Annotated in this window: 57 protein-coding genes (2 of these 57 running past the window's edge); 39 read left to right on the top strand and 18 right to left on the bottom strand. The window is 33.1% G+C overall.

Annotated features, from left to right (window positions below):
• Both NLJ00_RS05975 and NLJ00_RS05970 read left to right on the top strand, forming a co-directional pair.
• On the top strand, window positions 1-288 hold the 3' end of the coding sequence (locus NLJ00_RS05975) for a UDP-glucose--hexose-1-phosphate uridylyltransferase (protein WP_256636570.1). It extends 774 nt beyond the left edge of the window; the window shows 288 of its 1,062 coding nt (coding positions 775-1,062); the start codon falls outside the window, past its left edge; the stop codon is at window positions 286-288.
• Window positions 289-536: 248 nt separating this feature from the next.
• Complete coding sequence (locus tag NLJ00_RS05970; RefSeq protein ID WP_256636569.1) at window positions 537-2,222, top strand: sodium/sugar symporter; 1,686 nt, start codon at window positions 537-539, stop codon at window positions 2,220-2,222.
• Between the two features lie 111 nt (window positions 2,223-2,333).
• On the opposite strand, the gene NLJ00_RS05965 is transcribed toward NLJ00_RS05970, so the two are convergent.
• Together NLJ00_RS05965 and NLJ00_RS05960 are read right to left on the bottom strand one after the other, a co-directional pair.
• The gene (locus tag NLJ00_RS05965; RefSeq protein ID WP_256636568.1) at window positions 2,334-3,338 is read right to left on the bottom strand and encodes a type II TA system antitoxin MqsA family protein; all 1,005 of its coding nucleotides are present in this window, start codon (window positions 3,336-3,338) and stop codon (window positions 2,334-2,336) included.
• Between the two features lie 7 nt (window positions 3,339-3,345).
• Window positions 3,346-3,699 carry a type II toxin-antitoxin system MqsR family toxin gene (locus tag NLJ00_RS05960; protein WP_256636567.1) on the bottom strand — a complete coding sequence of 118 codons (354 nt, stop codon included), beginning with the start codon at window positions 3,697-3,699 and terminating at the stop codon, window positions 3,346-3,348.
• Between the two features lie 306 nt (window positions 3,700-4,005).
• On the opposite strand from NLJ00_RS05960, the gene NLJ00_RS05955 reads away from it, so the two are divergent.
• Window positions 4,006-4,611: a hypothetical protein gene (locus NLJ00_RS05955; protein ID WP_256636566.1), complete on the top strand. Its 606-nt coding sequence runs from the start codon at window positions 4,006-4,008 to the stop codon at window positions 4,609-4,611.
• Window positions 4,612-4,801: 190 nt separating this feature from the next.
• On the opposite strand, the gene NLJ00_RS05950 is transcribed toward NLJ00_RS05955, so the two are convergent.
• Window positions 4,802-6,052 (bottom strand): NAD(P)/FAD-dependent oxidoreductase, encoded by a 1,251-nt coding sequence (locus NLJ00_RS05950; protein WP_053472931.1) that lies wholly within the window; start codon window positions 6,050-6,052, stop codon window positions 4,802-4,804.
• A 101-nt stretch (window positions 6,053-6,153) separates the two neighbouring features.
• Between NLJ00_RS05950 and NLJ00_RS05945 the strand changes: the two genes are divergently transcribed.
• The 35 genes from NLJ00_RS05945 (at window position 6,154) to dusB (ending at window position 41,027) form a co-directional block, all read left to right on the top strand.
• A complete protein-coding gene (locus NLJ00_RS05945; RefSeq protein WP_256636565.1) occupies window positions 6,154-7,674 on the top strand; it encodes an HAL/PAL/TAL family ammonia-lyase in 1,521 nt (506 codons plus the stop codon).
• A gap of 27 nt (window positions 7,675-7,701) precedes the next feature.
• Window positions 7,702-8,811 carry a WG repeat-containing protein gene (locus NLJ00_RS05940; protein ID WP_256636564.1) on the top strand — a complete coding sequence of 370 codons (1,110 nt, stop codon included), beginning with the start codon at window positions 7,702-7,704 and terminating at the stop codon, window positions 8,809-8,811.
• 42 nt (window positions 8,812-8,853) lie between these two features.
• The gene (locus NLJ00_RS05935; protein WP_256636563.1) at window positions 8,854-10,080 is read left to right on the top strand and encodes a WG repeat-containing protein; all 1,227 of its coding nucleotides are present in this window, start codon (window positions 8,854-8,856) and stop codon (window positions 10,078-10,080) included.
• A gap of 102 nt (window positions 10,081-10,182) precedes the next feature.
• Window positions 10,183-10,914 carry a 3-oxoacyl-ACP reductase FabG gene (gene fabG, locus NLJ00_RS05930; RefSeq protein WP_053472934.1) on the top strand — a complete coding sequence of 244 codons (732 nt, stop codon included), beginning with the start codon at window positions 10,183-10,185 and terminating at the stop codon, window positions 10,912-10,914.
• Between the two features lie 90 nt (window positions 10,915-11,004).
• Window positions 11,005-12,240: a beta-ketoacyl-[acyl-carrier-protein] synthase family protein gene (locus NLJ00_RS05925; protein WP_053472935.1), complete on the top strand. Its 1,236-nt coding sequence runs from the start codon at window positions 11,005-11,007 to the stop codon at window positions 12,238-12,240.
• Window positions 12,233-12,487: an acyl carrier protein gene (locus tag NLJ00_RS05920; RefSeq protein WP_053472936.1), complete on the top strand. Its 255-nt coding sequence runs from the start codon at window positions 12,233-12,235 to the stop codon at window positions 12,485-12,487. Before NLJ00_RS05925 ends, NLJ00_RS05920 begins: the two co-directional genes overlap by 8 nt.
• The gene (locus tag NLJ00_RS05915; RefSeq protein ID WP_256636562.1) at window positions 12,487-13,368 is read left to right on the top strand and encodes an LpxL/LpxP family acyltransferase; all 882 of its coding nucleotides are present in this window, start codon (window positions 12,487-12,489) and stop codon (window positions 13,366-13,368) included. Before NLJ00_RS05920 ends, NLJ00_RS05915 begins: the two co-directional genes overlap by 1 nt.
• 185 nt (window positions 13,369-13,553) lie before the next feature.
• Window positions 13,554-14,456, top strand: a complete 903-nt coding sequence (locus tag NLJ00_RS05910) for a dialkylrecorsinol condensing enzyme DarA (RefSeq protein ID WP_256636561.1) — start codon at window positions 13,554-13,556, stop codon at window positions 14,454-14,456.
• A gap of 15 nt (window positions 14,457-14,471) precedes the next feature.
• The gene (locus NLJ00_RS05905) at window positions 14,472-15,605 is read left to right on the top strand and encodes a beta-ketoacyl-ACP synthase III (RefSeq protein ID WP_256636560.1); all 1,134 of its coding nucleotides are present in this window, start codon (window positions 14,472-14,474) and stop codon (window positions 15,603-15,605) included.
• Window positions 15,605-16,036, top strand: a complete 432-nt coding sequence (locus NLJ00_RS05900; RefSeq protein WP_256636559.1) for a hypothetical protein — start codon at window positions 15,605-15,607, stop codon at window positions 16,034-16,036. Before NLJ00_RS05905 ends, NLJ00_RS05900 begins: the two co-directional genes overlap by 1 nt.
• Window position 16,037: 1 nt before the next feature.
• Window positions 16,038-16,505 (top strand): ABC transporter permease, encoded by a 468-nt coding sequence (locus NLJ00_RS05895; protein WP_256636558.1) that lies wholly within the window; start codon window positions 16,038-16,040, stop codon window positions 16,503-16,505.
• A 28-nt stretch (window positions 16,506-16,533) separates the two neighbouring features.
• A complete protein-coding gene (locus tag NLJ00_RS05890; protein ID WP_256636557.1) occupies window positions 16,534-16,938 on the top strand; it encodes a hypothetical protein in 405 nt (134 codons plus the stop codon).
• The gene (locus NLJ00_RS05885; RefSeq protein ID WP_256636556.1) at window positions 16,938-17,936 is read left to right on the top strand and encodes a BtrH N-terminal domain-containing protein; all 999 of its coding nucleotides are present in this window, start codon (window positions 16,938-16,940) and stop codon (window positions 17,934-17,936) included. Before NLJ00_RS05890 ends, NLJ00_RS05885 begins: the two co-directional genes overlap by 1 nt.
• A gap of 4 nt (window positions 17,937-17,940) precedes the next feature.
• A complete protein-coding gene (locus tag NLJ00_RS05880; RefSeq protein WP_256636555.1) occupies window positions 17,941-18,693 on the top strand; it encodes an ABC transporter ATP-binding protein in 753 nt (250 codons plus the stop codon).
• The gene (locus NLJ00_RS05875) at window positions 18,683-19,966 is read left to right on the top strand and encodes an ABC transporter permease (RefSeq protein ID WP_256636554.1); all 1,284 of its coding nucleotides are present in this window, start codon (window positions 18,683-18,685) and stop codon (window positions 19,964-19,966) included. The genes NLJ00_RS05880 and NLJ00_RS05875 overlap by 11 nt, the downstream gene beginning before the upstream one ends.
• Window positions 19,941-20,390: an acyl-CoA thioesterase gene (locus NLJ00_RS05870; RefSeq protein WP_053472946.1), complete on the top strand. Its 450-nt coding sequence runs from the start codon at window positions 19,941-19,943 to the stop codon at window positions 20,388-20,390. The genes NLJ00_RS05875 and NLJ00_RS05870 overlap by 26 nt, the downstream gene beginning before the upstream one ends.
• A 212-nt stretch (window positions 20,391-20,602) precedes the next feature.
• A complete protein-coding gene (locus tag NLJ00_RS05865; protein ID WP_256636553.1) occupies window positions 20,603-21,742 on the top strand; it encodes a beta-ketoacyl-[acyl-carrier-protein] synthase family protein in 1,140 nt (379 codons plus the stop codon).
• 50 nt (window positions 21,743-21,792) lie between these two features.
• Window positions 21,793-22,404, top strand: a complete 612-nt coding sequence (locus NLJ00_RS05860; RefSeq protein ID WP_256636552.1) for a hypothetical protein — start codon at window positions 21,793-21,795, stop codon at window positions 22,402-22,404.
• 467 nt (window positions 22,405-22,871) lie between these two features.
• On the top strand, window positions 22,872-23,486 hold the full coding sequence (locus tag NLJ00_RS05855; protein WP_256637459.1) for a 3-oxoacyl-ACP synthase: 615 nt from the start codon (window positions 22,872-22,874) through the stop codon (window positions 23,484-23,486).
• Between the two features lie 2 nt (window positions 23,487-23,488).
• A complete protein-coding gene (locus tag NLJ00_RS05850; RefSeq protein WP_012023174.1) occupies window positions 23,489-23,746 on the top strand; it encodes a phosphopantetheine-binding protein in 258 nt (85 codons plus the stop codon).
• Window positions 23,747-23,869: 123 nt separating this feature from the next.
• On the top strand, window positions 23,870-25,069 hold the full coding sequence (locus tag NLJ00_RS05845; RefSeq protein ID WP_256636551.1) for a beta-ketoacyl-[acyl-carrier-protein] synthase family protein: 1,200 nt from the start codon (window positions 23,870-23,872) through the stop codon (window positions 25,067-25,069).
• Window positions 25,069-26,130, top strand: coding sequence for a beta-ketoacyl synthase N-terminal-like domain-containing protein (locus NLJ00_RS05840; protein ID WP_256636550.1), 1,062 nt, complete (start codon window positions 25,069-25,071; stop codon window positions 26,128-26,130). Before NLJ00_RS05845 ends, NLJ00_RS05840 begins: the two co-directional genes overlap by 1 nt.
• A gap of 68 nt (window positions 26,131-26,198) precedes the next feature.
• The gene (locus tag NLJ00_RS05835) at window positions 26,199-26,912 is read left to right on the top strand and encodes a polysaccharide deacetylase family protein (protein ID WP_256636549.1); all 714 of its coding nucleotides are present in this window, start codon (window positions 26,199-26,201) and stop codon (window positions 26,910-26,912) included.
• A 109-nt stretch (window positions 26,913-27,021) separates the two neighbouring features.
• Window positions 27,022-27,648, top strand: a complete 627-nt coding sequence (locus NLJ00_RS05830) for an outer membrane lipoprotein carrier protein LolA (RefSeq protein WP_053472953.1) — start codon at window positions 27,022-27,024, stop codon at window positions 27,646-27,648.
• Window positions 27,614-28,249 carry a hypothetical protein gene (locus tag NLJ00_RS05825; protein WP_053472954.1) on the top strand — a complete coding sequence of 212 codons (636 nt, stop codon included), beginning with the start codon at window positions 27,614-27,616 and terminating at the stop codon, window positions 28,247-28,249. The genes NLJ00_RS05830 and NLJ00_RS05825 overlap by 35 nt, the downstream gene beginning before the upstream one ends.
• 35 nt (window positions 28,250-28,284) lie before the next feature.
• On the top strand, window positions 28,285-28,884 hold the full coding sequence (locus NLJ00_RS05820; RefSeq protein ID WP_053472955.1) for a porin family protein: 600 nt from the start codon (window positions 28,285-28,287) through the stop codon (window positions 28,882-28,884).
• On the top strand, window positions 28,884-29,495 hold the full coding sequence (locus tag NLJ00_RS05815) for an outer membrane beta-barrel protein (protein WP_053472956.1): 612 nt from the start codon (window positions 28,884-28,886) through the stop codon (window positions 29,493-29,495). The genes NLJ00_RS05820 and NLJ00_RS05815 overlap by 1 nt, the downstream gene beginning before the upstream one ends.
• A gap of 8 nt (window positions 29,496-29,503) precedes the next feature.
• Window positions 29,504-29,875 (top strand): 3-hydroxyacyl-ACP dehydratase, encoded by a 372-nt coding sequence (locus tag NLJ00_RS05810; protein ID WP_053472957.1) that lies wholly within the window; start codon window positions 29,504-29,506, stop codon window positions 29,873-29,875.
• 2 nt (window positions 29,876-29,877) lie between these two features.
• Window positions 29,878-30,363, top strand: coding sequence for a hypothetical protein (locus NLJ00_RS05805; RefSeq protein WP_053472958.1), 486 nt, complete (start codon window positions 29,878-29,880; stop codon window positions 30,361-30,363).
• Between the two features lie 18 nt (window positions 30,364-30,381).
• The gene (locus NLJ00_RS05800) at window positions 30,382-31,569 is read left to right on the top strand and encodes a DUF2062 domain-containing protein (protein WP_256636548.1); all 1,188 of its coding nucleotides are present in this window, start codon (window positions 30,382-30,384) and stop codon (window positions 31,567-31,569) included.
• Window positions 31,570-31,732: 163 nt separating this feature from the next.
• Window positions 31,733-35,413 (top strand): 1-acyl-sn-glycerol-3-phosphate acyltransferase, encoded by a 3,681-nt coding sequence (locus NLJ00_RS05795; protein WP_256636547.1) that lies wholly within the window; start codon window positions 31,733-31,735, stop codon window positions 35,411-35,413.
• Window positions 35,410-36,927 (top strand): phytoene desaturase family protein, encoded by a 1,518-nt coding sequence (locus tag NLJ00_RS05790; RefSeq protein ID WP_256636546.1) that lies wholly within the window; start codon window positions 35,410-35,412, stop codon window positions 36,925-36,927. Before NLJ00_RS05795 ends, NLJ00_RS05790 begins: the two co-directional genes overlap by 4 nt.
• Before the next feature lie 5 nt (window positions 36,928-36,932).
• Window positions 36,933-38,600, top strand: a complete 1,668-nt coding sequence (locus tag NLJ00_RS05785) for a C45 family autoproteolytic acyltransferase/hydolase (RefSeq protein ID WP_256636545.1) — start codon at window positions 36,933-36,935, stop codon at window positions 38,598-38,600.
• Window positions 38,597-39,886: a phenylacetate--CoA ligase family protein gene (locus NLJ00_RS05780; protein ID WP_256636544.1), complete on the top strand. Its 1,290-nt coding sequence runs from the start codon at window positions 38,597-38,599 to the stop codon at window positions 39,884-39,886. The genes NLJ00_RS05785 and NLJ00_RS05780 overlap by 4 nt, the downstream gene beginning before the upstream one ends.
• 148 nt (window positions 39,887-40,034) lie before the next feature.
• Entirely contained in the window at window positions 40,035-41,027 is a 993-nt protein-coding gene (gene dusB, locus NLJ00_RS05775) for a tRNA dihydrouridine synthase DusB (RefSeq protein WP_256636543.1), read from the top strand.
• Window positions 41,028-41,114: 87 nt separating this feature from the next.
• Here dusB and NLJ00_RS05770 read toward each other — a convergent pair whose 3' ends face one another.
• From NLJ00_RS05770 to rbfA, 4 genes are all read right to left on the bottom strand, one after another.
• Window positions 41,115-41,339, bottom strand: a complete 225-nt coding sequence (locus NLJ00_RS05770) for a hypothetical protein (RefSeq protein ID WP_256636542.1) — start codon at window positions 41,337-41,339, stop codon at window positions 41,115-41,117.
• Between the two features lie 70 nt (window positions 41,340-41,409).
• Window positions 41,410-42,837, bottom strand: a complete 1,428-nt coding sequence (locus NLJ00_RS05765) for an MATE family efflux transporter (RefSeq protein WP_256636541.1) — start codon at window positions 42,835-42,837, stop codon at window positions 41,410-41,412.
• 169 nt (window positions 42,838-43,006) lie between these two features.
• The gene (locus NLJ00_RS05760; RefSeq protein ID WP_256636540.1) at window positions 43,007-44,206 is read right to left on the bottom strand and encodes an ABC transporter permease; all 1,200 of its coding nucleotides are present in this window, start codon (window positions 44,204-44,206) and stop codon (window positions 43,007-43,009) included.
• Window position 44,207: 1 nt separating this feature from the next.
• Complete coding sequence (gene rbfA / locus NLJ00_RS05755; protein ID WP_053472967.1) at window positions 44,208-44,600, bottom strand: 30S ribosome-binding factor RbfA; 393 nt, start codon at window positions 44,598-44,600, stop codon at window positions 44,208-44,210.
• Window positions 44,601-44,807: 207 nt separating this feature from the next.
• On the opposite strand from rbfA, the gene NLJ00_RS05750 reads away from it, so the two are divergent.
• Complete coding sequence (locus tag NLJ00_RS05750; protein WP_256636539.1) at window positions 44,808-45,227, top strand: CBS domain-containing protein; 420 nt, start codon at window positions 44,808-44,810, stop codon at window positions 45,225-45,227.
• A gap of 30 nt (window positions 45,228-45,257) precedes the next feature.
• Here NLJ00_RS05750 and NLJ00_RS05745 read toward each other — a convergent pair whose 3' ends face one another.
• The 11 genes from NLJ00_RS05745 to NLJ00_RS05695 all read right to left on the bottom strand — a co-directional run.
• On the bottom strand, window positions 45,258-46,511 hold the full coding sequence (locus NLJ00_RS05745) for a murein hydrolase activator EnvC family protein (RefSeq protein WP_053472969.1): 1,254 nt from the start codon (window positions 46,509-46,511) through the stop codon (window positions 45,258-45,260).
• Window positions 46,512-46,535: 24 nt separating this feature from the next.
• Window positions 46,536-47,315: a DUF4292 domain-containing protein gene (locus tag NLJ00_RS05740; RefSeq protein WP_053472970.1), complete on the bottom strand. Its 780-nt coding sequence runs from the start codon at window positions 47,313-47,315 to the stop codon at window positions 46,536-46,538.
• Window positions 47,316-47,326: 11 nt separating this feature from the next.
• Entirely contained in the window at window positions 47,327-48,673 is a 1,347-nt protein-coding gene (locus tag NLJ00_RS05735; protein WP_256636538.1) for a tetratricopeptide repeat protein, read from the bottom strand.
• Window positions 48,674-48,680: 7 nt separating this feature from the next.
• On the bottom strand, window positions 48,681-49,697 hold the full coding sequence (locus NLJ00_RS05730; RefSeq protein WP_180857030.1) for a sugar phosphate nucleotidyltransferase: 1,017 nt from the start codon (window positions 49,695-49,697) through the stop codon (window positions 48,681-48,683).
• A gap of 96 nt (window positions 49,698-49,793) precedes the next feature.
• On the bottom strand, window positions 49,794-50,228 hold the full coding sequence (dut, locus tag NLJ00_RS05725; protein ID WP_053472973.1) for a dUTP diphosphatase: 435 nt from the start codon (window positions 50,226-50,228) through the stop codon (window positions 49,794-49,796).
• Window positions 50,229-50,257: 29 nt separating this feature from the next.
• Entirely contained in the window at window positions 50,258-51,718 is a 1,461-nt protein-coding gene (locus NLJ00_RS05720) for a lipopolysaccharide biosynthesis protein (protein ID WP_053472974.1), read from the bottom strand.
• Window positions 51,719-51,812: 94 nt separating this feature from the next.
• A complete protein-coding gene (locus NLJ00_RS05715; protein ID WP_256636537.1) occupies window positions 51,813-52,259 on the bottom strand; it encodes a GNAT family N-acetyltransferase in 447 nt (148 codons plus the stop codon).
• A gap of 573 nt (window positions 52,260-52,832) precedes the next feature.
• A complete protein-coding gene (locus NLJ00_RS05710; RefSeq protein ID WP_256636536.1) occupies window positions 52,833-54,344 on the bottom strand; it encodes an AAA family ATPase in 1,512 nt (503 codons plus the stop codon).
• 8 nt (window positions 54,345-54,352) lie between these two features.
• Complete coding sequence (locus NLJ00_RS05705) at window positions 54,353-55,183, bottom strand: ATP-binding cassette domain-containing protein (protein WP_256636535.1); 831 nt, start codon at window positions 55,181-55,183, stop codon at window positions 54,353-54,355.
• A 2-nt stretch (window positions 55,184-55,185) separates the two neighbouring features.
• Window positions 55,186-55,956 carry an ABC transporter permease gene (locus NLJ00_RS05700; protein WP_256636534.1) on the bottom strand — a complete coding sequence of 257 codons (771 nt, stop codon included), beginning with the start codon at window positions 55,954-55,956 and terminating at the stop codon, window positions 55,186-55,188.
• Window positions 55,957-56,002: 46 nt separating this feature from the next.
• Window positions 56,003-57,671: the 3' portion of an OmpA family protein gene (locus NLJ00_RS05695; RefSeq protein WP_256636533.1), read on the bottom strand. The gene runs 146 nt beyond the window's last position; the window shows 1,669 of its 1,815 coding nt (coding positions 147-1,815); its start codon lies beyond the right edge, outside the window; the stop codon is at window positions 56,003-56,005.

Here is a 57,671-nt window from a genome sequence, read left to right as displayed (position 1 = left end):
GCCAAAATTTTAAAGCAATTAACGATCAAATACGATAATTTATTCAACACTTCATTTCCATATTCGTCTGGAATTCACCAAGCACCAACAGATGGTTTTGATCATCCGGAATGGCATTTCCACATGCATTTTTATCCGCCATTGCTTCGTTCTGCAACTGTAAAAAAATTCATGGTGGGTTACGAAATGATGGGAGAATCGCAAAGAGATATTACTCCGGAGAAAAGTGCCGAAATTTTAAGACAACAAGCTGAAGTGCATTATAAAAATGCAGTAAAAATTAACTAAAATTTTACGCTGAAAGCTTGGAATTTGAAAATTTAACAGAATTATTTGTTTATAAATGTAAATAACACATTTAAAATGATTGTTTTTTAAGTTTTTATTTTAAATTTGGCTTTCGTTCTTGTTTTAATAAAAAAATAACAGAATAAAAACACATATTTCATTTTTAAACACATTAAACCACATAAATATTAATTTCAGTTTTTAACTTAAACAATTACCTATACTAATTATCTAAAATACTATTAACAATGAACCAGAACCTCACTCTCGCAGATTATGCGGTTTTTATTATTTATTTTATCGTAGTATCTGTCTACGGTTACACTGTTTATCGCAAACGTAAACAAGATGAGCACGATGCTAAAGCTTATTTTCTTGCCGAAGGAAATTTAACCTGGTGGGCAATCGGAGCATCATTAATAGCATCAAACATTTCCGCAGAACAATTCATCGGGATGAGTGGTGAAGGTTTCTTTTTAGGAATCGCCGTTGCTGCTTATGAATGGCTTGCTGCTGTTGCCTTAATTATTGTAGCCGTTTGGTTCATTCCGGTGTATCTTAAAAATAAGATATATACTATGCCTCAATTCTTAAAAACACGTTATAACGAATCGACTGCGTTGATTATGGCTGTTTTCTGGTTGTTTTTATATGTATTTGTAAACTTAACTTCTATTCTATATTTAGGTGCAGTTGCTATTAACGGTCTTGCGGGAGGAGAATATCTTCACGTTATTATGATTGGTTTAGCGGTTTTTGCCCTGTTTATTTCTCTTGGAGGAATGAAGGTTGTAGCTTATACAGACGTTATTCAGGTTGCTGTATTAATTATTGGTGGATTGGTAACTTCTTATATCGCTTTAGTAACTGTTGGAGAAAAGCTAGGAATAAGCAGCAGTGCAATTGAAGGTTTCAAAGTATTAATGACAGAAGCTCCTGAGCACTTTAAAATGATTATTCCAAAACCAACTGCAACTTCATCACAGCTTGAAATCGATAAATATCTGACTTTCCCTGGTTTGATGTCTTACCTTGCCGGTATCTGGATTATCAACTTAAACTACTGGGGATGTAATCAATACATTACGCAAAGAGCTCTTGGTGCAGATTTACAAACTGCCCGTACAGGAATTTTATTTGCTGGTATGCTAAAATTATTAATGCCATTAATCGTAATGCTTCCTGGTATTGCTGCTTATGTTTTATACCAAAACGGACATTTACCTCAATTAGTTGGAGGAAAAGATGGTGCTTATTCTGCTGTATTGACTTTCTTACCAACTGGATTAAAAGGACTTTCTGTTGCTGCTTTAACGGCTGCAATCGTAGCATCATTAGCAGGAAAAGTAAACAGTATCTCAACAATCTATACGTTAGACGTACATAAAAAATACATTCAAAAAAATGCAGGTGAAAAACAACAGGTAAACATTGGTAGAATTGCTGTTTTCGCTGCCATGCTTTTGGCTGTTTTATTTACATGGAATGACCTTTTAGGAATTGGCGGTGTTGGTGGATTTACATACATTCAAAAATATACCGGATTTATCAGCCCTGGAGTTTTCGCAATGTTCTTCCTTGGTATGTTCTGGAAAAGAACTACAGGAACTGCAGCTATCGTTGGTGTAATTTTAGGATTTGTTTTATCGGTTTTATTCAACGAATATGCTCCGGCATTATTTGGAAACGAAACTTTATTATATACGGCTTATCCTAATGGAAAAGGTGCATTCGAAATTCCTTTCCACATTTGTATGGGATTATCATTCTTCTTTACAATGTTAGCTATGATTGGAATCAGTTTTGCTGGACCAAAAGTAAATCCAAAAGCGTTTGAAATAGACTCTGAAATGTTTAAAGTAAAACCACAAACAACAGTTTTAATTGTAATTACATTACTGATTATCGTAGCATTGTACGTTAAATTCTGGTAATTTTTTAATAAGTAATTTTGAAGTGAAAAGGGATCCTGTATGGGATCCCTTTTTTATGCCTGAAATATTAAAGCCTCTTTTTAAAATCTTTCTAAATATCTAATCTATAATTTAGATATGAATTAAATCAAATCCATAATTGTAATTAATTTTATTTTTCCCTTTTTCATTTTCAATCCATGCTTTCTCTTTATGACTAATGTCTTTAATTTGACTTGCATTACAATTTTTAAACTTCACCTTGACTTCTTCCAATGACTCTAATTCAATTTCATTAAATAACTCAGAATTAAAGTTTTTAATAGGGGAAGAAATAAATTTCTCTCCAGTATAGTCACCATAAAATTCAGTTTGCAAATCAACAATTTTCTTATTTGTCATATAGTCAAATATTCCATTAAATCTCACAGGAACAGGACCGTAATTATGAGCCATATACCTAGTTCCACTTATTGAGTATCCAGATTTTTTATAATTTAAAAAGTCTGCATAGAATAATAATTTGTTCATCATAGTTACAGTTGGTAAAAGTTTTTCTGTAAAATAAACAACCATTTCCGACAACTTTTGAATATTTGGTTTTCTGTACCCTGAAAAAACATCCGGAAGCATATTTTCAAAAAGTATGCTGACGAACTTGTTTTCATCATTTGTTTCTGATTCTAATTCTATAGCAGCGTCTATTTTTACTAATATTTTACTTTTTTCAAAATCTTCTAAATCTGTACTTCTTAAAACTAGATCTTTAAAAACCATAGAGCTATTAGAAATAGTTTGAATTAGATTAGCATTTGCCATACTTGGAACCTCTCCTTTTTCATAATTTCTATAGCTATTTGCTCCAAATCCCAATATTTGAGACATTTTATTTGCAGATAACCCATATTTCTCTCTAATACTTAGAATTTCATCTGCAAAAAGAATATTATGTTTATCTCTATACTGATTATAAACTTGATTCAAATTTAACTCGTCTATTTCTGTTGTGGTAAATGATTCTTGACTATCTTCACAATAATAACTCAAATGAAAATATTCAAACTCTTCTTTACGGAAAACCACACTGCTTTTATTGGTTTGTAAGGTCATTTCTTTACCTGTAATTGGACTTTTCATAATTCTTCTATTTGATTTTATACGGAAATTTTATAGGATGATCTGCTTTATGAAATGAAATACAGATCGCATTATTGGTACTTTTGGACAAAGTAAGCTTAATGTAAACGTCTTGAGTTTTTATTATTTTTCCGAAAATCCACAATTCTTTTCCATTAAATTGTGTTTCGGGTAGAGGTCCTTCACTATAATCCTCAACTTCAAGTTGAGCAATTATTTCTTTTCTTGAGTTGGCTGTGATGCCGATATCTGCTAAATCTTGTATACTATTTTTAGCTTTATCTACAAAAAATATATCCCATGTCTTTATTATTTGCTTAAGTTCCTGCAAAAAAGATGTGACAGTTGCTTTATGAGACATAATTATGATTTAATAATCTCGGCAAAAATACTTCTTTCTAATCAAAAAAACAATTTTAAAGTTGATTTTTAATACATAATCAACAATTATACCACTTTAAAGTTAAAAAAAAACTATATAAATCAACAGTTTGGTAATCTCTATGAAATTAGTTTTCAATAGAATTCTTAGCAATGATTATAATGTTATTTTGTTTGCCAAATTGACAGTGTATGAGATTAACATAACTTTTATTTTAACAAGAAAAATGTTTGTATAAACATTTTAATTACTTTTAGCCCAGTAATTAACCAAAATAAATAAAAAATGAAAAAATTAATTTTTGCTTTATTTATTATTTCCGGAACCGCTTTTGCTCAGGACATGGAAGTAGTAAAAGGAAACTTTGATTTCTTAAAAGATCAAAAAGAAATCAATACCATATTTGATTATAGCAGCTTCACTATGATGAAAGAAAAAAAATCTGAAGCACAATACATTAAAGAACACAAAGCCGATTTAGACGAAAAAGCAAAAGGAAACGGAAATCTTTGGGAAAAAAGATGGGTTGTTGCAAAAGATCAAATCTGGACTCCAAAATTTTTAGAAATAGGAAACATCGTATTATCTAAAGCCGGAAAAGATGTAAATTTTCAGGAAGGATTAAATACTCCTTATACTTTAATTGTACAAACCGTATGGATTTATCCGGGCTGGGATGCAGGAATTATGAAACAACCTGCAAAAGTTACTACAAATCTTAAATTTGTTGAAACAGCGAACAAATCAAATGTTTTATTAGAGATTACAAGCGAAGAAGCTCCCGGAGATCAATGGGGAAGTAATTTTAGTAATGAAACAAGAATTGGAGAAGGATTCGCCAAAACTGCAAAATCGTTATCTAAGCTTTTATTGAAAAAAGCATTTAAATAAAAACATTTAATATTCCGTAGGAATATCTCGTTGGTAGAAAAAAATAGTTTTGTTTGGCATTTTGTCCTGTAGGGACATCTGTTACAACAATCAAACGTTCCTACGGAACGATAACCGCAATTTGAATTTTAATTCTACCAAGCAAACATTCCTACGGAATGAATTGTTTTCGAATAAAAAAAAGCCCTGATTATTCAGGGCTTTGTTCTTTTTGCATATTTAGTAAATACGCCATATTGGCTATTACGTGATCATGTTTCTTGACAAACGAATTCTCTTCGTTCCAAACATATCCTGCTAATACAGCACAAATTTTTTCCTTTACTTCAGGATTTTCCGGCTGATGGAAAAACAAAGTCTGAAGGTTTCCGGTATACCATTCCTTCACATATGTTGTAAATACTGAAATTCCACGTTTCATATATTGTGTAAATTCAACTTCCCAGTCAACAGGAATTCCCTGCGATTCTTTTAAATATAATTTTGCCGCCAGCATTCCAGACTCCGTTGCAAAAGCTACTCCAGACGAAAAAACCGGATCAAGAAATTCAGAACTGTTTCCTGTTAAAGCAAAACCATCGCCGTACATTCTTTTTACGGCTCTCGAATAATTTTCCAGCTTTACAGGTTCAAATAAAAATTCTGTGCCTTTAAATCTCTTAATGTAATAATCTGATAGCTGAATAGCGTTTTTCAAAGCCTCCGCATTATCTTTATTTTCAGAAAGTGAATTAATAAAATCTGTTGGGCCAACAACACCTAAACTCGTGTTTCCGTTAGAAAACGGAATCACCCAAAGCCAAACTTCAGTTTCTAAAATATCAAATGAAATCTGCGTTCCTTCCTCACCTTCCGGTCTGTTAATATCTTTTACGTGTGTAAAAATCGAAGAATGCGGGTCTAATTTCGACGGAGTATCTAAATCTAAAAGTCTTGGCAAAACACGACCGTATCCGCTGGAATCTACGATAAATTTAGCATGGATTTCTTTTAAATTTCCGTCTTTATCTTTTACAATTGTTTTTGAATTTTTTCCTTCAAAAGAAACCTCTAAAACTTCTGTTTCAAATTCCAGGTCAACACCTTTACGAACCACTTCCTGCGCCATTGTGTTATCAAAATCAGCTCTCGGAATCTGCCATGTCCAATCCCAGCCTTCTCCAAATTTCTTGCTGAAATCAAAAACACAAATCTCTTCACCCCTAATAAAACGGGCTCCCAATTTCTTTTCAAAGTTCATCGAATTAAGAGCATCAAACAATTCTGCCTCAGCAAAATGATCCATTACTCTCGGAATTAAGCTTTCGCCCACAACAAGTCTTGGAAACTTCTGTTTCTCAACAACTTTCACCTTAACATTGTTTTTATGAAGATACGATGCCGATACGCATCCAGATGGTCCGGCGCCTATTACTAAAACATCTACAAACTCCTTTGTCATAATAAAAATATTATCAATTATTAACCTACATTTGCCATCATCAAAATAACTACATTTATTTTGATAAATAAAATTAAATTAGCACAACCAAAAACGATTTAATGAATACAATTAATGAATATTTAAGTTTAGCAGAGTTTGAAGCCATAATCTTTGGGAATCAAAAAGTTACAATTAGCGATGTAGTTCTAAACCGAGTAAATGAAAGCTTCAATTTCTTAAAAGAATTCTCTGGAAATAAAGTAATTTACGGCGTAAACACAGGCTTTGGCCCAATGGCGCAATACAGAATTAAAGAGTCTGATCAAATTCAGCTTCAATATAATTTAATCCGCAGCCACTCTTCGGGAACAGGAAAACCATTAAATGCAGCTTGTGCAAAAGCAGCTATTTTGGCTCGATTAAATACGCTTTCATTAGGGAATTCAGGCGTACATCCGTCAGTAATTCATTTAATGTCTGAACTTATTAACAGAGATATTACGCCTTTAATCTTTGAACACGGCGGTGTTGGTGCCAGCGGTGACTTAGTACAATTATCACATTTAGCTTTAGTTTTAATAGGCGAAGGTGAAGTTTTTTATAAAGGCGAAAGAAGACCAACTCCTGAAGTTTTTGAAATTGAAGGTTTAAAACCAATTCAGGTAGAAATTAGAGAAGGTCTGGCATTAATCAACGGAACTTCTGTAATGACAGGAATTGGAGTTGTAAATGTATATCACGCTAAAAAATTATTAGACTGGTCATTAAAATCTTCTTGTGCCATAAACGAATTGGTTCAGGCTTATGATGATCATTTTTCTGCAGAATTAAACCAAACAAAACGTCATAAAGGACAGCAGGAAATTGCTGCAAAAATGCGTCAGAATCTTTCAGACAGTACATTAATCCGTAAAAGAGAAGATCATTTATATTCTGGAGAAAATACCGAAGAAATCTTCAAAGAAAAAGTTCAGGAATATTATTCATTAAGATGTGTTCCTCAAATTTTGGGACCGATTTTAGAAACGATTAATAATGTAGCCTCTATTCTGGAAGACGAATTTAACTCGGCAAATGACAACCCAATTATCGATGTAAAAAACCAACACGTTTATCACGGAGGAAATTTCCACGGAGATTATATTTCGCTGGAAATGGATAAACTGAAAATCGTTATTACAAAATTAACGATGCTTGCAGAACGTCAGCTGAATTATTTATTGAATTCAAAAATCAACGAATTACTGCCTCCGTTTGTGAACTTAGGAACATTAGGATTTAATTTCGGAATGCAGGGAGTTCAGTTTACAGCAACCTCAACAACTGCCGAAAGTCAAATGCTTTCGAACCCAATGTACGTTCACAGTATTCCAAACAACAATGACAATCAGGACATTGTAAGTATGGGAACAAACGCTGCGGTAATTACCTCAAAAGTAATCGAAAATGCTTTTGAAGTATTGGCAATCGAAATGATTACTATCGTTCAGGCAATTGATTATTTAGGACAAAAAGATAAAATTTCATCGGTTACCAAAAAATGGTACGATGATGTTAGAAATATAATTCCAACATTTAAGGAAGATCAGGTAATGTATCCATTTGTTCAAAATGTAAAAGATTATTTGATTAACAATTAATTGGACAGGAATCATATTTTAAAAAACATGAAAAAAATATTTTTTTTATTTCTAATAGCTTTTCAATTAGTTAATGCTCAAGAACTTGCTTTAGTTAAAAAAGACGGTAAATTTGGTCTTATTACAAAAGAAGGAACTTTTGCCGTTGAACCAAAATTTGACAGCGCAAGAGATTTTTCTGATGGATTAGCAGCTGTTAAACAAAATGGAAAATGGGGATATGTGGACAGAAAAGGAACTTTTGTAATTCCTCCAACATTTGATAATGCCAGAGATTTCAACAGCGGGATTGCTGCTATTGAAAAAAAAGCCGTTTGGTATTACATCAACAAACAAGGCGAAATATTAAAAGGTAATCCGGAATCTGATAAATTATTTGATTTTCATTACGGAGCAGCTTTTTTTAGACAAGCAGATAAAGTTGGGATCATCAATAATAAATTTGAAATTGTTCTGGCTCCAAAATATGATGTGATCAGAGCTTTTTATAATGGTTATGCAAAAGCTGCTGTAAATGATAAATGGGGAATTGTTGACCCATCTGGAAAAGAGGTTGTTGAAGCCATTTATGACGAAGTTGGTGATTATTACAACAACACAACCTGGGCAAAAAAAGGAAAAGATTATGGACTGGTTCATAACGGACAGTTTATTAAAATAGACGATGTAAGTGAATTTGGCGCTTTTGGAACGCAAGATTTAATTGCTGCGAAAAAAGGAGCAAAATGGGGATTTGTAAATTTTGAAGGACAATGGGTTCTTAAACCTCTATTTGACAAAACAAAACCATTCTCTAATAATCTAGCGCCTGTTCGCATTCGGGAAAAATGGGGTTATACCAATTTAGAAGGAATATGTGTGGTACAACCAATGTACAATGATGCAGAACCTTTTAGCGAAAACGGACTTGCTGCTGTAAACAAAGGATACGGCTGGGGATTTATTAATGAAAGCGGAATAGTAGTTATTCCGGCAGATTATGAAATTTCAGCAGCATTTGGAAGCTATATGCGTGAAGAAAAAGGATTTATTGGCGGATTAGCAAGAGTAAAACGTAACGGTAAATGGGGATTTCTTAAACCAGATGGGAAGCTTTTAATCGAATGGTTTCAGAATGCTGAACTCTTTCAGGAATAAAAAAAAGAATTTTTATATTATTAATATTGAATCTTAAAAATCATGAAAAAAACACTTATTTTTTTGTTGCTAAGTTTTATTCAATTTGTTAATAGTCAAGAACTGGCATTAGTTAAAAAGAATTCAAAAATTGGATATATTTCCAAAGACGGATCCTTTAAAATTGAACCTCAATATAAATCTGCCAAAAGTTTTTCTGAAGGTTTAGCAGCCGTAGAAGATAACGGAAAATGGGGTTTTATTGATACCAAAGGAAGCTGGGTAATTCCGGCGTCTTTTAATAATGCTAAAGATTTTAACAGCGGAATTGCAGTTGTACAAAAAGATAAGGACTGGGTTTATATTAATACAAAAGGCGAAATTTTAAAAGCACCTGCTACCGAAAAAATATTCGATTTTAATAACGGCGTTGCTTTTATAAGACAAGGAAACAAAGTTGGATTAATCAATTCAAAACTTGCCGTGGTTTTAGAACCAAAATACGATCAGATCAAACCTTTTGAAAATGGCTATGCAAGAGTAGAACTAAATAAAAACTGGGGAATTATAAATACTTCCGGAAAAGAATTAGTTGAACCGGCTTACGCAGAAATTGGAAACTATTTTAAAGGCACAACCTGGGCAAGAAAAGACAAAACCTTCGGACTTGTAAACGGGGGAAAATTCACTCCTGTTGATGGTGCCGAAAAAATCTGGGATTTTGAAACTCAGGATTTAACATATGCCAAAAAGAACGGAAAGATTGGTTTTATTGATTTAAACGGAAATTGGGTAATCCTGCCTATATATGATAAAGGAAAAGCATTCTCAAAAAATTTAGCTCCGGTTTTAGTTGGAAAAAAATGGGGTTACATCAATTTAAAAGGAACATTTGTAATTGAACCAACCTACAGCGATGCAGAAGTTTTTAGCACAAATGGTTTAGCTCCTGTAAAAGAAAGTAATTGGGGATTTATTAATGAAAGTGGAAAACTGGTAATTCCAACACAATACGGAATCACTTCAAACGGATTCGTTATTGCATTGTTTGTACAACAAGACAAAGGTTTTATTGATGGTCTTGCAAGAGTAAAAAATGAAGGAAAATGGGGTTTTTTAAGACCAGACGGAACTGTATTAGGAAACCAATGGTTTGAAAATGCTGAATTGTTTTCGCAAGCAGCAGAAAGAGAAAAAAGGGAAACAAGCGTAGCTGCTGAAACTCCAAAAGCTGAAACAAAAACAACAGCAAAACCAGCCAGCAAACCAGCAACTAAGAAAAAGAAATAAAATTTACATAAATGAAATCGCCAATAAATAAAACGTTTGTGAAACAAACACCAATAAAAAAGCGATAACATTTATGACCTATAAAAAATAAAATCAACATAAATGAAATGTGTATTAGTAACAGGCGGTTCAAGAGGAATTGGAAGTGCTATTTGTAAAAAATTAGCCGTTGAATCTAATTATCATATTCTGATCAATTATCATTCAAACAAAACTGCTGCCGAAGAAACACTTCAGGAAATACAAAAATTAGGCGCAACCGGAGAAATTTTAGGTTTTGATGTTGCCAATTTTGAACAAGTACAAACTGTTTTAACGCAATGGCAGGAATCAAATCCCGAAGCTATTGTAGAAGCTATTGTAAACAATGCCGGAATTACAAAAGACGGTCTTTTTATGTGGATGACTCCCGAAGACTGGAACGGTGTTGTAAATACAAGTTTAAACGGGTTTTTTAATGTAACGCAGTTTTTTATTCAAAAAATGCTTCGCAATAAATACGGCCGAATTGTAAATATGGTTTCTGTTTCGGGCGTAAAAGGAACAGCAGGACAAACCAATTATTCGGCTGCAAAAGGTGCAATTGTTGCCGCAACAAAAGCATTGGCACAAGAAGTTGCAAAACGTAATATAACGGTAAACGCAGTTGCCCCGGGTTTCATTAGAACAGATATGACAAGTGCGCTTGACGAAAAAGAATTATTAAAGCTGATTCCGGTAAATCGTTTTGGCGAAGCCGAAGAAGTTGCAGATTTGGTAAGCTTTTTGATTTCAAAAAAATCGAGCTATATTACCGGCGAGATTATTAATATAAACGGAGGAATATATTCTTAAAATACTATGTTTGCATAATAAATAGATTAAAAAAATTGTGCCTTTGTTTAAAAATTACACTTTAAGGATAAAAAATTACTTTGAAAGACGATGAATAAGAGAGTTGTAATTACTGGAATGGGAATTTATTCTTGTATCGGAACTTCTTTAGATGAAGTAAAGGAATCATTGTATAACGGAAAATCGGGTATTCAGTTTGATTCAGAACGAAAAGAATTTGGTTTTCAGTCAGCCTTAACCGGAATGGTTCCTAAAGCTGATTTAAAAAATCTATTGACCCGAAGACAGCGTATGAGCATTGGTGAAGAAACCGAATATGCTTATATGGCTACTATCGAAGCACTGAAAAATGCCAATATCGACGATGCTTTTTTTGACACTCGCGAAGTTGGAATTATGTACGGAAACGACAGCGTTTCTAAAGCAATAATTGACGCTACAGATATCGTGCGCGAGAAAAAAGATACTGCCTTAATTGGTTCAGGAGCCATTTTTAAATCGATGAATTCTACGGTAACGATGAATCTTTCCACGATTTTTAAACTTCGCGGCATTAATTTAACCGTAAGTGCTGCCTGTGCGAGTGGTTCACATTCTATTGGATTAGCTTATTTTTTAATAAAAAGTGGTTTTCAGGATATTATTATTACCGGAGGAGCACAGGAAATCAACAAATATGCAATGAGCAGTTTTGATGGTTTAGGTGTTTTTTCTAACAGAGAAAGTGATCCTGAAAAAGCTTCAAGACCTTTTGATGCCGGACGTGACGGATTAATTCCGAGTGGCGGAGGTGCAACTTTAATTCTTGAAAGTTACGAATCTGCAATTGCGCGTGGAGCTAATATTATTGCCGAAGTTTCAGGTTACGGATTTTCATCAAACGGCGGACATATTTCGACTCCAAATGTCGAAGGTCCCGCTACAGCAATGCAAAGAGCACTTGACGATGCTAAACTAAAAGCATCAGATATTGAGTATATAAATGCACACGCAACCTCAACTCCGGTTGGCGATGCAAACGAAGCCAAAGCTATTTTTGAAGTTTTTGGTGAGAAAAACCCTTATGTAAGTTCAACAAAATCAATGACAGGCCACGAATGCTGGATGGCCGGAGCAAGCGAAATTATCTACTCTATCATAATGATGCTGAACGATTTCATTGCACCAAACATCAATTTAGACAATCCAGATGAAGATGCTTCAAAATTAAATTTAGTTAAAACTACGTTAAACAAAAAATTTGACATATTTTTGTCCAATTCTTTCGGTTTCGGAGGAACCAACTCGGCGTTGGTGGTTAAAAAGTTTAAATTGAACGATGAATAAAGAAGATATTATAGCAAAAATCAATGGTTTTTTAGTTGATGAATTTGAAGTAGACAATGACGACATTGAACCAAATGCTAATTTAAAAGATACGCTTGGCTTAGATAGTTTAGATTATGTTGATTTAGTAGTTTCAATAGAATCAAACTTTGGCGTAAAACTAGTTGAGGCAGATTTTGTTGGAATTTCTGATTTCCAAAGCTTCTATGACCTTATCGAAACCAAATTAAAAGCCAAAACAGCTTAATGAGTGAATGGGATGGCAAATCAAAAGGAACTGTTTTAGGTTATAGAATATTCGTTTTTTTGATTCAAAAAGCGGGTGTCAAATCTGCTTATGTTTTACTTTATTTTGTCGCTTCTTATTACTTTTTATTTTTAAAGAAAAGCAATCGCGCTATTTTTTATTACTTTAAAGAAAGGCTTCAATATTCCTATTTTAAATCAAAAAAAATGGTTTTCAAAAGTTATTACACTTTTGGACAGACCATTATTGATAAGGTTTCCATTTCGGCAGGAATGCGAAACAAATTTACCTATGAATTTGACGGGATTGAGATTTTAAAAAAGCTCCTGGCCGAAAAAAAAGGCGGTGTTTTAATTAGTGCACATGTTGGAAATTTTGAAATTGCAGAACATTTTTTAGGCGATATCGATCTTGATTTTCAAATCAATTTAGTCACTACAGATTTAGAACATTCTGCCATTAAAAATTATCTGGAAAGCATTACCCAAAAACCAACCGTAAAATTCATCATTATCAAAGAAGACTTGTCTCATATCTTTGAGATCAATGCGGCTTTGGCAAATAACGAATTGGTTTGTTTTACAGGCGACCGTTATTTTGAAGGCACAAAATCACTTTCTGAAAACATTTTAGGCAAAGAAGCCAACTTCCCTGCCGGGCCATTTTTAATTGCATCACGATTAAAAGTTCCGGTTGTGTTCGTTTATGTTATGAAAGAGCCAAATTTACATTATCATTTATACGCAAGAGAAGCCGCAGTTAAACACCGTGACGAAAAAGGATTGCTGAAAGAATACGTAACAAGCGTAGAAAGTATCCTTAAAAAATATCCGCTGCAATGGTTTAATTATTTTGATTTTTGGAATGATTTGAAGAAATAGACCACTGGTTTTACGGATGAAACGGGTTTACACAGGTTTTCTTTATCAGTAACTAAACAAAAAATAATCCGCGTAAACCCGTTTTATCCGTAAAATCCGAGGGCCAAAAACCTCACAACAAACAAGAAAAATCCGTTTAAATAAATTTACTTATTTTTGTTCGCAACCAAAGCAAACAAACCTCAATGAAAAATGTTCTTGTTATTTATTATTCTCAATCCGGACAGTTAGAAACCATTGCGCAAAACATCGCAAAACCATTTCTAAATTCAGAGAATATAAAGGTGACTTTTCACGAAATACAATTAGAAAAACCCTTCCAGTTTCCGTGGAGTAAAGATGCTTTTTTTGATGCCTTTCCAGAATCTTTTTTACAGATTCCAACGGCATTAAAACCAGTTCCTGAAGAAATTTTAAACACAAAATTTGATTTGGTACTTTTCCATTATCAGGTTTGGTATTTATCACCTTCAATCCCAATAAACTCGTTTTTGAAAAGTGATGAAGCCAAAAAAATTCTGAACAACACGCCGGTTGTAACTATCAGCGGTTCAAGAAACATGTGGATTATGGCGCAGGAAAAAATTAAAACATTACTAAAAGAAGCCAATGCACAATTAGTAGGCAATGTTGCTCTCGTAGATCGTGTTGGAAATTTAATAAGTGTTATTACAATTGTAGAATGGATGTTTTCTGGTGTTAAGAAAAAATATTTAGGCATTTTTCCATTGCCGGGAGTTTCAGAAAAAGACATTAATGAATCTCCAAAATTTGGAGAAGTAATACTTTCATCATTTAATGAGAATGATTTAGACGATTTACAGCCAAAATTGGTAGGAATTGGAGCTGTAAAAATTAGTCCGTACTTAGTAACAGTAGACAAAACGGCTAATAAAATTTTCAATAAATGGTCAAACCTGATTTTTAAAAATCAAAAAAACCGAAAAAAGCTTCTAAAAGTATTTAATGTTTATTTATTCTTGGCAATTTGGTTAATCTCACCAATAGTGTATATATTGCACTTTATTTCCTACCCTTTTAAGTTAAAAACCATAAAAAGACAAACTCAATATTATCAAGGAGTTTAGACGAGAATTTAGATTATGTTTGAAGTATATATAACAAAAGCTGCAAAATATTTGCCTAACGAAGCTGTTTCAAATGATGAAATGGAAGCTTATTTAGGACTTATCAACGATACTGCCTCAAAAGCAAGACGTATTATTTTGCGCAATAACAAAATTACAAGCCGTTATTACGCTGTTGATAAAGCAGGAAAAAGCACACACAGTAATGCCGAATTAACTCGCAATGCTATTTTGCCGTTGTTCGACGAAAATTTTACGCCTCAGGATTTAGAAGTACTTTCATGCGGAACCTCAACTCCGGACATTTTTCTGCCTTCACACGCGGCAATGGTTCATGGTTTGCTAAAAAATAAATCGGTAGAACTAAACTCTTCAACAGGAGTTTGCTGTGCCGGAATGAACTCCCTTAAATTTGGTTTTCTTTCCGTACGTTCTGGAAATTCAAAAAATGCAATCTGCACAGGATCTGAAAAAGTTTCAACCTGGCTGAATGCTCAAAAATACAATCACGAAGCCGACAATTTAAAAAATCTGGAAGAACAACCAATTATCGCTTTCAAAAAAGATTTTTTGCGCTGGATGTTATCTGACGGTGCCGGAGCTTTTTTATTAGAAAATAAACCGAGAGGCCCAATTTCTTTAAAAATCGAATGGATGGAAGCTTTTTCGTATGCATACGAATTAGAAACCTGCATGTACGCCGGAGGTGATAAATTAGAAAACGGAGAAATAAAATCATGGAGCGATTACGCACCGGAACAATGGCTGAACGAATCTGTTTTCTCCATTAAACAAGATGTTAAGCTTTTAGATGAATTTATCCTGTCAAAAGGTGCCGAAAGCATGAGAGATGCGATGGAAAAAAACAACATCAAATCTGACGATATTACTTATTTTATTCCTCACGTTTCTTCTAACTTTTTTGTGGAAGGACTGAAAAAAGGATTAACCGAAAAAGGAATCGGAATGAGCGATGACAAATGGTTCATGAACCTTTCCAGAGTTGGAAATGTAGGTTCTGCTTCTATTTATCTGGCTTTAGAAGAATTAATGAATTCAGGAAATTTAAAAAAAGGAGATAAAATTCTTTTATCAGTTCCGGAGAGCGGAAGATTTTCTTTTGCATATGCTTATTTAACAGTTTGCTAATGGAAACAATGGCACTTTTAGAAAAAGAAATGGTCGAAAATTTATTACCTCAAAAGTTCCCTTTTGTAATGGTTGATGCTATGCATTCTTATACCGAAACTTCTTTGGTTTCTGGTTTAACAATTCAGCAGGATAATATTTTCGTAAAAAAAGATATTTTTCTGGAAGCTGGTTTAATTGAACATATGGCACAATCTGTGGCATTGCATACAGGATATCAGTTCTTTTTAAGAAACGAAACTGCACCAACAGGTTACATTGGTTCTATTAAAGAAATTGAAATTAAAAAACTGCCTCAATTAAACGACAACATTCAATCTGAAGTAACTATTTTGCAGGAATTTGCAGGAATCACTTTGGTGAATATCGTTACGACATTAAATAATGAAGAAATTGCAAACGGACAAATGAAAACCGTTTTAGCTAAATAATATGATTTTGAATACCGGAGTTGACATACAAAATTATTTACCGCACCGAGCGCCAATGCTTATGGTCGATTTGATTTTGGATATTGATGCCAACTTTGTAGAAACCACTTTTTTGATAAAAGAAGACAATATTTTTGTTCAGAATACTGTTTTTATCGAAGCAGGTTTAATTGAAAATACGGCGCAGACTTGTTCGTCAATCGTTGGAAAAAAATACTTTTTTGACGAAGACGGAACAGAAAATGAGAACGTAAATGTAATTGGATTTATTAGTGCCTTAAAAAATGTAAAAATTCATTCGCTGCCAAAAGTCGGCGAGACTATAATTACCAAAGCAAATTTAGTTTCAAAATTTGCCGGCGACGATTACACTTTATGCACAATGAGCTGTCAAAGTTCAGTAGAAGATCAGATACTCTTAGAATGCGAAATTAATTTGTTCATTCAAAAAACAGTTTCAGTTTCGTAATAATTCCACTTGAAAATATAACTAGGTAATGGAAAAAGATAAAGTACCTCAGGATAAAAGCAACTTAACTAAAAACAATGTAAAAGAGCTTTTATATGCAACTGATGAAAACGGCAATTATACCACAACGCTAAGCACAGGCTGGGAACCCAAAACAATTGCACTCTCTAATTCTATTGAAGAAATAAACGAGCGTATCGCCGAAGCCAGACAACAAGTTTTAAATGGCGAAGTAAGCCCGATCGTTTATTTTATGGAAGTAAATAAAATGGATCTTACTATTTTATCAAGTTACGTAGGACTTTGGAAATGGCGCGTAAAAAGACATTTTAAACCAAGCGTTTTTGCAAAACTAAACGATAAAGTTTTACAGAAATATGCCGACACATTTGAAATTTCAATTGAAGAATTAAAAAACAGCATCACCAAATAATGGAATTAACTTTCACACATCATCAGTCTGCTCATTGCGAGAATGGAGTAGCGTCGAATCTGCTAAAAAACAGCGGACTAAACATCAGCGAACCGATGGTTTTTGGTATTGGCTCTGGATTATTTTTTGTATATCTGCCTTTTATAAAAGTCAATTATGCTCCGGCAATTAGTTACAGAACTCTACCTGGACAAATTTTTAATAAAGTAGCAACCCGTTTAAATCTAAAAATAAAAAGACAAAAATTTTCTTCTGTTTCAAATGCCAATAAAGCATTAGACGAAAATTTAAAAAATAATATTCCAACAGGATTACAAGTTGGTGTTTACAATTTAAGTTATTTTCCAGACGAATATCGTTTTCATTTCAACGCACACAATTTAGTTGTTTACGGAAAAACCGAAACGGATTATTTAGTGAGCGATCCCGTAATGGAAACCGTCACTACTTTAACGCATGAAGAATTAGATAAAGTTCGTTTTGCAAAAGGTGCTTTTGCACCGCGCGGGCAAATGTATTATCCAATTCAGGTTCCTGCGAATGTCGATTTAAAAAGCGCCATCATTAAAGGAATAAAAAATACGTGCCGAGATATGTTAGCGCCAATGCCAATTGTAGGCGTTCGCGGCATCAAATTTGTTTCCAAGCAAATTAGAAAATGGCCGATAAAACATGGAACCAAAAAAGCCAATCATTATTTGGCACAAATGGTTCGTATGCAGGAAGAAATTGGAACCGGAGGCGGTGGTTTCCGTTTTATTTATGCGGCATTTTTACAAGAAGCTTCGGTTATTTTAGGTAACGAAGAATTAAAAGAACTTTCAAAAGAAATGACAAAAATTGGCGATTCATGGCGTGATTTTGCCGTTGAAGCTTCACGTATTTATAAAAACAGAAGTGCTAAAGAAGACGCTTACAACACTATTGCCGATGAACTTTTAGACATTGCCAACAGAGAAGAAATCTTTTTCAAAAAATTAAAAAAAGCCATCAGCTAATATTTTGCAATCCATAATTAAAATAGAATCCCTTTCGAAAAAGTACAAAGAAGCCGATCAGTTTTCTTTGAACGACGTTTCGCTAAATATAAATGAAGGAGAAATTTTTGGTTTACTCGGTCCAAACGGAGCCGGAAAAACAACTTTAATTTCAATGCTCTGCGGATTGGTAAAACCAACATCGGGACATTTTACAATTGATAATTTAGATTATCAGCATCATTCTTCAAAAATTAAAAAAATCATAGGCGTTGTTCCTCAGGAATATGCCTTATATCCTACTCTTACGGCGAGAGAAAACCTGCATTATTTTGGAAGCATGTACGGTTTAAAAGGTTCAGATTTAAAAGATAAAGTAATCGAAACTTTAGATCTTTTAGGCCTTTTAAAATTTGCCGACAAACCTGTTGAAACATTCTCAGGCGGGATGAAACGCCGTGTCAATTTAATTGCCGGAATTCTGCATAAACCAAAAGTTTTATTTTTAGATGAACCAACCGTTGGTGTTGATGTGCAGTCTAAAAATGCTATTATAGATTATCTAAAAATATTGAACCAAAACGGAACATCTATTATTTATACTTCGCATCATTTGGCTGAAGCCGAAGATTTCTGCACCAATATTGCCATTTTAGACCGAGGCCGAATTTACGCAAAAGGAACGCCTTCAACTTTAATCAATTCTGTTGAAGATGCCCGAAATCTCGAAGACGTTTTTATTTCATTAACCGGTAAAGACTTGAGAGATGCTATATAAAATTTGGATGTCGATCGTAAAAGAATTTTTACTGCTTAAACGCGATTTAGGCGGGTTAATCATTCTGTTTATAATGCCATTGGTTTTAGTCATTACTGTTACGTTAATTCAGGACAGTACTTTTAAAACCGTAAGCGATTCTAAAATTCCAATTTTATTGGTGGATTACGACAAAGGTTCTGTTTCAAAAACCGTTTTTGAGAATTTAGAAAAAAGTAATTTGTTTAGCGTTGTAACGCAAATCGACAATAAAACAATTACCGAAGATGTTGCCAGAGAAAATGTTTACAAAGGAAAATTTCAATTGGCAATTATAATCCCTAAAAATTTAAGTTCTGATTTGCAGGCGAAAGTTGATCAAAATGTCGAAAAAATTGTCAGCAGTTTAGGCATGACGGATAGTACGGCAGCAAGCGAACCTCAGCGAATTATCAAAGAAAAAGAAGTAAGACTGTATTTTGATCCGGCAGTTCAAATGAGTTTCAAAAATGCGGTCATGAGTTCTATCGACAAAATGATTTCGCAAATTGAAACCAAATCAATTTACACGACTTTCCAAAATCAATTAGGAGAAGGAACTACCAATTTTGAGCAAAAAAGTTTCATTTCTTTCAAAGAGATAATCCCGAAGATTAATAATAAAGAAGTTCGTCCAAATTCGGTACAACACAATGTTCCCGCGTGGACACTTTTTGCGATATTTTTTATTGTAATTCCGTTATCTATTAATATTGTAAAAGAAAAATCACAAGGAACTTTCGTCCGATTAAGAACAAATCCTGTTTCTAGTTTAGTCGTGATTATTGGAAAAACCATTACTTATTCTGTAATCTGTATGATTCAGTTTTATATGATGGTTGCCGTTGCAGTATTCTTATTTCCATCTATCGGATTGCCTTCTTTAAATATCGAAGGACATTTAGCATTAATGAGTGTCGTGGCGTTATTTTCAGGTTTCGCTGCTATCGGATTTGGAATTTTATTGGGAACGATTGCAAGCACACAGGAACAATCGGCTCCGTTTGGCGCAACGAGTGTTATCATTTTAGCAGCAATTGGCGGAATCTGGGTTCCGGTTTTTGCCATGCCAAAAATTATGCAGATTATTGCTAAATCGTCTCCAATGAACTGGGGATTAGATGCTTTCTATGACGTTTTATTACGCAACGTTTCTTTCCTGGAAATCATCCCAAAAATAAGTTTACTATTTTTGTTTTTCATTCTTACCACAGCCATCGCATTATTTTATGATAAAAAGAAAAGAGCAGTTTAACGAAGCTACAGACCTGACCGTTACTCACGAAATCAGAATTCGTTTTAACGAAACTGATCCGCTTGGAATCGTTTGGCACGGCAACTATATAACGTATTTTGAAGATGGACGTGAAGCGTTTGGGCGTCAGCACGGACTTACGTATTTAGACATTGCCAAAACCGGATATACAACGCCAATTGTAAAATCGACCTGCGAACATAAATTGTCTTTGCGTTACGGCGATGTAGTTACAATCGAAACAACAGTTGTCGATACGCCCGCTGCAAAAATGATTTACCGTTTTAAAATTATTGATGACAAAGGTGAAATTGCTTGCACAGGCGAAACTGTTCAGGTTTTTTTAGATAAAGAAGGAAATTTAATGCTGACAAATCCTCCTTTTTATGCGGAATGGAAAAAGAAAGTTGGATTACTATTATAAAACACGGATTGCACTAATTTTCACGAATAAAAAAATAAAATAACCAAGATTCGTTTCCTGCAAGGTTTTCAAAACCTTGTAGGTATAAAATAAAATAATCTGTGTAAACCTGTTTAATCTGTAAAATCTGCGAGCCATTTTTTCAGACAAAGCTTTAAAATAAATACCTACAAGGTTTTGAAAACCTTGCAGGAGAAACTGAGAATCATAAAATGTTAAAACAAATATACATTACAGAAACAAATTGTATCACACCTTTAGGTTTTGATGTCGAATCGAATGTTGAAGCTATTCTTCGCGGCGATTCTGGCATTCAGCTTCATAATGATATTTCTTTAATGCCCAATTCATTTTATGCTTCGATTATTTCTGATGAAAAAATAAACAGTGCTTTTTCAAAAATAAGCACTGAAACTCAATATTCCCGTTTAGAGAAAATGATGATTTTGGCTTTAGAGCCCATTATCAAAAATTCTGGAGTTGAATTAAATTCAAAAACGGCTTTTATACTTTCTACCACAAAAGGAAATGTTACGGCTTTAGCAAATGATTCTGACGAAAGTTTTAATAACGCACATTTAGATATTTTAGCAAAAACCATTTCAGATTTCTTCGAATTTCAAACTCAGCCCATTGTTATTTCAAATGCTTGTGTTTCGGGAATTTTGGCAGTTTCAATTGCCAAAAGAATGATTCAGTCTGAACTTTATGACAACATTTTTGTTGTTGCCGGCGATGAAGTTTCAGAATTTGTTTTGTCTGGTTTTAATACCTTTCAGGCAATGAGCGAATTACCCTGTAAACCGTATTCAAAAAACAGAACCGGAGTAAGTTTAGGCGAAGCAGCAGCAGCAGTTTTAATTTCGGCGGATGCCAAAAATGCCAAAATAAAAGTAATTGGCGACAGTTCGATAAACGATGCGAATCATATTTCGGGTCCGTCAAGAACAGGTGAAGGTTTGTTCAGAAGTATTCAAAATGCTTTAAAAGAAGCTCAAATTGAAGCAAATAAATTAGATTATATTTCAGCGCATGGAACCGCAACTCCGTTTAACGACGAAATGGAAGCGATTGCTTTAAATCGTTTAGGTTTACAAAATGTTCCTGTAAATAGTTTAAAAGGATTTTACGGTCATACGTTAGGTGCTTCGGGATTATTGGAAACTGTAATTGCTATTGAATCTGCTAATCAAAATACACTTTTTGAATCAAAAGGTTTTGATGAAATTGGTGTGAGTGAAGCTGTAAATGTTATTGAGAAAAATGAGGAAGCTAATATTGAATATTTTTTGAAAACGGCTTCTGGATTTGGAGGTTGTAATACGGCTGTGGTTTTTGAAAAGGTAAAATAAATTTCAACATTCAAGTAAATCTTGCAAGTTCAAAATATATTAAATCAAAGATGAAATTATCAAAATCCATATTTATAACTCTAATTTTTCTTTCATCTTTTGGATGTAAAAAGAAAGAAGCGTCTGAATCTGATTTTGAAAAAGACGTCATGAATAGTGTCTTTGTCGAAATCGTAGATTCTATTTATATGGATAGAAGAACGATACTTCCGCCGCCAATGCCAAGGAGAGATTTCAAAACAAATAAAGAAGATACTATTGGATATCACGATAGATTAAAAAGATATCAGATTGAACAAGACAGTATTAAAAATGACAAAAACAGAATTTTAATTGGTGTTTATGATTATATAGTAAATAACAAAATCCGAAATGAGAAATTTGATTTAACGCCTTTTAAAAACAATAAAAAATTTGATTTTCAATATACTTCAAAATTTCCAGAAGAAAGATTTTGGAATATCGAAGATAAAAATAGTGGAATGCCTGTTGGCACAATCCAGATTTCTAATATCAAGTTTAATAAAAACAAAACTTTGGGAACTATAACGGCTAATGCTTCATGTGGCGGCGGAACTTGTGGACAAGGATTTGAAATTACAATTGAAAATAAATCTGGAGAATGGCATATTACCAAAATTGTTAACACTTGGATTTCATAAAATAAATATTCATTATGAATGATGATGGTATTACATCTTTAAAAAAAGATATAGAGAATAATCTTGGGGCAAGTAGTGGTTATTATGAATTGGTATTACAGCCTTACATTAGGGATTTCATTAGCAATTTAAGCCAAACAGACAGTGAAAAATTTTCAATCGAAATCTTAAATTGGAATGAGAATGTACTATATCATTTAGCTGATGAAATTCTTTTTAGCAACAATGAATATCTAGATAAAGATTATCTCTATTGCTCTATATTTTTAAAAACTTATGACAAAGAAAATCTAGATTACTTAACACAGTATTTATTTAATTGTTTAGATGATTTAAATTTTGAAAAAATTCCTTTAGATTTTTTTTTACAGATGAAAGAAAAAATAAAGATTTTTTATACTTTAAAAAGTGGAGAAGAAAATATTGATAATTTCATTAGACCTGTAAATGATATCATTAATAAAAAAATGATCAATAAAACCAACATACAATCCTACATCACAATCCAAAACAACGAAATTGTTTTGAACGGAACTTCTGTATTCAAAACTGAACCAACAGATTTTGCTGATTTCTCTAAACAAGCCTATCGTAATTTTGAAATGCAGTATCCAAAATTTTTCAAAATGGACGCTTTGAGTAAACTGGCTTTTTTAGGATCTGAGTTGCTTTTGAGTCCGATAACTTCAGAAGAAAAAGAACATAATATCGCTTTGGTTTTGGCCAATAAATCGTCGAGTTTAGATACCGATGTAAAATATCAGGAATCAATTTCAGACAAAGAAAACTATTTTCCAAGTCCGGCGGTTTTCGTTTATACGCTCCCAAATATCTGTCTGGGCGAAATAAGTATCCGTCATCAGCTGAAAAGTGAAAATTCTTTCTTTATATTTGACACCTTTAACACGGAATTTATGTCGAATTATTCTAATATTCTGTTGAATACGAATAAAGCAGATATGGTTTTATGCGGTTGGGTAGAATTTTTTAATGATAATTATAAAGCTTTTCTCTGTACAATAAGTAAAGACGAAAACACAGAATATACAAACGAAACTATCAATACATTATACAATAAATAATCATGGAAGCATTAAAAGAAGAATTAAAAAATAAAATCATTACGACTTTAAACCTTGAAGATATCACAATCGAAGACATTGCTGATAACGATCCTTTGTTTGGAGATGGTTTAGGTTTAGACTCGATTGATGCACTTGAATTGATCGTGATTTTAGATAAAGATTACGGAATTAAATTAGTAGATCCGAAAGAAGGGAAAACAATTTTCCAGTCTATCGAAACTATGGCGGCTTACATTAGCGCTAACAGAACTAAATAGTTTTTTGCCCGCGGATTATACTGATTAAACAGGTTTTCGCAGATGATGTAAAAAGCTTTGTCAAAGTTTAAAACTTTGACAAAGTTCTAGAATCTACAATCTAAAATCAAAACTCTAAAATTAATGAGTAAAGGTGTTGCAATAACGGGAATGGGAATTATCTCCGCAATCGGGAATTCGGTTGAGGAAAATTATCATTCGTTAATCGAAAATAAAATCGGGATTTCCCGTATCTCTAATATTTCTACAGTTCATGCAGATGTTATCAAAGTGGGTGAAATTAAAAAAACCAACGATGAGCTTATCAGCGAACTGGGGTTAAATAGCGATAATAATTTTTCGAGAACCGCTATGATTGGTACTTTGGCAGCAAAACAAGCTGTTGAAAATGCCGGCATAACCTCGATCAACGAATTTAGAACCGGACTTATTTCGGCTACTAGTGTGGGCGGAATGGACATGACGGAGAAACATTATTACGATTATTTCGAAAAACCTGAACTGGTTAAATATATTACCTGTCACGACGGCGGCGATGTTGCAGATAAAATTGCCGAAGAACTGGGTTTAAAAGGAATGGTTTCTACAATTAGTACTGCTTGTTCCTCTGCAGCAAATTCTATTATGCTGGGTGCAAGATTAATCAAAACCGGAAAATTAGATCGTGTAATTGTAGGCGGAGCTGATGCTTTGTCAAAATTCACGATCAACGGATTTAAGACTTTGATGATTTTATCTGACGATTATAACAAACCTTTCGACAATAACAGAAAAGGATTAAATCTTGGGGAAGCTGCAGCTTTTTTGGTTTTAGAATCGGATGAAATTGTTGAAAAGCAAAACAAAAAAGTATTGGCAAGAGTTTCCGGTTACGGAAATGCAAATGATGCTTTTCACCAAACGGCTTCTTCAGAAAATGGAGACGGCGCTTTTTTGGCGATGAAAAAAGCGTTTGAAGTTTCGGGTTTAAAACCTTCTCAAATTGATTACATCAACGTTCACGGAACTGCAACGCCCAATAACGATTTATCTGAAGGAAGAGCTTTACGCCGAATTTATGAAGAAGAAAAAGTTCCGGATTTTAGTTCGACAAAACCTTTTACGGGTCATACTTTAGCGGCGGCGGCAGCAATTGAAGCCGTTTACAGTGTTTTGGCTATTCAGAATAATGTTGTTTATCCGAATTTGAATTTTGAAACGCAGATGGAAGAATTCGATTTGACTCCGCAGACTTCTCTAAAAAATAAAAACATCGAACACGTTTTATCTAATTCTTTTGGATTTGGAGGAAATTGTTCCACTCTTATATTTTCAAAAAGCTAATGAAAAAAACATATATAAATGGAGTAGGCTGTATTTCGACTCAAAAAACATTTGATACTGTTTTTTTAGAAGAGGCCAATGTTAATCACGACGAAAATGTATTGGCAATTGTTTCGCCGGCATACAAAGAATATATTTCGCCAGCTGCAAGCCGCAGAATGGCAAAAGGTGTAAAAAACGGAATCGTAGCTTCGGCTTTAGCCATGAAAGATGCGAATGTTGAAAAAGTCGATGCAATTATTACCGGAACGGGTTTAGGCTGTATCGAAGATTCTGAAAAATTCCTGAAAAGCATTTTAGATAATAAAGAAGAATTTTTAACGCCAACTTCTTTTATTCAATCTACGCACAATACAGTTGGTGCGCAGATTGCACTTTTACAGCAATGTAAAGGTTATAATTTTACGTATGTAAACGGCGCGGTTTCTTTTGAATCGGCACTTTTGGATGCTAAAATGCAGATTGAGGAAAACGAAGCAAACTCAATTTTGGTAGGCGGCGTTGATGAAAATGGAGATTACACGACTTCACTTTTTAAATTAAACGGCCGTATTAAAGCTGATAATGCTGCTCCTTATGATGTTTTAAATTCTACAACGAGTGGAGCTGTTTACGGAGAAGGTGCCAGTTTTTTTGTTTTAGAAAATGAAAGAAAAGAAAACACATACGCTGAACTTCTGGATATTACAATCGTAAATACGCTGGCAGAAAATGAAATTGAATCTGAAATTAAATCATTTTTGAAATCAAATAATTTAGAAATTTCTGATGTTGATGCTTTGGTTTTAGGTTTTGATGGAAATGCTTCTTTCGAAAATTATTATAAAAATCTGGCTGAAAATGCTTTCGCCAAAACTCCTGTTTTATATTACAAACATTTGAGCGGCGAATATGATACGGCTTCGGCTTTTGCTTTTTGGATGGCTTCAAAAATTTTAAAAACACAGGAAATTCCTGAAATTATAAAAGTAAATTCGGCTGTAAAACCAGTTTACAAAACCATTTTATTGTACAATCAATTAAACGGAAAAAATCATAGTTTTACGTTACTTTCAAAATGATAACGCATAAAAACATTTCGATCTTTTTTATCTTTTTATTGCTTTTAGTTTTTCTTCTGAATTTTTTTATGGCAATAAATCTGTGGTATTTTTTTGCTATAATTTTTATCTGGATCGGAATAAATGCTGTTGGTTCTTCGAGAATTTCTTCTAATTATCATGTAAAAGCTTTCTGCAATAATCCGCTGGAAACAGAGAAAAAAATTGCCTTAACTTTTGATGACGGCCCAAGCGAATTTACTTTAGAAGTTTTAGATCTTCTGAAAAAATACAATGCTAAAGCCACATTTTTCTGCATTGGAAAAAACATTGAAAAACATCCTGAAATTATTCAAAAAGTTATTGAAGAAGGACATTTGGTTGGAAATCATTCTTATTCTCATTCTAAATTTTTCGATTTTTATAATGAAGATAAAGTAACGGAGGAACTTCGTAAAACAGATGAATTGCTGGAAAAATTTACTTCTAAGAAAATAAACTTCTTTCGTCCGCCTTATGGAGTTACGACGCCTTCGATTCGAAGAGCTTTAAAAATCACCGGACATAAAACAATTGGCTGGAATATTCGTTCTCTTGATGGAGGAACTAAAAATCAGGAATTAATTTTCAATCGAATTATAAAACGGGTTTCTCCGGGCGGAATTGTACTTTTGCACGATACCGGATCACACTCTGTTTTAGTATTGGAACAGTTTTTGCAATTTTTACAGCAGAATGATTATGAAGTGGTTTCGATTGAGGAACTTTTGAATCTTAATGCTTATGAATTGAACGCGGATTAAACAGATTCGCTAAAGCGAAAACGCGGATTAAAACGGATTTTATTAAATTAAAATTGGTGAAAATTGGTGTAATTCGTGGCAAAATAATAAGCACAATTTTTAACAAAATATGAAAACTAAAATAGCATTACTAATTCTATTTATTTCTGGGAATTTGTTCGCTCAGGAACAAAAAATGACCGATGCCGAAATTGCTTCTTTTAAGCAAGATGTAAATGTTGTGGCGAAAAAAATCAAAACTTTAAGTACTGATTTTGTTCAGTATAAACATTTGGACTTTCTTTCGAAAGACATTGAAACTTCGGGAAAAATGGTTTTTAAAGAACCTGCACTTTTGCAATGGCAATATAAAAAACCATATAATTACAGCATTGTTTTCAAGAACGGAAAAATCCTGATTAACGACGAAGGAAAGAAAAGCGCGGTTGATATTGGCAACAGTAAAATCTTTGCGAGAATTAATAAATTAATCGTGGGAAGCGTAAGCGGAAATATGTTTGATGATAAAGAATTTACGATTTCGTATTTTAAACTGAAAGGTCAGAACTTAGCGAAATTTATTCCGAAAGATGCGACGCTGAAAAAATACATCAAACAAATCGAACTGACTTTTGACAAGGAAGAAGCAACTGTTGTTCAGGTAAAATTATTAGAATCATCTGAGGATTATACCAGAATTGTACTTAAAAATAAAGTAATCAATGCAAAAATCGACGATTCAGTTTTTACTAATTAATTGCTTTCTGGCAATTGTTTTGGTTTCTTGCGGCTCGGTCACAAAAAACTATACGCCGAAAAAATTAGACAAAACGGCTGTAGAGGTTCCGTATTTTTCAGATTCAAAAACGGATTATGTTTATAAAACTAATATATCTGTTTACGGAAATGAATTGTCGGGAATTTTCATTGCAAAAAAAATAAACGACACCACACACCGAATTGTTTTTACAACGGAATTCGGAAATAAATTAATGGATTTTGAAATTTCTGAAAATGATTTTAAAGTCAATTCGATTGTTTCAGAATTAGATCGAAAAATTTTAATTAATACATTAAAAGAAGATTTTCGACTGCTTTTAAAAAAGCAATATTTGATTCAGGAACAATTTGAAAACGAATCAAATGATATTTATAAATCAGCAGATGGCAAAAGGGACAATTATATTTTTATCTCAAAAAAAGATCAAAAATTAGAAAAGATCGTTCACGCATCTAAAACAAAAGAAAAATTTACACTGTTTTTCCATTCAGAAAACAATATTTTTGCTGAGAAGATTCAGATAATTCATCAAAATATTAAGCTTAAAATTGAGCTAAATTATTTTAAATCAGAGTAGAAACTTAAACTAACCATAAAATTACTAATAAAAAGATGAAAAAAATAACCTTAATTGCATTCGTTTTATTTATCGGTCTTGTAAAATCACAAGCGCAGGTAAAAGTTAGTCCCGGCCTTAGAGGCGGTTTAAATATTTCAACATTAACCAATATTGACGATAACAGATCTAAAACAGATTTTTATATTGGTGGACTAGTGGACATTAAATTTAATAAATATTTTTCGTTACAGCCTGAAATAACGTATTCAAGACAAGGGGATGAAGGAAGATATTTCGAAAACGGCCGTTATTATTCTGAAAAGTATGAATTAAACTATCTTACACTTGGTGCCGTTGCCAAATATCATTTTGGAGGTAAAGGTTTTCATGTTTTAGCCGGTCCATCTTTAGATATAAAAGTTGGTGATAATTATATCAACAGCAATCCTGAAGGTTTTGACCTTGCAATTGTTGGAGGTGTTGGATATACGCTGCCAAATGGATTGTCTTTTGAAGCGAGAATCAAACAAGGATTGATTGATATTTATGGCTATGACGGACTTAATAATAACAATGATGATTATTATTATAATGATGTTATTTTAAATCAGGTTTTCCAAATAGGAATCAGCTATACTTTTAAAGTAAAATAATGAGGAAAATAATCGTATTTGCTTTTTTATTTATAGGAATCTTTGCCTCAAAAGCTCAGGTAACTTTTAATCCTGGTTTAAGAGCTGGTTTGAGTTTATCGACAATTTCCGAAACGCATGCTGATTACAGACCTGATTTTTATATTGGCGGTTTTGGAGAAATAAATATATCGAAACGTTATGCGCTTCAGCCCGAAATAAATTATATCAGGCAGGGTTCTAATAATGTTGCACGAAATTTTATTGACCCAAATACACAGACAGAAAGAACTGTTTATCAGGATTTACAAATAAGTTATTTGTCGATTGGTTTGATTAACAAATTTAAATTTGGACAAGGTTTAGAAGTACAGTTTGGTCCGGCTTTAGACGTTCTTTTAGATGATAATTTAGCTTTTAGAAAAACAAATAATGATCTTTCATTTGTTACAGGCCTTGCTTATAAAATGCCTTCGGGACTTGGGTTTGAGATTCGATTTAAAAAAGGCCTTTATGATGTTTTAGACAGCGATTATTATCATAATAATTCAAACGAACATTATTTTTTTGGTGATTATAATACTAATGTCAATTTTCAAATAGGTGTTACCTATTCTTTTGATGTGAAATAATAAAAAATATGGTTTTAAAAGACTTTTACAAAGTGCTTTCAGAGGAGAAAACAGGCGATGCTAAATATAATTTTCGTATATTAGTTAATGCCAATCATGAGGTTTTTAAAGGTCATTTTCCTGGAAACCCAATAATGCCGGGTGTTTGCATGATTCAGATTATTAAAGAACTTGCGGAGTCAATCACAAAAAGTTCGTTGATTATACAAACACTTTCGAATGTAAAATTCATGGCATTAATAAATCCGGAAACAAATCCGGAACTGCGTTTAGAAATTGATATTACAACCACAGAAGATGATTTGGTAAAGGTGAAAAACACCACATATTTTAACGATACCACAGCTTTAAAATTAAGCAATGTGTATAAAAAATTATAATTATGAAATTACTATTGTCATTACTTCTATGGATAAATTTTGCAGGAACGCCGGATTTGGCTGCTATCCGCAAAATGTATACTGATGTTGCAAAATCAGAAACCAATTCTAAGGAATTTATCGAAAAACTTTCCGGTGTTTCAAACAACGATGATAAAATTTTAGTGGCTTACAAAGCGGCTTCGATTTTATTAGATTCTAAGTTTGAAAGTGTATTAGGAAGCAAAATTTCTCGTTTTAAAGAAGGTGCAAAACTTTTGGAATCGACTATAAAAAGCGAACCTAATAATATCGAAATCAGAATGATTCGATTGAGTATTCAGGAAAATGTTCCCGGAATTACAGGTTACAGAAAAAATATTAAAGAAGATAAAAAATTCATCACAGCTCATTATGCCGAGCAAAATGGCGCGTTGAAAGATTATCTAAAAGACTTTGTTTTGCAATCGAAAAGTTTCTCTGAAAAAGAGAAGCAATTTGTAAAATAAGCTCATGAAAAATTCTCAATGAAACCTATTTTATCAAAGCAGGAATTGCTCGATTCAACTTCATTTTGTGTTATTGTACCCACTTACAATAACCAGAAAACATTGAAAAAAGTGTTGGATTCTATTTTAGATTTCACTCAAAATATCATTATTGTCAACGATGGTTCAACAGATGAAACTAGCGAAATTTTAAAACAATATTCGCAGTTTACGCAAATTCATCATCCTAAAAATTTAGGAAAAGGAAGGGCGCTGCGAAATGGTTTTAGAAAAGCAATTGAGCTCAATTTTGAATACGCCATCACGATAGATTCTGACGGGCAGCATTTCGCATCTGATATTCCAGGTTTTATTTCAGCAATTCAAAACGAACCCAATTCTCTTTTAATTGGAAGCCGAAACATGACGCAGGAAAATGTTCCTAAGAAAAGCAGTTTCGGTAATAAATTCTCTAATTTCTGGTTTAAGTTTGAAACCGGAATTGAACTTCAGGACACACAATCCGGTTTTAGATTATATCCTTTGAAATTAATTCCAAAACGATTTTATACCAATAAATTTGAGTTTGAAATCGAAGTGATTGTTCGTTCGGCATGGAAAGGAATTGTGGTAAAAAACATTCCAATTCAGGTTTTATATGATCCGGCAGAACGTGTTTCTCATTTTCGCCCTTTCAGTGATTTTACCCGAATCAGTATTTTAAATACGGTTTTGGTAACCAATGCTTTGCTTTATATTAAACCTCGCGATTTCTTTCGGCGAGCAAAAAAAAAAGGTTTTAAAAAGTTTTTCTTAGAAGATATTTTAGAAAGCAACGATTCTAATTTTACGAAATCTGCCTCAATTGCTTTGGGAATTTTTATTGGAATTTCACCTTTTTGGGGATTTCAAACTATACTCCTTTTTACTTTTGCCGCTTTGTTCAGGCTTAATAAAGTCATTGCTTTTTTATCTTCAAATGTGAGTTTTCCTCCTTTTATTCCGCTGGTAATCTACGGTTCTTTAAAAACAGGAAGCCTTTTTATTTCGAGCGATGCGCCGCTAATTTTAGATAGTTCGGCCACACTCGACGATATTCAAAAAAACGCTGCACAATATATCGTCGGAAGTCTTATTTTAGCATCCGTTTTAGCACTATCAGCCGGTCTTATAAGTTATTTGCTTTTAAGTGCTTTTAGTTCTAAAAACAAAACGAATATTAAATAAGATTTTGCCACAGATTATACGAATTAAAATGATTTTTACATCCAGTTGTCAGGCTGAGCGAAGTCGAAGCCCACGTCCAATTGGAACGCCCTTCGACTTCGCTCAGGGTGACAGACTAAAGCTAAACTTTTAATCTGTGGCAAAAAAACAATAATAAATAATTATGCATCAATACTTTTACGCCATTCATTTATTTGTAAACCGAAGAAAATCGCTCTCGGTTCTTTTGGCCGTTTTGATGCTTTTGGTATTTGGCTTTTTTGCTTCCCAAATTAAGTTTGAAGAAGATATTACCAAACTTATCCCAACAAATGATAAAGCCGATGCAACCGCAAAAGTTTTAAAACAATTAAACTTTGCCGATAAAACGACCGTTATTTTCAAACTCGAAAAAAACGGTTCTGCTGAAGATTTAAAAGAAATGGCTGCGGCTTTTTCAGACAGCGTTTCAAAATCCTGTAAACCTTACATAACCGGAATTCAGGGAAAAGTTGATGAAGAAAATATTCAGGAAACCATCGATTTTGTTTACAATAATCTGCCGCTTTTTCTTGAAGATAAAGATTATGCTGCTATTCAAACTAAACTTCAAAAAGACAGTATTGCAGCAACCGTTCAGGGAAATTACAAATCGATTATTTCGCCTTCGGGATTTATTACCAAAGATTTTATTCTGCAAGATCCGCTTGGGATTTCTTTTATTGCTTTAAAAAAATTACAGCAGTTAAATATTGGCGACGATTTTACGCTCGACAATGGTTTTGTAATGACAAAGGATAAAAAGAAATTACTGCTTTTTATAACTTCAGATATTTCATCGAGCGAAACAGAAAAGAATACCCTTTTTGCCGAAAAACTAAAATCAATTCAGGAAAATTTAAACACCAAGTTTAAAGAAAAAACTTCTGTTACTTATTTTGGTTCTGCTTTGATTGCCGTTGCAAATGCCAATCAAATTAAAAGTGATATTGTTTTAACGACAACAATCGCCATGATTACGCTAATGCTGATCCTGATTTTGTTTTACAGAAAAATATTTATTCCGTTAATTATTTTCCTGCCAACGGTTTTCGGGGCTTTATTTGCCATTGCCTTTTTATATTTTGTAAAAGAACAAATCTCAGCCATTTCTCTCGGAATTGGTTCTATTTTATTAGGAATCACAATCGATTATTCGCTTCACATTCTGACGCATTACAAGCATAACAGCGACATCAAAACATTGTATAAAGACATTACAATGCCGGTAATTATGAGTAGTTCAACAACTGCTGTTGCTTTTTTATGTCTGCTTTTTGTAAAATCAGATGCCTTAAATGATCTCGGAATTTTTGCTGCCGTTATTGTTATGGCAACCGGAATTTTTTCTCTTTTAATTGTACCGCATTTATACAAACCAAAAGAAAACAATTTTGAACACAAGAAAAATGCGATCGATAAACTGGCTCATTTTTCATTTCATAACAACAAATTTTTAATTGGTTTTTGCGTTATCATTACCATTATTTGCTGTTTTACGTATAATGATGTTGGTTACAATAACGATTTGTCGCAGTTAAATTTTGTTCCGAAAGATATTAAGGCGGCCGAAAAACAATTGGAAGAAAGTACCAGCTTAACTTCAAAAACCATTTATGTTGCGGCTTACGGAAAAAGCATGGAAGAAGTTTTGCAGAATAACAGCAAGCTTTTTAGCGATTTATCTAAAGAAAAACAACAAGACAAAATATTGAATTTTAGTTCTGTTGGCGGAATTGTGCTTTCGCAGAAAGAACAGCTTCAGAAAATCGAAAAATGGAATTCATTTTGGAACGCAGAAAAAAAACAAATTTTAAAATCTCAATTAATCGCCGAAGGTTCAAAACTCGGCTTTAAGCCAACCACTTATTCACTGTTTTTTGATCATTTAGATTTTGATTTCAAACCCATTTCTACAGAAGATTATTTAAAAATTCAGGCATTACAACTGAAAGAATTCGTAACCGAGAAAAATGGTTTTTACACGATTTCTACTTTAGTAAAAGTCACGTCGGAACAGCGCGACAAATTTGTAAAATCGACTTCTGCAAAAGAAAATCTTATTGCAATTGATCGTCAGCAAATGAACGAGACTTTTTTCAGCACTTTAAAAACCGATTTTAATTCGCTTGTCAATTACTCTTTCGTTGCTGTAATTTTGATTTTGTTTTTCTTTTTCCGAAGAATCGAATTAGTAATTGTAAGCTGTATTCCAATTGCTTTAACGGGAATTGTAACAGCCGGAATTATGGGCATTTTTGGCATTCAAATGAATATTTTCAGCATGATTGTCTGTACTTTGATTTTTGGTCACGGTGTCGATTTTAGTATTTTCATGACAAGTGCTTTACAGAAAGAATACACAAACGGAAAAAACGAAATTGCCATTTACAGAACTTCAATTATTCTGGCAGTAATTACAACCATTTTAGGAATTGGCGCGATGATTTTTGCCAAACATCCGGCCTTGCGTTCCATTTCTTCCGTTTCGTTAATTGGGGTTTTTGCGGCATTAATTATTACGTTTATTTTTTACCCAATTCTGTTTAAATTATTTTTATCAAATCGTCCTAAAAAAGGAAACCCGCCTTTTCAATTGCGCACTTTTCTTTATGGCGTAATGTCATTTTTCTATTACGGCATGGGCGGAATTTTAATGTCATTTTTCAGTTTTACATTAATGCCGATTTTGCCGCTCAGTAAAAAAACAAAAATGAAAGGTTTTAGATATATCGTTTCAAAATACATGAAATCGGTATTGTATTCTAACCCTTTTATACACAAAAAAGTCGTTAATAATTTTAATGAAACATTTGAAAAACCTGCCGTTATTATTGCTAATCATTCTTCATTTTTAGATATTTTATCGATTGGAATGCTGAGCCCGAAAATTATTTTTCTGGTAAGCGACTGGGTTTATAACTCTCCTATTTTTGGCGGCGTTGTTAGAAAAGCGGGATTTTATCCTGTTTCTGAAGGTTTGGAAGGCGGCGTTGAACATTTACGCAAAAAAGTAAACGAAGGTTATTCGTTAATGGTTTTTCCTGAAGGAACGCGTTCAGAAAACAATGTAATAAAACGATTCCATAAAGGCGCTTTTTTCCTTGCCGAAGAATTTAAATTAGACATAATTCCCGTTGTCATTCATGGTGCTTCAGAGTTAATTCCAAAAGGTGATTTTATCATTCATGATGGAAATTTAACCGTTACTATTTTAGAAAGAATTACTCCTGAAAATACTTCGTTTGGAAACAATTATGCCGAAAGAACAAAACAAATAAGCACCTTTTTTAAAGCAGAACATCGCAAAATTCGTCAGCAGTTAGAAGGTCCGGATTATTTTAAAAAAATGCTGGTTAATAGTTACGATTATAAAGAAATTGAAATTGGCGATGCTGTAAAAAAAGATTTAAAACAGAATCTGGAAACGTATTTCAATTTAAATAAACACATTAATCCTAAAGCTAAAATTTTACATCTTGGCAATGATTATGGGCAATTAGACGTTTTATTAGTATTACAGGAACCGCAGCGAAAAATAGTTTCTTTTATAAACGACGAAGAAAAAGTATTGGTTGCCAAAACAAATTATTTTCTAAAAAAGAGAAAAATATCTTATCTCGATCAATTAGATTCTGTAGTTGAAAATCAATATGAAGTAGTTTTAATTTCTGATGAAAATTATGTTTCGGATCTTGAAAAAGTGATTGCCGCTTCGTCAATAATTTTAGCTAATTCTTCTAATTTAAAAACCAAACTAGTTGATTATGGTTTCGAAATTGTTTCAGAAGAAAATACGATAATTGTATTAAATAAAAAGCAATGAAAGAGCAATACGATGTAGTAATTGTTGGCAGCGGTTTAGGCGGATTGGTTTCGTCTATAATTTTGGCTAAAGAAGGCTACAGCGTTTGTGTGCTCGAAAAGAACAATCAATACGGCGGGAATCTGCAGACTTTTGTTCGTGATAAAACTATTTTTGATACCGGAATTCATTATATCGGAGGTTTGTCTGAAGGTCAAAATCTGTATAAATATTTTAAATATATCGGCATTATTGATCATCTCAACTTAAAAAAATTAGACGAGAATTGTTACGATATGATTTCGTTTGAAGACGATCAAAACGAATATCCACATGCGCAGGGTTATCAAAATTTTGTCGATCAACTAACTGCTTTTTTTCCCAAAGAAAAAGCAAATATTGAAAAGTACTGCGAAAAACTGCAAACCATCTGCGATGCTTTTCCGCTTTATAATTTAAACTGGGAAGGTAAATACGACAACGAAATTCTGGCATTAAATGCAAAAGAAACGATTGAAGAATGTACGCAGAATGAAAAACTAAAAGCGGTTCTTGCCGGTTCCAATTTTTTGTATGCGGGTATTCCGGATAAATCGCCTTTTTACGTTCATGCCTTATCTGTAAACTCTTATATTCAAAGTTCGTGGCGATGTATTAACGGCGGAAGCCAGATTACAAAACAGCTTTTAAAACAACTCAAAAAATACGGCGGAGAATTTTACAAGTATAAAGAAGTTACGCGTTTTAATGTTGAAGATAATAAAGTCAATTTTGTTGAATTAAAAGACGGAACAAAAGTTTTTGGCTCCATGTTTATTTCGAATATCGAACCGAAAACGACTTTAAAAATGGCGGGGGAAGAAAACTTCAGGAAAGCTTTTGTCAATCGTGTACAAAGTCTTGAAGGCGTTATTTCGGCCTTTAGTTTATATATTGTTTTTAAGCCGGAAACTTTTAAATATATCAATCATAATTTTTATCATTTTAAGAAAACCAGCGAAGTCTGGACGGCACATGAATATGATGAAAATTCGTGGCCAAAAGGTTTTATGGCTTCCATGAATGCTTCAAAAAAAGAAGAAATCTGGGCCGAAGGAATGACTTTTATTACTTATATGAAATATGAAGATGTTGCGCCTTGGGCCGACACTTTTAATACAACTGCAGAAGAAAGCGACCGCGGCGAAAGTTATGAGGAATTTAAATCCCGAAAAGCCGAAAAATTTTTAAACGAAATTGAAATTAAATTTCCGGGAATTAGAAACTGTATAAAATCAATTCACACTTCTACTCCGCTTTCGTATCGCGATTATATTGGCGGTTACAACGGAAATATGTATGGGTATGTTAAAGATTCTAACAATCCGATGAAAACGCTGATTCCGGCAAAAACCAAATTAGATAATTTATATCTTACCGGGCAGAGTATCAATATGCACGGCGTTTTAGGCGTAACAATTGGTGCTGTTTCAACCTGTTCTGAAATTGTGGGCAAAGAATATTTGGTTACGAAAATCAATTCCGAATCTGAATAGAAATCATGAAAAACCGAATTTTATTTATCTTCTTTATCGGTTTTACATTTTTGCTTGTTTCTTGCGGAACATCAAAATCAATGCATCATAAACCGGATCTTTCTCACTATAATTCGGCAAAACCAATCGTTGTAAAAAAATCTGATTCGGTTTTTATTTCAGGTAAAAATTCGCTTTTAAAAAATAAACAAGGCATTTGGGAATTGTATGCCGAAGGCGATCCGCTGGAAATTGGTTTAAACACCGGAGCTTTAACCGATTCTCTTTTAAAAAATCAGCAGCGCGTTTTTTTCTCCAAAGTAAAAGATTTTATCCCGTCTAATTTTCAGCAAAAAATACTCCGCCAGTTTTTAAGATGGTACAATCGAAAATTATATTTGAATGTTCCCGAAGAATATCAAACGGAAATTTATGGCGTTTCTAAATATACTTCGGATGAACTTGATAATATCGCACCTAAATATCAGCGTGGTTTATATCTTCATGCGGCGCACGATATTGGTCATGCTTTACAAGATTTGGCTTTGGTTGGCTGCTCGTCTTTTGCTGCGTGGAATGAAAAAACAGAAGATGGAAATTTAATCCTCGGACGCAATTTTGATTTCTATGTAAATGACGCTTTCGCGGAAAATAAAATAGTGGCATTTATAAATCCTAAAGCTGGCTACAAATTCATGATGGTTACCTGGCCGGGAATGGTTGGTGCCGTTTCGGGAATGAATCAGGAAGGTTTAACGGTAACGATTAATGCTTCGAAATCTAAAATTCCGCTAATTGCCAAAACACCAATTTCAATTTTGACACGTGAAATTTTACAACATGCCAAGAATATTGACGAAGCCGTTTCGATTGCAAAAAAGAGAAAAGTATTCGTTTCTGAATCAATAATGGTGGGAAGTGCAAACGACAATAAAGCCATTTTGATTGAAGTTTCCCCAAAAAAAATGGACGTTTACGATGTTCCAAACACTGATCAGTTAATATGTTCTAATCATTTTCAAGGCGATGAATTTGCAACTGATAAACGAAATCAGGAACAAATTCTTAACAGTCATTCTGAATATCGTTTTGAAAGAATGCAGGAACTTCTGGCAGAAAATCCAAAAGTGAATCCTGAAATTGCTTCAGAAATTCTTCGAAATAAAAATGGTTTGAAAGATATTCCGCTTGGTTATGGTTCAGAAAAAGCTTTGAACCAATTAATGGCGCATCACGGAATTATTTTTAAACCGAAAGAAAAATTGGTTTGGGTTTCGGCAAATCCGTATCAATTGGGCGAATTTGTTTGTTACGATTTGAATTCTGTTTTTGGCGAAAGAAAAAATGATGCTGTAAATTCTTTTCAAAAAGGAAATTTAAATATTGCCAAAGATCCGTTTTTAGAAACAGCCGCTTTTCGCAATTATAAAAAATTCAAAGTTGAAGATCATAAAATAGATTCGTTTCTTGAAAATAAGGAAACAATTTCTCCAGAATTCATTCAAAATTATCAATCATTAAACCCTGATTATTGGGTTGTATATTATAAGGCAGGATTGTACTTTTACCAAATAAAAGATTTTCAGCAGGCAAAACTTAATTTTGAAAAAGCTTTGACCAAAGAAATTACAACGCTGCCTGAAAAAGAAAAAATTGAAAAATATTTAAAAAAAATCAAAAGAAAATTAAAATGATTCCAGCAATAGAAAAAGATTCTTTAGAAGAAATTAAAATTTTTCAAGAAAAAAAACTAACAGAACTTTTAGAATATATCAGTCAAAATTCTCCTTTTTATAAAAGACTTTTTGCCGGACAAAATATTGATATTTCAAAAATCAAAACTTTAGAAGATTTACAACATTTACCCGTTACTACAAAAGAAGATTTACAGCAATATAATGATGATTTTGTATGCGTTCCGCAAAATAAAATTATCGATTACGCCTCGACTTCAGGAACTTTAGGCGATCCTGTAACTTTTGGTTTAACCGATTCTGATTTGGATCGTTTGGCTTATAATGAAGCTATTTCGTTTGCCTGCGCCGGAATTGCCGAAGGTGATGTGGTGCAATTAATGACGACAATCGACAGAAAATTTATGGCTGGTCTGGCTTATTTTCTGGGTCTTCGAAAATTAAAAGTCGGCGTGATTCGTGTTGGCGCCGGAATTCCGGAAATGCAGTGGGATTCGATTTTAAAATACAATCCAAGTTATTTAATTACCGTTCCGTCCTTTTTATTGAAGTTAATTGAATATGCCGAAATTCACGGAATCGATTATAATAATTCGAGCATAAAAGGGGCAATTTGCATTGGAGAATCTTTGCGTGATCAGGATTTTTCGATGAATACTTTATCTAAAAAAATCACTGATAAATGGAATATTAAATTGTTTTCGACTTATGCTTCTACTGAAATGAGCACGGCTTTTACAGAATGTGAACATGGAAAAGGCGGGCATCATCATCCGGAATTAATCATCGTTGAAGTTTTGGACGAAAATAATTTACCTGTAAAAGACGGAGAAACTGGCGAACTTACTTTTACTACTTTAGGTATTGAAGCGATGCCGTTGTTGCGTTTTAAAACCGGAGATATTGTACAGCTTCATAACGAACCTTGCGCCTGCGGGCGACATACTTTGCGTGTTGGTCCCGTTCTTGGCCGTAAAAAGCAAATGATAAAATATAAAGGGACAACGCTTTATCCGCCGGCAATGAACGATGTTTTAAGCGGATTTGACAATATCGAAAATCATATTATCGAAATCTCTACAAACGATTTAGGCACTGATGAAATCGTGATAAAAATTGCCGTTAAAAATCAAACTCCAGAATTTCTACAGGAAATTAAAGATCACTTTAGAGCAAAATTGAGAGTAACTCCAAAAATAGAATTTGCCTCAAAAGAAACTTTAAACCCTTTAGTTTTTAACCCAATGAGTAGAAAACCAATTCGATTTTTTGATTATCGTTCTTAGTATAGGTTCAAAGTTGCAAAGGGACAAAGGTTCAAAGTCTGTTAATCAGCACTATAAAAAACCTTTGTTCCTTTGTTGCTTTGAGCCTTTGTCACTCGAATTGTGCCAATTCGACTAAAATGTTGTAATTTTGCAAAAAATTACGAAGATGGTCAAGATTGGCAACATAGAATTACCCGAATTTCCTTTATTACTCGCACCGATGGAAGATGTTAGTGATCCGCCGTTTCGCAGATTATGCAAAACGCATGGAGCTGACATGATGTATTCTGAATTTATTTCGTCGGAAGGATTAATTCGTGATGCTATAAAAAGCCGCATGAAGCTGGATATTTTTGATTACGAACGTCCGGTTGGAATTCAGATTTTTGGTGGTGATGAAGAAGCAATGGAGATGTCTTCTAAAATTGTTTCTACTGTAAAACCAGATCTAGTAGATATCAATTTTGGATGTCCGGTAAAAAAAGTAGTTTGTAAAGGTGCCGGAGCCGGGGTTTTAAAAGATGTTGATTTGATGGTGCGTTTGACGCAAGCTGTTATCAAAGGGACAGATTTGCCTGTTACGGTAAAAACGCGTTTAGGCTGGGACGAAAATTCTATTAATATTGATGAAGTTGCAGAAAGACTTCAGGATATTGGTGTTCAGGCTTTGACTATTCACGCCAGAACTCGCGCTCAAATGTATAAAGGTCATTCTGACTGGTCACACATTGCGCGTGTAAAAAACAATCCAAGAATTACAATGCCTATTTTTGGAAACGGCGATATCGACAGTCCGGAAAAAGCATTAAAATATAAAAATGAATACGGAATTGACGGTATCATGATTGGCCGCGCGGCGATTGGTTATCCGTGGATTTTTAATGAAATCAAGCATTATTTTAAAACAGGTGAGCACTTACCTTCTCCAACGGTTATTGATCGTGTTGAAGCTGCCAGAAATCATTTGCAATGGTCAATGGACTGGAAAGGCGAGCGTTTAGGAATTGTAGAAATGCGTCGTCATTATACCAACTATTTTAAAGGTATTCATTCTTTTAAAGAATTCAAACAGAAATTAGTTACGACTGATGCTCCAGAAGATTTGTTTGCGATTATGAAAGAAATCGAACAGGTTTATGCTGGATATGAGTTTGTTTAAAATATAGTCTTTGTCAAAGTTTTGAACTTTGACAAAAAACTGAAACACAAAAAAGACCTTCGATCGAAGGTCTTTTTTTATATATTTTTATTCTAAAATATTTCTCGTTGAATTTCTTTTAGCCAGATCAATAGCTGATTTTAACTCAGAAAAAAATAGTTCAGCTTCTTTTTTATTTCGAATTGATTTAGTCAAATTATCACTATAATTTGATTCTGTAACATCTCTGTCATCAGCAATGTTTTTCTCAGAAGCAGAAGCTAAAGCAATTTCCTGAATTTTATTAATCTTATTTTGGATAGAATCTTTCATAAAGCAAATTTAATATATATTCTTACAAATAAAAAAGGCCTTCAATATTGAAGGCCTTTTTTATTATAAATTATACTTGAACTCTTTTCCACTTTCCTCTTTTATAGAAAAAGATTCCAGCTAAAGTTATAGCGGTTTCGGCAACGGGTATTGCGATGAAAACTCCAGTTGGTCCCATATTAAAATGTTTGGCTAATACAAAAGCCAGCGGAATTTGAAACAGCCAAAACCCGAAGAAATTAATTCCGGTTGGCGTCCATGTATCTCCCGCTCCATTAAAAGTATTAATCAAAACCATCCCGATTCCGTAAAAGATAAATCCGATGCTCATAATTTGCAACGCTTCGACCGCAATGGTTTTAACCATTTCATCATTGGTGAAAAATGAAATAATATATTGGCCAAAGCCTAAAGTAATAATCATAATCGTTGCCATGAAAATTACATTATATCTTGCTGTTGTATAAACTGATTTTTCGGCACGTTCAATTTGTTTTGCCCCTAAATTCTGTCCAACCAAAGTTGCCGCAGCATTACTCAATCCCCAAGCTGGAAGAATAAAAAACATCATAATTCTAAGTGCCGTTTGATATCCTGCAGAACCGTGATCGCCTCCGGTTGTTGCGACTAATTGTGCTAAGAAAATCCAACTGCATGATGCAATTACAAATTGTAAAATTCCTGGTGCAGCAATCTTAACCAAAGCTTTTATCTGCTTAAAGTCTGGAGCGAAATAGGCTATTTTAATTTTTAAAATTCCGTTTCCAGAGAACAAATGATAAACCTGATATAAAACTCCAATGCTTCTTCCCAAAGTTGTTGCCAAGGCAGCTCCAACTAAACCAAAAGCAGGAATTGGTCCAAGACCGTTAATTAATATTGGGCATAAAATAATATTACAAATGTTGGCAATCCAAAGACTTTTCATTGCAATTGCGGCATTTCCTGCTCCACGGAAAATTCCGTTAATCAGGAATAAAAGCATAATGCATAAACTTGAGCCAATCATAATTTGCGTGAATCTGAAGCCGTGCTCGGCAGCATCAACTGAAGCACCCATCAAAAGCAGAATATCTTTTGCATAAATAATTCCCAAAACACTTAAGACAGCGTTAACGGCAAATGCTACAATTATGGCTTGCATTCCGGCTTTTGCGGCAGCGACTGGATCTTTTTCTCCAATACGTCTTGCAACAACTGCAGTTGCGGCCATGCTCATTCCTATTGCAAGAGAATATATAATAGTCAACACAGATTCTGTCAAGCCAACCGTTTGAATAGCAAAACTGCTATGTTCTAAATGTCCGACAAAATATAAATCGACTAAAGCAAAAACCGATTCCATCATCATTTCTAAAACCATCGGAATGGCCAATAGAATTACGGCTTTCTTTATACTTCCGGCAGTATAATCAAATGATTCGTCGCCTTTTAAGGCTTGTTTTAAAGTGGTAAAAAATTTAGAAAAAAAACTTTTTTGTATAGTTGTTTCTGTCATGATATATTAGGATAAATGATAAAATTGGTTCAGATATTTTATCTGAACTGAAAAAGTAAAAACGTAAGTATCCTAATTATTCTTAAAAATAAAATAGGATTAGGCAGAAACTATCATATGCTGTGAATTTTCAAGGCGGTAAATATAAGTAATATTTTGAAAGAAAAAATTAATCTAATAATTTTTTACTTACACGGCTGCTGGCGATTAGAGAAGCTATAAATCCTAAAGAAACAATTGTTGTCATTACGATTACAACATTTTCAAGTGTAAAAACAACTGGGTAAGCCAATGTTGGCGTGATCATTATCAGCTCATATTTTTGCTGTAATGTAACTAGTATGATCCCGTAATAAAGTCCGATCAAACCTCCAAAAACACTTAGTAAAGTTCCTTGCAGAATGAAAATTTTTCTCACGCTGTTTATTTCTATTCCCAGATTAACAAGGGTTTTTAAATTTGCCCTCTTGTCTAAAATCATCATAATTAAAGCTCCGATCAAATTGAAAAGTGCCACAATAATTACAAGCGTAAAAATTAAATAAACAGCAATATTTTCGGTGTTGAGCATTTTATATAAAGACTCATTCAATTGCTCTCTATTCTTTATAGTGACTTTATTATTAAAAATCTTTTTAATCTGCGCATTAACCGCATTTTCATCTACGTTTGGTTTTAACCTGAATTCGATTCCCGAAATTTGGTTTGGCTTATACATCAATAATTCCTGTGTTAAACCTAAATCGGCAAAAACATATTTCGAATCTAAATCTTCGCTGATTGAGTAAATCCCAACGGGTAAAACATCTGTTTTATTAAATGCTTCTTCGGGATTGTCGATTGCTCCTTTTCCGGGTTTTGGAGCAAATATCTGCAGCGGGTTTTCAAAATCAAGAATTCCAAGTGAAAAATCCTGTGCAATTCCGTAACCAATCACAACTTGATACGAATCTGGTTTTAGCCATTGTCCGTTAAAAAGCTTTACTTTAATATTGTTTACAACCGGGTAGATACTGTCAACACCTTTTAAATAGGTAACGCGTTGTTTATCTTTAAATAAAAATAAAACTCGTTCTTCAATAATTTTAGTGTAACAGGCAACACCATTAATTTCTTTCAGCTCTTTTTCTTGCTGGGGTGAAATTAAAAATGATTTTCCGTACGTACTTGTCATTTTTAAATCTGGGTCAATTTCATTTGTAAACGAAAGACTGAAAACTTTTAATCCGCTAAAAACAGATAAAACCACAAACAAAGCCATTGTACCAACAATAATTCCCATGCTGGCAATTAAATTGATGATATTGATCGCGTTATTTTTACTAAGGCTGAAAAGATAACGTTTGGCTATGTAAAATGGGAAATTCAATTTATGATTTTCTTCTTTTTTCTAAAAGATCACGGTTTTCAATTGGGTTTTCTCTGTTTGCTAATGCATTGTCAATTTTTTCGATATAATCTAATGAGTCATCGATAAAGAAAACCAAATTTGGCACACGACGCAATTGAAGACGAACGCGCTGTGACAAATCATGTTTTATTAAAGTTGTATTTGATTTTATTCCTTCTAAAGTTTCCTTTGCTTTTTCTTGAGGAAAAATGCTTAAATATACCGTTGCCACAGATAAATCTGAGGTTACACTAACTTTGGATACTGAAATTACCAAATTGCTAACTCCATTTTTTCGCACTTCACCTTGCAGAATATCAACCAAATCTTTTTGGATGACACTGCCTATTTTTTTCTGTCTATTTGTTTCCATAGTGCAAAAATACTATTTTTAAATTCATTCATTGCAATTTCAAATTAAGTAAAGAATTATTATTGAAATTTCGCTATACTTTTCAATATATTACTCTCAAAAAAGTATCTCTATATAGCGTTTTTAATTGTTATAAAAGCTGATAAAGGTCAGGTTATTTATCAGAATTATTCTACATATTTGATGTAAATATAAAACTGATCTATTATGAAAAAAAGAGAACCAATTAGTCACATCATGACTAAAACAGTGGTGACTGTAAATCAAAATGACGATTTAAGAAAAGTAGTAGAAAAACTAAAATCGAATTCTATTCGACATATTCCTGTTGTAAACGGTAAGGAAGTTGTGGGTATTATTAGCCGTACAGATGTAAACCGTCTTACTTTTGGTGCTTTGTTCGACGGACAGGAAGGTGTTGATGAAGCTATTTTAGATATGCTTACGATTCCTCAGGTTATGACCTCAAAACCTAAAACTCTTTCTTCTGACACTATTATTAAAGATGTGGCATCGACATTTGTAAAAGAAGAATTTCACGCTCTTCCGGTTGTAGATAACGGAGAACTGAAAGGGATTGTAACAACAACTGATGTTATTAAATATTTTTTAGAACAATATGATTAAATAAAAAGGGAGCTAAATAGCTCCCTTTTTTTATCTGTTTTGTAACCAATTTTCAGGATCGGTATTGGTTGTGTTTTGAAGAATCAAGAATTTGATAACCGTTTTTCCGCTATCTCCGCTGGTTCTTACTTTTCCAATATTTTGTTTGATCGAAACTTTTTCTCCTTTACTTACAAATACTTTGCTCAGGTTTTGATAAACGCTAAAGTAATCTCCGTGCTGTATCATAACTACTGTATTTACAGGAGATAAAACCATTACACTGAAAACTTCACCGGCAAATACAGATCTTGCATTTGCGCCATCTTCAGTCGTAATCTCAACTCCTGAATTATGAACTTTAATATCTGGATAAAGTGGGTGCTGCTGATCTCCATAACCTAACGAAATAAATCCTTTTTCTACCGGCCAAGGCAGTCTTCCTTTGTTTGCTTTAAAATCTGCTGCCAGAACTTTATCTTCCGGTGTCATTGCGATTTTAGAAGATGAAACTGGTTTTACGGTTGCATTAGATCCAGGATTTTCTTTAGCTTTTTCAAGTGCCGCTTTTCTGTTTGCTTCGGCAATTGCTTCACGAATCAAACGATCAATTTGTCTGTCAATTCTTTTTGATTCGCTTTGTTTTGCTTTAATATCAGATGCGATTCTGTTTTTATCTTTTTTAATTGCGTTAACAAGCTTTTGCTGTTCTTTTTTCTCTACTTCTAAGCTTTGTTTTTCTTTTTCGTTTTCAACAATAATTTTTTTCTTAACCTTTCTCTGCCCGTCTAGTTTTGCATTAAAATCAACTAGTTGCGCGGTTTTAGACTGAATTTCTAGACCTTGGTTTTTTCTAAAATTTGTATATTGTTTTAAATATTGTGCTCTTTTGTAGGCTTGTAAAAAACTTTCTGAAGATAAAATAAACATCGCACGGCTTTGCTCAGAACGGCTTTTATACGATTTCAAAATCATTTTTGCATAATCTTCTTTTAAAACCGCCAGTTCTTTTTTCAGTTTATTAACCTGTACCTGATTAATATACATGTCGTTGCTTAAAATTCTTTCCTGTTTTGCTGTTGTATTGATCAGCTTTTCTTTAAGCTTAATTTTATTTGCCTGAATTAAATATTCATTCACTGCTGATTTTTCTTTTTTCCTTACAGATTGCAGCATTTTTTCGTTGTCTTTTATTTCCTGAAGAATCTGCGCTTTGCGCTGTTCAAGTTTTTCTTGCTGCGAATCTTGTGCCCAGACAAAAGTCGTGGCGCAAACAAAAATTAGGCTTAGGAGAAATTTTGGCATCTTTCTATTTTTCTTTTTACAAATTTACTTAATTAAAACTTTTTTATAACCGCTTGGCACACTATACGGAAAAGAAAGTTCTTCGTTAAATGATATATTGTTATAATTCAAATTAATATTGGTTGTTCCTTTTGGCTGCAATGCATTAATTACCAATGTTGTTGGAATAGTTCCCTGACTGAAAGTTTTAGTATCTGAATAATTGATTTCTAGCTTTATATTTTCAGCTGACTGAGAAATCTGTTCTTTTTGTACCAGGTATTTTTCAGGATCTAAATAAAATGCTTTTTGAATCTTTTGGCTTTTTTGATCTTCTAAACGAATAAGATTTTCTACAATTGTCTGCGTATACTCTCCTTTTCGTAAATCATCAAAAGCTTCTCCAATTAATAAATTCTGAACTTTATTATAATCCAGGTCAGTTCCTAGCCATTCGCTCAAACTGCTAAAATCTCCTTCGTAATAAGTTCCTTTTATTTTTTCGTAATAACTTACTGTTGTTGGGGTTATCAAAGCTTTTGCCATTGTAATTCCCAGAAATTTAACACTTATTAAAATCTGTTTGTCTTTTTCGATTTTTATATCGGCTGTAACATTTTGACTTTGTTTTTCGTCTTCATATCTCGCGCTGGCTCTTATATTTAAGGTCGAAAAATCTAGTTTGTTTTCGTAATGTTTTTCGATTGCTTTATTGTCTTTTTTCGCAACAACTTCAGTAGTATTATTGTTTTGAACAGCGACGGCTTTAGACTTACACGAAATCATAAAAGCCGACATTAATACTATTATAATATATTTTTTCATCTTAATTTCTCTTACTTCTTTTTTAATAATTCATTTGCCTTCAAAAAGTATTCCTCTTTTTTCTTAGCATCTCCTAATCCATTATATGCCTCTCCCAATTGAATATTAAAATTTGCCTCTAATTTTTTATCATCAACAACATAATCAAGTCCCATTTCTAAAACGGTTTTTGCGTTTTTAAATTGCTGTAACTGATTGCTTCCCAAACCTGCATAATAATAAAATTGCGGCTGGCTTGGATAAACTTCAATCATCGTCATGGCTCTTTTTGTCATTGGCGCAAATTGTTTTGCCTGAGTATAAGCTTCAAGCAAAAGCAAATTCGTTTCACGATCTGTGTCTGAATTGGTCATTAAATCTTTTTCATAATATTTAATGGCGTTTTCAAACTGGTTTTTACTATGATAAAATTTTCCAATTTCTTTGGCAACATCAACTTCTTTATCATTGTCAAAATAAGAAATGGCTTTTTCTAAATCTGGACCGTATTGCGGATTTTTATTTACATAAATCAAAAACTCATTTAATGTTCGATGCTTAATTTTTGAATCAATTTTTGAACTTGACAAAATTACGTTCATCGACTTAATGGCTTTATCGGCCTGATTGGCATCTAAATAACTTTTGAACAAACTTACCTGTCCCCATTCAGAATCTGGAATTTCTTTTGCCAATTGTTTTGCAACATCAACAGCTTTGACTGTTTCGTCAGATTTTGAATATAGAAAAATCAGATTAACATAGTTTGATTCTTCTTTCGGATTTTTTTTAATCTGTTCAATTAAATTTGAAATCTCTGCATTTTGATATTTCCCTTGCGATAAAATCTGCATTTTATAACGATCACGATCTTCAGATTTTCCGAATTTATCGTTCATTTCATTAATCGTTACAAGCGCTTTATCATATTGGTTTGTAAGCATATATAACGAAATCAGATCGTCTTTATATTCTTCATCAAAAACAATAATTTTCTGAATCGTTTCAATCGCCAGGGGATAGTTTTTGGTTTCGTAACTTACATCGTAAATTCCCAGCCAATACCATTTGTTTTTTGGATTTAACTGTGTGGCTTTTTCAAATGCGTTTTGGGCATTTTGATATTCTTTTAGCGCCAGATAATTTTTTCCAACTTCAAAATAAGCGACAGCGTCAGAAGGTTTTATTTTGATACATTTTTCTAATGATGCTATTGCTTTATCGTAGTTTTCGATTCCTTTTTGTTTTAAAGATTCGTAAAAAGCATCTTGATATTCATCTGGTGCCAAAGCAATATCTTCTGGTTCCGTCTGTGCGAGAACCGAAGCTGAATTGCTTAGTAAAGCAAAAAATAAAATTATCAAAATCCTTTTTTTCATCTCTTTTTTATTCTAAAACCGAGTAATCTCCAATGCTGATACTTGTGAATTTTCCATCATAACTAACATGATTTCCAATCATTGCATTATCTAAGTTAGCATTTTTTATTTGAGAATTAGTTTGTATTAAGCTATTTTTAATAGAACTGTCGGTTACATGGCAGCCTTTTCCTATCGAAACATTTGGCCCAACGGTTGTGTTTTTCAACACTACATTTTCGCCAATATAACATGGAGGAATAATTGTTGAATTTTCCAGCGTTACATTATAATCCACTAAATGTTCTCCGTCGTTATGCAAAAATCCTAACATTCTGCTGTTTGTTTCAACCGTAACATCTTTGTTTCCGCAGTCCATCCATTCGTCAACACTTCCAGTTTTAAAAACTTTTCCGTTTGCCATCATGGCTTTGATACCGTCGTTGATTTGGTATTCACCACCATTTTGAATGTTATTATCTAAAACTCCCTGAAGCTCTTTTTTCAAGTCTCCAACTTCTTTGAAATAATAAATTCCGATAACGGCTAAATCACTAACAAATTCTTTTGGTTTTTCAACCAATTCTATAATTTCATTATTTGGATTTAATTTTACAACTCCAAAAGCTTCCGGCTGATCTACTTGTTTTACCCAAATTACAGCATCGGCAGATGGATCTAATTCAAAATCGGCTCTGATTAAAGTATCCGCGTAAGCGATAACTGCTGGTCCAGATAAGGATTCTTTTGCACACATAATCGCGTGCCCGGTTCCTAAAGGTAAATCCTGACGATATATTGAAGCTTTTGCTCCTAATCCTTGTGCTAAATCCTGCAGACTTGTAACAACATCATCTCCAAAAAACGCTTCGTCTCCCAAGATAAATGCAACTTCTTCTATTGGCTGCTTTAATATTTTAGCGATATCTTCTACTAAACGGTGAACGATAGATTTTCCCGCAACCGGAATTAATGGTTTTGGTACTGTTAATGTATGTGGGCGAAGTCTTGATCCACGACCTGCCATTGGAACGATTATTTTCATCTAATTTTATTTTATGAGGGAAGATTTAAAAAAATCTTCAGTTTGGTTAGTTCAAGTTTTTAAATACAGTAAAGGACTGTCAACTGCGACTGAAAACTACTTCACTCCAGTACTTCCAAATCCGCCTGCTCCTCTTGAAGTTTCCGTTAATTCTTCCACTTCAATCCATTCAGCTCTTTCGTGTTTGGCAATAATTAATTGTGCAATTCTTTCTCCGTTTTCAATTACAAATTCTTCATTTGATAAATTTACCAAAATCACCCCTATTTCACCTCTGTAATCAGCATCGACAGTTCCCGGAGAATTTAAAACTGTAACTCCTTTTTTTGCTGCCAGTCCGCTTCTTGGTCTAACTTGTGCTTCGTAACCAATTGGCAATTCTATAAAAAGTCCGGTTTTTACAATTGTTCTTTCTAAAGGTTTTAACGTAATTGGTTCTGTAATATTGGCACGCAAGTCCATTCCTGCAGAAGCAATTGTTTCGTAATTTGGTAAATCGTGTTGTGATTTATTGATAATTTGTATTTTCATTTTTATTATAAAAGATTAAAAAAGCACTTTTACTTTCTATTCATTATTCCTTTGATTGTGTCTTTTTCGTTGTGATAAACAAAGTACATAAAGGCTAATAATAACGGAATTCCAACAAAATAATTTTCTCTAAATCCATAAAATGAAATAGCCGAAAATAAAATTGAAATTCCTAAATAAGCCGAAATTTTATTCATGTCGTAAGGAATAGGATAATATTTGTTTCCTAAAACATACGATATTAACATCATGCTTCCGTAGGCAGAGATAGTTGCGATTGCAGATCCGTAATAACTGTATTTTGGAATCAAAAAGTAATTTAAAACTAATGTTACAATTGCTCCAACAATTGAAATATAAGCTCCAATTCTTGTTTGGTCTGTAAGTTTGTACCAAACCGATAAGTTATTGTAAATTCCTAAAAAGAAGTTTGCCAGAATAATTAACGGCACTACTTTCATAGCTTCCCAATAGGATTTATTGTCTAATAAAAGATATTTTAAAATGTCTGCAAAAACGATAACGCCTAATAAAATTAGTGAACCCAGAATCACAAAGTATTTTGTAATTACGGCGTAAGTCTGCGGTGCATTTTCGTTTTTGGCGTGGCTGAAAAAGAAAGGTTCAATTCCTAATCTAAAAGCGGTTGCAAACAAAACCATAAACAAACCTAGTTTATAACAGGCAGAATAAGCCCCAACTTCTGATTTTGCAAGATTTTCAGGAAGTAAATATCCTAATAAGATTTTATCGAAATGTTCATTAACTGCAAATGCAAGTCCGGCAACTAAAATTGGCAGACCATATTTCATCATTTTTTTCCAAAGTACGGGATCGAATTTTCGTCCAAGCGAAAGATAATTTGGAGAAAGTACAATGAACGTCGCTAAACTTGCCAGCAGGTTAGCGATAAAAATATAAGCAATCTGGAAATTTTCTACATATAAATTATCCCAAACTGAATTAGGATGTGAAGCTGCCAATTTTGGCAGATACAATAAAAAGAAAATATTCAGCAATAGATTAATTACCACATTTCCAATTTTAATAGCCGCATAAACCATTGGACGCTGGTTTGCTCTTAGTTTTGAAAACGGTACTAAAACCAATGCATCTAAAACTAAAATCCAAACAGAATAAGTAATATACTGTGCATCAACCTCGGCCCAATTTGCCAGCGTATTCCTAAAAATTAAACCCGCAAATAAGAATCCTATCGACGACCAAAATATTGATATTGTTGAAGTTGCAATTACGTTTTTCTTGTCTTCTTCGGCACTGTAAAACCTAAAGAATGCTGTTTCCATTCCATAAGAAAGCACTACGTTAAAGAAAACCATCCAAGACAAAACAATCGAAACTTCGCCGTATTCGGCAGTTGGTAAAATACCTGTATATAATCTGACCAATAAAAAACTGAGCATTCGCGGTAAAACGGTTGCCAGTCCATAAATTGCAGTTTGTTTGAATAGATTTTTATATAATCCCAAAATAATTAGTAATAAAGTTCAAAAAACAAAAATAACCAATTCTTTGGTTTTATTAGTCCTTTTGACGGTTCAATAAAAAAACTTAGCGACAATTTTAATGTGTTAATTTATTTTCGTCTAAAACTTTCACAAAATGAAAACCTTTTGGGCCATATCCCTGATTGTAATAAAATCTGTGCGCACCAAAATTTCCCGAAAAAGCATCCAGAACAATGCTACTGCAGCCTAAATCCAATGCTTTTTGTTCAATATAATCTGTAAGCATTTTTCCAATTCCTTTAGAACGATATTCCGGATTTACTACAAAATTGTCAATTTCGAGATATTTTCCTGTCCATAATTTTGTTGCTGACCAACAGCCTGTAATACCCAGACAAATGTTATTTTCAAATACTCCAATTTGAATATAATTGTGCGGAACCATCTCAGAAAGAAATGATTGGTATTTTTCTAAAGTTATATTGGGATATAGAAATCTGATGGTGTCAATTTGAGCCACCATTTCGTCAACCGTAGTAAATTCGCGTATTTGTAAAGCCATTGTATAGAAATAGAATTCAAAATTAATTATTTTTTCTAACTAAGTTATATAATTAACAAGACACTAACATGTGAAATATGTAAATTAAGGCAGAAAATTATGTAACTTTTTTTAGAGCGTATTTTCCTAAATTTGCTTCACAGGGATTGAGAAAGCTAAATACAACCCTTATAAAAAAGGAAGCACTGGGACTAATAAAGCTTGTTTGTTCCCATAAAAGACAAAGCATAAGGGATTGATTCTGCTGTATTGTAACCCTAAAAAAACAGAGCATTGGGACTAATAAAGCTAGTTTGTTCCCATAAAAGACAAAGCACAGGGATTGATTCTGCTGAAATGTAACCCTTAAAAAAACAGAGCATTGGGATTAATAAAGCTAGTTTGTTCCCATGAAAGACAAAGCTACAGAGTGATAAAATCTGTGTCAATAATTTTATAAAATGGTATGGATTCTCAATTTATGGGTAAATTGAGAATCACCATTTTATAAATTTTCTTGTTTATAGATATTCTTAAAAAAGAAAAACTTCCAAAAAAAAATAGCCAGCAAACATTTGCTGGCTATTTTTTTTATCAGGAACCAAAATTATATTCAATTTCTTTTAATTCCGGAATATCATCATCTGTTAATGTTTTTAAAGTCTTACTGCTTAATTTTTTCAAAGTTATAATTCTATTGGCTTGATTTTGCACACATTTTTCAAATATGTTTCGTACTAATCTGGCATTTCCAAAACTTTCGGTTTTATCTCTATATAATAATTCAAAAGTGTCCGTTAGTTTTTCTTTAGCGTCTGCAGAAATTATAAAATCTGATTTTACACAAAACGATTCAAAAATTTCATATAATTGATCAGGCGTAAAATCTTTAAAATAAAAGTATCTATTAAAACGGGATCGTAATCCGGGATTCGATTCTATAAAAATTTTCATTGGTTCTGTGTATCCTGCAACCACAACAGCGAGATCTTTTCGGTGATCTTCCATTCTTTTCAAAAGTGTATTTACTGCTTCTGCACCATAATCGTTTCCAAACGAGTTTTGAGTTAATGCATAGGCTTCATCAATAAATAATACTCCGCCAAGACTTGATTCTACCGCGTTATTGACTTTTGCTGCTGTTTGCCCAACATAACCAGCAACTAAACCTTCTCTGTCTGTTTCAAACATTTGACCTTTAGATAAAAAACCCAAATGTTTAAAAATTCTACTTAAAAGTCTCGCTACAGAAGTTTTTCCGGTTCCGGGCGGGCCCAGAAAAACGGTATGCAAAGTAATTTCAACATTTTTTAATCCTTGTTCTGAACGCTTTTTTTGTATTTCTAATAAATTGATTAGTTCTGAAACATCTTTTTTTACTTCTGCTAAACCAACTAATTCGTTTAATTCTTTCAGTACTTTTTCTAGTGTATCTCCTTCAGGAAGATTGTCTATTTCTTTTTTATCTGTTTGTGATGTATTCGCATTTAAACCCAAATAGCTGCTGAAAGCAGTTGTGTTCTCAAATTTTTTACCAAACGTAAAATAAATGAAGTTTTGATATTTAACTAGAATTTCTTCTAATCTGCTATGCTTTTTTATGGATAATAATTCTGGCAGTAAGTATTGATTTTGCTGCACATTTGAAGTTATTATTTTATTCTCTTTTTTTATTTTTACGAGAAGATTTTTAAAATTCTCTGTAAAAATCAACTGATTCAATTCGTTTACAGAGTTTTGGTCTGCAAAATGATTGTTGCGTAAAGCATCATAATAATACGCCAGAACAAATTCTTGTTTTTCATTTTTCGCTCCGGATTCTCTTTCATAAAGATCAATAATATCCGAAAGAAAAAAATGTTCTGCTTTAAACAATAACCCTTTAGAAAAATCTGGATTTACTGTTTCATTTAGCTTTTGAATAAAATCTGCATCCTGATTTAATATATTGCATATTTCCAGAATCTGCTTTGTTTCTTTTTCAAGCGCTATAATAAATGAAGCCGTAAAAACGGCTTCATTAGTAGATATGTTTGTTTCTAAATATTTTTTTAGAGACAAAAATGAGTCTTCAATAATCGATATTGGATTGTTCTTCTTTGCCATATTTTTATTTAAGAAATCATCATTTGATGAATAATTTCTTTTGATAATTTTAAGTGGTCGTCACAATAATCTTTCCAGGAAAGTCCCATGTCTCTTAGATCATATTTTGCTACTATGGTTCCGTAATTTTCTTTCTTTCCATTAATAGTTGGATGCCCAATAACGTAAATAGTTTGTGCTAATTCAATTGCAAGTTCAATGTCATGGGTCGAAAAAATAACCGTATTAGATTCCGAAGATTTTCCTAGTAACTCAAATGATTTTTTTACTTCTTCGATATTTCCAACATCTAATCCTGAAAAAGGTTCATCCAAAACAATAAATTGATCAGACGAAAACAATTGTTCTATAATAGCCGTTCTTTGTCTTTGTCCTCCGGAAAGTTCGTTAGGATATTTGTCTTTACAATTTTCTAATCCCCATTCTTTTAGATATTGCTTTATTTTTTCATCTTTTTCAGTATTCGAAAGCGCTGTTTTTCTTAGCGAAAATTTCAAAGCCTGAGTTACTGTTTTATGTCTGAACAAAGTATATTTTTGATCTACAAAACCAATGTCTCCTTCGCATACTGCCTTAGCTGCATTGGGTTCTTTATTTTCGAAATCTCTAATTAATATTTTTCCGGAATGTAACGGAGTTAATCCTGTCAAAGCTTTAAAAAAAGTTGATTTTCCTCTTCCTGATCTTCCCACAAAAGCAACTACCTGTCCTGTACAATCTACTCCTTCTCTAACTACGTCTTTTTCGATAAGGTTTATATCTTTTATAATAACGTTATCATCATAAGCAACGCTAAGATTTTCTACATATAAAAGCGTCTCTTTATATTCGTGTTTCATGATTATATTTTTGAATATCTAAATAGTGCTTTTCTTAAATAATTTATTCCTGCATCTAAGCCAAGACCTATTAGTAAAATGATAATTTGAAGTGCAATGATTCTTCCGGTATTCATAAATTTATCAGAGTTTTTTATTAAAAAACCTAATCCTCCAGAAGCTACCACAATCGATTCTACAGTTACAAGCATCATCCAGGTAATGGCAAGATTTTGTCTGATTACATCAATTACATAATCTATTCTTCCTAAAATAATGACCTGTATGAGAACCTCCCAACGGTTACATTTTAACATTTTTGCGTGATCAAATTCTTCTTGCGGAATATCTTTAATAACTGCAATTAATGACGTTGTTAAAAATGTAGTCAGGAAAATTACCAGAATCCAAACCTGCATCATTCGTGCTTCATGAATTACCATTGTAATATAAAATGAAAGTCCGGTAAAAGGTAAAAATCTAAATTTTGTGATAAATTCAGAAACTGATTTTAATAGCGGAATTGGCCATGCATAAGCAAAAAACAAAGAAATAATTGTGGCTAAAAAAATCGAGATAAAACACAATTTCAACGAATTGAAAATATGTACTACCAAACCTTCTCTATACAAATCTGAAAAACCGGTTAAAACCTGAGCCGGAGAAGGAAACAAATGCTTTTCGCCAGATGTCGCTGCAAACCAAATAATAATCAAAAGAACTAACCAGCCTATCAAAATAAGTGTTTTGTTTAATTTTGATATTTTTTCAAAGGGAGTTAAAATTTTTATCATACTCATTGTAAAAAAGGCTATCTATTAAGATAGCCTTTAATTATTTTTATTTTAAGAAAGTAATAACAACACGTCTGTTTAATGCTTTTCCAGAAACAGTATTATTATCTCCTATTGGATCACTTTGGCCTTTTCCATCAACTAATTGGAAACGATTTGCAGGAATTCCTTTTTGTTTTAAATACTCTACAACTGCTTGTGCTCTGCTTTTTGATAAAGCTAAGTTAGCATCAGCATTTCCAACATTGTCAGTGTGTCCAACAACCGTTAATTTTGTGTTTTCAGCTTGTACTAAAAGATTGTAAATTTTCTCTACTTCTTTACTAGATGAACTTGAAATTTCAGAACTTCCTGTATTGAAATTAATTTTCCATTCACCAGAAGCTACCACTTCTTTTGCCTCACCACTATAATCTGCTTTATCTGCAGAAGTAGATTCAATATCGTTGATATTTTTCAGGAAGAATAAGTTTACTGCCTGATCGTAAGGAACAACAGCTCCAACATTTTCATTAAATCCAAACGGATTCAATTCTGTCAAATATCCTGCAACTTGATTGTAAACTGATTTGTATCTGTTTACACCATCAGATAAACCATAATATTGCATTGCATCAGCATAATTAAATACTTTTGAACCTCCCATATTATAAGTCAATCCGCCTTTTGTTCCTTGTTGTCCTTTGAACATTTTATACCAATATTCTGGAGTTTCAATTTTATAAGTTGCAGCAACTGCCTCAGAAGCTCTTACTTTCCAGTCTTCGTAATTTTTCATTTGGTTTGAAGCCGTCAATGCCGATTTCAAAATATTAGAAACGATATCAGGATTTTTTACTGCCCATTCTTTCACACCAATAATTGTAGTTGGCATTTGGTTGTTGAATTCTTTTGTAGAAACGATATCAACAAAACCAGTCAATTTATCAAATACTGTTTTATCTCCAGGAGTCCATGTAGCACAACCATCAATTTTTCTATTAACAGATTTTCCAGTTAATTTCCCGTCTACTACTTCTTTCAAAGTAACAGTCCATCCTGTTGTTTGAGATTTGATTAATTCTTCTGCCGATTTAATATAATCGTCATTTTCTGATGGATAAATATTTACTGCTTCTGCATCATATGTTGTTGGATCAGGGTTTACTTTTAATCCGTTTGCAAAACAATAGTTTACAGTAGTAACCCAGTCACCATCTCCAAGAACTGCAGATATAACTGAACCTTTCATAGATTTAGGATCTGATTTCCAGTTTGGAGGCCCAATCAATTTATCTTCTCCATAACTCATACCTACTGCTCCCATTACCTGAACATGGTATTTGTCTTTTCCGTATTTTTCGTCAAGTGATTTTTGAACAGAACTAATGTAAAATGGCGCACCATCTCCCATGATAATAACAGCAAAAACACTTTTTTCTGAAGATGGAAAAGCTTCACCTTTATCAAATTCTTCGATAAATTTCATTTGCATGTTACGCAATTCTGAAAGCCAGTCCTGACGAATAATTTCAAGATTAACTCCGTTTTTTTCCATTAATGATCCTTTTGTTGTTTTTGGACCACCATTAGAAACAATAATTCCAGACTGAGCGTTCCATGCATAAGCACCAATTCTTACTAAAGGTTTGTCTGCAACTTCTGAAGATAATTCAGTCGATGGAAGTGGAATTTTTGCAGCATTGGTAACATTATTAACATCCGTCTGATTCAAA

The organism is Flavobacterium panici (assembly GCF_024499525.1).
Classification (GTDB): Bacteria; Bacteroidota; Bacteroidia; order Flavobacteriales; family Flavobacteriaceae; genus Flavobacterium; species Flavobacterium panici.
This window is presented reverse-complemented; position numbering and strand designations above follow the sequence as displayed.

Bases quoted from the DNA above. Each gene is read 5' to 3' on its own strand.
- NLJ00_RS05825 (WP_053472954.1), top strand. From the start codon at position 27,614: ATGCAAAAATCGACGATTCAGTTTTTACTAATTAATTGCTTTCTGGCA.
- NLJ00_RS05920 (WP_053472936.1), top strand. From the start codon at position 12,233: ATGAATAAAGAAGATATTATAGCAAAAATCAATGGTTTTTTAGTTGAT.
- NLJ00_RS05810 (WP_053472957.1), top strand. From the start codon at position 29,504: ATGGTTTTAAAAGACTTTTACAAAGTGCTTTCAGAGGAGAAAACAGGC.
- NLJ00_RS05765 (WP_256636541.1), bottom strand. From the start codon at position 42,837: ATGACAGAAACAACTATACAAAAAAGTTTTTTTTCTAAATTTTTTACC.
- NLJ00_RS05715 (WP_256636537.1), bottom strand. From the start codon at position 52,259: ATGGCTTTACAAATACGCGAATTTACTACGGTTGACGAAATGGTGGCT.
- NLJ00_RS05785 (WP_256636545.1), top strand. From the start codon at position 36,933: ATGAAAAACCGAATTTTATTTATCTTCTTTATCGGTTTTACATTTTTG.
- NLJ00_RS05895 (WP_256636558.1), top strand. From the start codon at position 16,038: ATGATTTTGAATACCGGAGTTGACATACAAAATTATTTACCGCACCGA.
- NLJ00_RS05805 (WP_053472958.1), top strand. From the start codon at position 29,878: ATGAAATTACTATTGTCATTACTTCTATGGATAAATTTTGCAGGAACG.
- NLJ00_RS05800 (WP_256636548.1), top strand. From the start codon at position 30,382: ATGAAACCTATTTTATCAAAGCAGGAATTGCTCGATTCAACTTCATTT.
- NLJ00_RS05845 (WP_256636551.1), top strand. From the start codon at position 23,870: ATGAGTAAAGGTGTTGCAATAACGGGAATGGGAATTATCTCCGCAATC.
- dusB (WP_256636543.1), top strand. From the start codon at position 40,035: ATGGTCAAGATTGGCAACATAGAATTACCCGAATTTCCTTTATTACTC.
- NLJ00_RS05780 (WP_256636544.1), top strand. From the start codon at position 38,597: ATGATTCCAGCAATAGAAAAAGATTCTTTAGAAGAAATTAAAATTTTT.
- NLJ00_RS05740 (WP_053472970.1), bottom strand. From the start codon at position 47,315: ATGAAAAAATATATTATAATAGTATTAATGTCGGCTTTTATGATTTCG.
- NLJ00_RS05945 (WP_256636565.1), top strand. From the start codon at position 6,154: ATGAATACAATTAATGAATATTTAAGTTTAGCAGAGTTTGAAGCCATA.
- NLJ00_RS05970 (WP_256636569.1), top strand. From the start codon at position 537: ATGAACCAGAACCTCACTCTCGCAGATTATGCGGTTTTTATTATTTAT.
- NLJ00_RS05730 (WP_180857030.1), bottom strand. From the start codon at position 49,697: ATGAAAATAATCGTTCCAATGGCAGGTCGTGGATCAAGACTTCGCCCA.
- NLJ00_RS05815 (WP_053472956.1), top strand. From the start codon at position 28,884: ATGAGGAAAATAATCGTATTTGCTTTTTTATTTATAGGAATCTTTGCC.
- NLJ00_RS05965 (WP_256636568.1), bottom strand. From the start codon at position 3,338: ATGAAAAGTCCAATTACAGGTAAAGAAATGACCTTACAAACCAATAAA.
- NLJ00_RS05820 (WP_053472955.1), top strand. From the start codon at position 28,285: ATGAAAAAAATAACCTTAATTGCATTCGTTTTATTTATCGGTCTTGTA.
- NLJ00_RS05950 (WP_053472931.1), bottom strand. From the start codon at position 6,052: ATGACAAAGGAGTTTGTAGATGTTTTAGTAATAGGCGCCGGACCATCT.
- NLJ00_RS05710 (WP_256636536.1), bottom strand. From the start codon at position 54,344: ATGGCAAAGAAGAACAATCCAATATCGATTATTGAAGACTCATTTTTG.
- NLJ00_RS05850 (WP_012023174.1), top strand. From the start codon at position 23,489: ATGGAAGCATTAAAAGAAGAATTAAAAAATAAAATCATTACGACTTTA.
- rbfA (WP_053472967.1), bottom strand. From the start codon at position 44,600: ATGGAAACAAATAGACAGAAAAAAATAGGCAGTGTCATCCAAAAAGAT.
- fabG (WP_053472934.1), top strand. From the start codon at position 10,183: ATGAAATGTGTATTAGTAACAGGCGGTTCAAGAGGAATTGGAAGTGCT.
- NLJ00_RS05900 (WP_256636559.1), top strand. From the start codon at position 15,605: ATGGAAACAATGGCACTTTTAGAAAAAGAAATGGTCGAAAATTTATTA.
- NLJ00_RS05905 (WP_256636560.1), top strand. From the start codon at position 14,472: ATGTTTGAAGTATATATAACAAAAGCTGCAAAATATTTGCCTAACGAA.
- NLJ00_RS05875 (WP_256636554.1), top strand. From the start codon at position 18,683: ATGCTATATAAAATTTGGATGTCGATCGTAAAAGAATTTTTACTGCTT.
- NLJ00_RS05835 (WP_256636549.1), top strand. From the start codon at position 26,199: ATGGCAATAAATCTGTGGTATTTTTTTGCTATAATTTTTATCTGGATC.
- NLJ00_RS05860 (WP_256636552.1), top strand. From the start codon at position 21,793: ATGAAATTATCAAAATCCATATTTATAACTCTAATTTTTCTTTCATCT.
- NLJ00_RS05915 (WP_256636562.1), top strand. From the start codon at position 12,487: ATGAGTGAATGGGATGGCAAATCAAAAGGAACTGTTTTAGGTTATAGA.
- NLJ00_RS05960 (WP_256636567.1), bottom strand. From the start codon at position 3,699: ATGTCTCATAAAGCAACTGTCACATCTTTTTTGCAGGAACTTAAGCAA.
- NLJ00_RS05955 (WP_256636566.1), top strand. From the start codon at position 4,006: ATGAAAAAATTAATTTTTGCTTTATTTATTATTTCCGGAACCGCTTTT.
- NLJ00_RS05770 (WP_256636542.1), bottom strand. From the start codon at position 41,339: ATGAAAGATTCTATCCAAAATAAGATTAATAAAATTCAGGAAATTGCT.
- NLJ00_RS05830 (WP_053472953.1), top strand. From the start codon at position 27,022: ATGAAAACTAAAATAGCATTACTAATTCTATTTATTTCTGGGAATTTG.
- NLJ00_RS05865 (WP_256636553.1), top strand. From the start codon at position 20,603: ATGTTAAAACAAATATACATTACAGAAACAAATTGTATCACACCTTTA.
- NLJ00_RS05890 (WP_256636557.1), top strand. From the start codon at position 16,534: ATGGAAAAAGATAAAGTACCTCAGGATAAAAGCAACTTAACTAAAAAC.
- NLJ00_RS05885 (WP_256636556.1), top strand. From the start codon at position 16,938: ATGGAATTAACTTTCACACATCATCAGTCTGCTCATTGCGAGAATGGA.
- NLJ00_RS05925 (WP_053472935.1), top strand. From the start codon at position 11,005: ATGAATAAGAGAGTTGTAATTACTGGAATGGGAATTTATTCTTGTATC.
- NLJ00_RS05705 (WP_256636535.1), bottom strand. From the start codon at position 55,183: ATGAAACACGAATATAAAGAGACGCTTTTATATGTAGAAAATCTTAGC.
- NLJ00_RS05840 (WP_256636550.1), top strand. From the start codon at position 25,069: ATGAAAAAAACATATATAAATGGAGTAGGCTGTATTTCGACTCAAAAA.
- NLJ00_RS05910 (WP_256636561.1), top strand. From the start codon at position 13,554: ATGAAAAATGTTCTTGTTATTTATTATTCTCAATCCGGACAGTTAGAA.
- NLJ00_RS05870 (WP_053472946.1), top strand. From the start codon at position 19,941: ATGATAAAAAGAAAAGAGCAGTTTAACGAAGCTACAGACCTGACCGTT.
- NLJ00_RS05935 (WP_256636563.1), top strand. From the start codon at position 8,854: ATGAAAAAAACACTTATTTTTTTGTTGCTAAGTTTTATTCAATTTGTT.
- NLJ00_RS05745 (WP_053472969.1), bottom strand. From the start codon at position 46,511: ATGCCAAAATTTCTCCTAAGCCTAATTTTTGTTTGCGCCACGACTTTT.
- dut (WP_053472973.1), bottom strand. From the start codon at position 50,228: ATGAAAATACAAATTATCAATAAATCACAACACGATTTACCAAATTAC.
- NLJ00_RS05940 (WP_256636564.1), top strand. From the start codon at position 7,702: ATGAAAAAAATATTTTTTTTATTTCTAATAGCTTTTCAATTAGTTAAT.
- NLJ00_RS05855 (WP_256637459.1), top strand. From the start codon at position 22,872: ATGATCAATAAAACCAACATACAATCCTACATCACAATCCAAAACAAC.
- NLJ00_RS05750 (WP_256636539.1), top strand. From the start codon at position 44,808: ATGAAAAAAAGAGAACCAATTAGTCACATCATGACTAAAACAGTGGTG.
- NLJ00_RS05700 (WP_256636534.1), bottom strand. From the start codon at position 55,956: ATGATAAAAATTTTAACTCCCTTTGAAAAAATATCAAAATTAAACAAA.
- NLJ00_RS05735 (WP_256636538.1), bottom strand. From the start codon at position 48,673: ATGAAAAAAAGGATTTTGATAATTTTATTTTTTGCTTTACTAAGCAAT.
- NLJ00_RS05790 (WP_256636546.1), top strand. From the start codon at position 35,410: ATGAAAGAGCAATACGATGTAGTAATTGTTGGCAGCGGTTTAGGCGGA.
- NLJ00_RS05795 (WP_256636547.1), top strand. From the start codon at position 31,733: ATGCATCAATACTTTTACGCCATTCATTTATTTGTAAACCGAAGAAAA.